The organism is Mesorhizobium sp. B2-7-1 (genome assembly GCF_006440735.1).
Taxonomy (GTDB): Bacteria; Pseudomonadota; Alphaproteobacteria; order Rhizobiales; family Rhizobiaceae; genus Mesorhizobium.
Map to the genome: position 1 here is coordinate 1 of NZ_VFUA01000035.1, position 54,144 is coordinate 54,144.

Genomic DNA, 54,144 nt, shown 5'->3' on the forward strand with positions numbered 1-54,144 from the left:
GATGAAGCCGGCATGGTCGGCACGCGCCAGTTGGAGCGCGTGCTCTCCCATGCGGCGGACGTTGGCGCAAAAGTCGTGTTGGTCGGCGATCCGCGGCAGTTGCAGGCGATCGAGGCGGGTGCTGCGTTCCGTTCGATCCACGAGCGACACGGTGGCGTCGAAATCGGCCAGGTGCGTCGGCAGCGCGAGGACTGGCAGCGAGACGCCACGCGCGATCTGGCAACCGGCAGGATAGGCGCTGCGATCAGCGCTTATGACGAACAAGGCATGGTCCATCAGGCAGCGACGCGCGACGAGGCGCGCAGCGATCTTGTCGAGCGTTGGGATCGCGGCAGGCAGATGGAGCCAGAGGCTAGCCGGATCATTCTCACCCACACGAACGACGAAGTGCGCGCGCTCAATGATGCAGCGCGCGAGCGCATGCGCGCTGCTGGAGATCTCGGCGACGAGGTTCACGTGGATGTCGAACGCGGTGCAAGAAATTTTGCAAGCGGCGACCGGGTCATGTTCCTGCGCAACGAGCGCGGGCTTGGCGTCAAGAACGGAACGCTCGGTACGATCGAGGAGGTCAGCGTGCAGAGCATGACGGTCCAAACCGACGACGGCAGGTCTGCGCGCTTTGACCTGAAGGACTATGCCCACATCGACCACGGCTATGCCGCGACCATCCACAAGGCCCAGGGCATGACCGTCGACCGCACGCATGTGCTGGCGACGCCAGGCATGGATGCGCATGGCAGCTACGTTGCCCTGTCGCGGCACCGCGATGGGATGGACCTGCATTACGGCCGCGATGACTTCGCGACCCGCGAACGGCTCGTCCGGACGCTGTCACGCGACCGCGCCAAGGACATGGCGTCGGACTACAACCAAATCGACCCGGCGCAACACTATGCCGAGCGGCGCGGCATTACGTTCCGCGAACGCGTGGTCGAGATCGTGCGCCGGATTGTTCCGGAAAAGCTGCGCGACGGGATCGGCCGGCTGCTCGACGGATTGCGCTTGCCCGCCGACGCCGAGCCCGGTCAGGATCGTGGGCATCAGCCGGGAAGGGAAGACGATCGAGCGCAAAACGGCGATGCCGCGCCTGGAAGAGAAGCTCCCGCCAGGGGAGCGCAGCGCAAAACGGACGTGGGGGTGGACCCGGAAGCGGCGTTGCGCAGGGATCGCACCCAGGCGCTTGTGCGTCACGCGCGAGCGCTCGACACGATCCTGCGCAGCGGAAATGTCGACGGGCAGGGTAGTCCCGAGCAGATGCGCGAATTGGGAGAGGCTCGCAGCGTTTTCGAGAAGGTTCGGCCCCATGGCTGGCGCGACGCCGAAGCGGCTTACGCGAAAAATCCCGAGCTGGTTCGTGAAGCGGCGGCCGGCCGCGTCAACCGCATAGTGCTAGCTCTCCAGCTTGAAACCGAAATCCGCACCGGACTGGAAGCCGACCCGATCCGCCGCGCTGACCGTTTTGTACAACGCTGGCAAAAGCTCCACCGGACAAGCCAGGACCAATACCAGGCTGGCGACATATCCGGCTACAAGTCAACGCGCTTGGCCATGTCCGACATGGCCAAAAGCCTCGAACGCGATCCTCAACTGGAATCCCTGCTTGCCAATCATAAGAAGGCACTTGGCATTCAGGTCGAATCCGGCCGCCGCCTTGGTGTGGAGCTCGCGTTCAACCACGGCATTGGCAGCGGGCGTGGCATAGGAATCTGAACCCTCCGATTTGCCGCCGTTTCCACGTTCCAGATCGATGCGATGACAAATCTGCTTGCGCGCGAGCCTTGGGTTGCCCTGTCTGGTTCCAGCAGGTGCCAAATGCTTCCAGCGAAAGGCGAGGCAGCCATGCCCGAACCGGATCGTATCATTCGCCTTAGGACCGTCCTCACGCGGACCGGCTTGTCCCGTTCAACGATGTACCGCAAAATCGCCGAAGGCACGTTCCCGGCTCAAATCAAGATCAGCGTGAACGGTGCGGGATGGCGGGAATCCGATATCAATCGGTGGGTCGCTGATCCCGTCTCCTGGCACACTAGAGCGGGACGAAACAACGGCGACTGATGGCAGTCGAATGGCACGTTGCTGCCCGATGAGCACGCCGCTCTCAGCAAGTTCAATGACTGGAAAGGGGCATCGCCGAAAGTCACTGACGGGCTTCGCTCCAGCGCAGAGGCTAGACGGCTTCGAGCTTCTGCATCCCCATGAGACCGCGCTCAACCAGTTGGTCGATCAGGCCGAGCGCGCGAGTGCGCCGCATTGGATGTTCACTATTCGAAGCATAAAGCTTAAGCGCCAGTTCGCCGACTTCGTGCAATTCATATGCTCGAGGGTCCCGACCAGAATCATTCCTCTTCCTGACCGTTTCTTCAAGGAGCTTGAGCACAAGATCGTCGAGACCAGGTGGTGTATGTTCAAGCCGATGCAGGAAATAGGTTCGCTCGGTCTCGAAATACTTTGATGCCACATAAGCCTTAAACACTCCAGCATGAGCTGAGATGTCTTCAGTCTTCATACGACGAAAACAGTCGAACGCCTCATGTCGTACGGCGGTCTCGTCATCGTCGAAAAACCGGATCAACCAATCAGTGCACGTCGTTCCGAAGCGCGCGGATTCGAAATTGGCAGCGGCGATAGCTGCTGCTGCGGAGCGATACTCGGCATCAACTTCAATCAAATTTTCGGCGAATGACAACCAGTCCCGATCATCGAGACATCGCCGGAAGATGGCTAGCGCGCCGAATCCTCTGGCGAGCGGGTCCTCGTTTATCAGGTAAAGGTTGATTAGTTGGGTAAAGGCTTCGATTTCAAGGTCGGCAACCCAACTCAGGATCTGCTGACCATCGTTGGAATACAGAGCCTCTGGACAGGTGCGCGCAGTGCGGAGTACCCACCCGACGGCTTGCTTGCCTTCATGTTTGAGTGCACACATCAACCACCCCGTAAGCGCAGACTGAACATGTGGGGCTGCGGGGGCGCCGACGATCCCATCCATCGTTGAGCGGTACTTCTCGAACGTTTTTTTCGAGTGCCAGCAGATGCTTCCAAGAATTTCGAGGGCGGACCCACGTGCCGAGTTAATCGCCTTGGCGCGAAGTTCGCCACCAAAGGTAAAGGCGTTCTTCCAGTCGGGTTCCTTTGCGCGCTCGCCGCGGTTTATGTCGACAATTCCAGTGCTGTCATCAGCTTTCGTTGCAACGATCAGCACCAAAGCTTCCGCAAGCGGACCGATCGGCCCTTTGCACCCCCGAATCATCCAGATCAACGAGCGGTCGTCCGATTTCGCGGCAGGATTTGTATCTAGAGCAATGAGCACCCTTTCGATCATATCTGCGTCGGGCTTAGCTTCCACAATGCCGGCAGTGATGCCCCAGGTAAAGTCCTCGTGCGAACCCTCGGGAAACTGACCAAGCAACATCAGGAAACGCTCTGGCGCCTCTTTTGTGCGCTCCTTTAGTTCGCACGACAACTCTCTGGCGCCACCACGCAGTCCGTCGTCTCCCAAGAAGCGTCGCTTGCGGGGCAAGCTAAACTTGACAATCGCGTTCAGCCAGGCTCGGTCACTCATGAGCTTGGTGCGCTCACCGTCGATGGGCGAGCGGACCATGCCTCCGCGCATGCCGTCGGGTTGCTCCGGCTTCTGCCCAACGAACTTTCGGTCGAGTTCAGCCAGTCGCCGGCGGGCAAGTGGTGACAACCACTCCGTACCAATCTGGCGCAGCACTGACCATTCACGCTTCCCGGAATCGTTGAGACACCAGGTCGGATAGTCGTTGAGCTTCGGTGTGAGCCGAGGCTTGTCGCCCGCCTGCTCCCGTCTCGCGAGCGCACGCTTCGCACTGTCGATTTCGGGCCGCAACGCTAGAACTGCCGTTTCGCAGCGCTTGCGCTCATCGGGTGTGAGCCAAGGCATGGCTGCAGCGATCGCGCGCCCTGCCGAATGTGCATCAGCACTGTGCCAGCCGGCTTTGAAAAGCCCGGAATTACCGACCTGTTCGACGAACAGGTCTCGCAGAGCCTTCGGGTTTGCCGCAACGGTCTCGAGCAGAAAATGCAAACTTGTGATATATAATTCTGGCTCTATCGAGCGGAGCAATCGAGCTGCGGCTAGCGGGCTCTGTTGCGCGACCTCCGCCAACGAACCGCGCACCAAGTCCAATAAGTCGATTGCTTGTATTTCGGTCTGATCCCGGTGTCGCCAATACCAGATCGAATCGTTGGCGGGCCTCGAATCTCCCTCGACCGAACGCTCCATTGCAATCCGCATGAAAGGCAAGATCTGCTCAAGGAACCCGAGGGGCGATGCTTTGGCGAGCTCGCTTAGCCAATGCAGCGACGTCCCGCCATTCTCGTAGCGATGCCTGAATGGATGTCCCTCCGGATGGAGGCGGAACCAGCGCCCAAGTTGTGCGCCAAAAATGCGTGCCGCCTCGTCCGGCGCGGTCTTAATCCAGGAGCCGTAATAGTCGTCCCAATCGTCAGCGCCGGTTTCCCAATCTTCAGGTATTGCCCTGTCGAGCGTGGCGATCAGGCAATCGGCGAGGGACTTGGCATCCGACTTTGGATCGATGAAACGCAACGTTGCAAACACATCGCGAATGCGCTCTGGTCGACGCTCTAGAAAGTCGTTGAGCAGCTGGGACACCTCAATGGGCGCGATCGGCGCGATCGATCTGAGGAAGCCTAGCGCCCAGTTCAGATCCTCCCCGTCGTACGCAAGCCAGTCGTTTATCAATCCGTGCTTGTTGAGCAGGTCGAACCAAGGCTTGCGCTCGTAAATGACGTTGCCCGACTTGACCGGCAATCCATTGCGCTGAGCGTAACGTGCGATCAGCTCCCATTCCGCCATCGTAGGGTCGGGGATCGTCGCAAGCCAGCGTACGATGGTCTCGCGGATATGCGGACGCACCCGCGTGTCTTCAAGGACCGTGCCCAAATCGACAAGGTAGCGGTTGCGTTCGCTCTCTCGCTCGAACGCGAGGATTTGCCGGGTCTGAGTGCGTCGGAACAAGGTTTGTTCGCTAGCCAGCAGGAAATCGATGATCGGTTTGCGCTGTTGCACAAAGGCTCGGGCGTGCGAGTAGTCGAACAGCGATTCATGCAAGAAGCCGATCCGGATGCCGCGCACGACGATCAGTCCGGCGCGCTGCAGGATATCAATCGCTCCAGCGAAAGGGTCGAGCGTCGCTACCGGAGCGAAGAGTTCCTGCCGCTCGCTCATTGTCGCGGCGAGTGCGGTCAGGGGAGAAAACACGCTCCAGCCGGGCCGAAACTCGCGCTGGATCTCCTGATCGCGCGCAGCAAGCAACCGGCCATAAAGTTCGGAAAGATGTTCCACCCGGCGCAGATCACTGACTCCACTCTGCGCCAGTGCAGCGGCGAGCGTCAGGCCGATCGGAAGCGCCAAGAGCGCCATCAGGCGTGCGTTATTGGGATCGTGCAGAATGCCGACCCGGGTGAGGACCGCGTCAACTTCGGCACGTTGGAAGGGTGCCACGTCGATCCGTATATTGCCCTTGGCCTCGGCAATCTGCCTGAACGCATGGTCATTTTCGAGGTCGAAGCTGCGGCAGGCGAAGATCAGTTGGACATGCCGATATTGTGCAGCCTTGCGAACCAGCTCAAGCACAACACGACGCAGTTCGGCGACCCTTCCTGAAACTTCACTGACTGCATCGGCCTGATCAACGATCAGTACCGCGCGGTTGCCAGAGGCTAGCTGTTCAAGAACTACCACCGGGTTATCCGCTGTGCCGACTGTCTGCGCGCCCAGTTCGTCGAGTGTTGCGACGGCGCCAGCCTGATCGACGCGGAAGGCGAGATGGAGCGTGCCTTGGGCACGGAGCTGCTCAATTATATCGGTGAGGATAGCCGACTTGCCGATCCCTGCGGCGCCGGCCAGCAGCACGACTCCTGCGCCTGCACGCAGCCCAGCGAGCACTTCCTGCACTGCTGCACGCTCAATGCGGTAGAGGCCGGCACCGAGCGGCGGGTAGGAACCGACATAGCTAGAGGTTGCATCACGGATGCGCCCAGGTAGCGCGCGGTCGAGTTCGTATTGCTTCGTTTCGATACGTTCACTGCTCAGGAAGCTAATGACATCGTCATATACGAGCGGGCGATTGAAGTTGCGCTCTTCCTCGAGCCATGTCCGGAACTGCGCCGCGATCGTATCGGGATCGCCCTTGAACCAATAGGTAATCCGCGCACGCAGATTTTCAGCGAGATCGGCCTCGGATAACGTGCGGAACTCTGTCTGCCCGAGGAATTGAAATGCCTCCGCTGCATCGCAACCCAGTCGTTCCTTGAGCAGACACCAGTGCTGCGTTTCCTTGTCCGACAGGCTTGCCTCGAACGTCTCGGGGCTGTGTGTCGCAGGCAGCTTATCCTGAAGGAGCTTTAATGGCGGTGAGGGATCACTCGACACGAAAACGCAACGTGCCCCCACGTTCGCAGTTTTGTTTCGAAATGCTGTGAGCACGCCGGCGGAGTCGAGAGCGGCGATGGACCAAGTGCCTGTTGCGGTCTGACGCTTGCACTGATGCCATTCAACCCCGGCGATGCGGGTCAGCGAAAATTCGAATCCCTGTTCCTCGTCTCCGAGGGCCTCGACCGTAACCCCTCGAACGGTGCCGTCCAATAGCCCGAGCAGTTGATGCGTCAGCCAGCGTGCTTCGAAGCGGTTGCCCGCTTTATCCGCAATTCCACCCCTGTGCATTACACTCGTCCGTTGTCTTTCGGCAGTCCCAGGTGCATGGAACAGACCTAGAACATTCATATTGCCATCGCAACTGCTGCCGATCTCTTGCGGTCAAGTTCGATCGCTTACGCCCGCGGCATCGTGATAGTGCTAAATATGCTTTGTAGAAAGCGATTCTAGCAAACTTCATCACTGTCTCGCGATGGACGTGCACCGCTTAGCGAATGACGAAGACACGCAACAATCACTACGTCCCGCAATGGTACCAGCAAGGTTTCTTTGAGCCGGGTCAGAATACCTATTCGTATCTCGATCTGAGCCCACCTCAGCACACGCTACCAGATGGGCGCGTAGTCACTGAGAAATCGAGATTCGCTTCACCAACTTCCCGCGCGTTTTGCCAGAGGGATCTTTATTCGACGTTCTTCGGCACATCTGTGGTTGACGAGATTGAGCGCAAGCTCTTCGGTGATATCGACACGCGCGGAGCTCACGCGGTACGCGCCTTTGCCGGCGAGGATGCCGGAGAGTGGCGTCGTCACTTCACAACATTCTTCGAGTACCTCGACATCCAGAAAATCCGTACTCCCAAAGGATTGGACTGGCTTAGCGCGCAATACCCGCGACTAACACAGAACGATCTAATGTTTGAGATGCAAGGCATCCGGATGATGCACTGCACGATCTGGGTGGAGGGGGTGCGAGAGATCGTTTCGGCCCAGGATGCCGACGCCAAATTCATTGTGAGCGACCACCCGGTCACCATCTACAACTACGCTGTCCCTCCGGGCGCCAACGCCTATCCGAACGAACCCTCGATCGCATCGAAAGGCTCGCAGACTATCTTTCCGCTGAACCGAGATTTTTGCCTCATCCTTACCAACCTCGAATACGCGGAAGACCATTCGGCCAATCCGCTCGAGAAGCGGACGTTTGCGGGTAACTATCGCAATTCGATCGTGCGCACCGACGCCTTAATCCGTACTCGAAAGCTGACGAGCAACGAGGTTATTCGAATCAACCGCGTGCTCAAGGCGCGGGCGAAGCGGTACATCGCTGCCGGCAAAGAGGAATGGCTCCACCCGGACATGTCGTCGGCGGAGCCTTGGGCTGATCTGCGCAATGTCTTCCTCCCACCAAAGAACGGACTTTGGCACTTCGGCGGCGAGATGTACGCGAGCTTCGAAAGCGGCGAAGTTTACTATCAGGACGCGTTCGGCCGAACGGAAAAGGAGCGCGAGTTTCTAAAAAAGGTGCCTCCATCGAAGCCGCCTCACATTCGCGCCCTGTGTGGTTGCGGATCCGGCCGCGCATTCGGTGTTTGCTGCGAGCACAAACCTGTTGCCCTTCGCCCAACATGGGTGGAGCGCAGCATTCGCGAGCGCAACTTGATGCTGTTCAACGGCATCTCCGAAATCCTCGGGATCACGCAAGACCGGGATTGGGTCACCGTGCGCCGGGAGATCACTGACGAAAAGATTAGAGACGCCTATGGCGTCTACAGCGCCTTGTGGCCCCGCGATACGAACTTGCTGGCGATGTTGCCCAAGCCGGATGGCGCAGCGCGCGCAATTTATACAGGGGTTCTGCACCCTTCAGCAATTTCGCGGTGCGCCCTCGGCTTGTCGCTCTATTTCGACGAACTGCTGATTGAGCATCCCTTCCTACATCCCAAGACAGTCAACAAGAAGTTTAGTCCGCTCGAGCACCCCAAGATGTATCGGCAGGAATTCCTTAAGTCGGTCATCTTGTTCACGACGATGATGCCGCTTGTCGAACGGGGGCTCGTGACCCTGTTTCCGGATCCCTGCAATTTCGATTTCCACCTGCGCAATCAGATGTTCGAAATGGCACAGATCCGCACAAAGGGGTTGAAAGTTGACCCAGAAGAAGAAGCTGGGTTCATGGAGATGATGAAGGAGGAGCATAAACGGGCAATGTTACTCTTGCCACGCGAAGCCCTTCGGCGCCAAGTTCTCCGGGATTCTCCCGAGCTAAATAAAACGGCAGTCGAGGCTGTTCTCGATGGCTTCGAAAGGCTTCGTCAACAAGACCCACTTGCCGTGCTGCAAGAGGGTTCGTTTGATGGTGGAGAGGACGGCGGACAACTCACGCCATTTAAAATGGCACCAAACTTCGAGATAGCGATGTACCTCGCTCAGGCCACTGGCTCATGCATTGTCACTGACAGCGTGTTTCGCTGGCGCGAACTTATGGTGGCCGCTCAACGCGGCAGGTTGGGCGCACCACCGTTGGCCCAGTTACGCGCCAGCATGGAGCAGGCCGATTTTGCCATCCCTTGGGATGTCCAGGAGATCAGCGCTCTAGCCGAGCGAGGGGTATTTGAAGTTTATCCAAACATCATGCGGAAGATCTTGAGGTATCTTTCGGCACTTCCAGCGAGAGGCTCAAAGCCGAATTTCGAGGCCAGCCTCAATGCTGAATTTGGGCGCATCCAAGCCTCAAAGGCGTCGATCGGGAAGAAGTCCACAACTCACCTGCCGGAGGCTCGGATATCCTGCCTTTGGCCCGCTGGCGGCATCCAAGACAACACAGTGAATCGGCTTCTGTTGATGTCCAGTTCCGAGCACCATCTAGCCAGCGTACCGATGGCTTTGTTTGTCGAGCGCTAACCTCCAGACTTTGTCGAGTTGAACGCCCAGCGCCAAACGCCGATGATGGCCGCTTGCAAGCATTAACAAAATTGACTTCAGCGTCCGATTTGAGGCGCAAAGCCGCCGATCGTTGTTCATTGGGTCGGTTACCGCGAAGGAGCGTCCTACGGCGGCGTGGAACTGCCTCCGTTACATTCTCTACTATGCAGTTGCTCAGGCTGTTAGCTCTTAGAATGGGGCGATAAGCGCACGCCAGGCCCGCCACCGTTTTCTGCGATGAACTCAATTCCTGCAGCTTCGAACGTTGCTCTAAGCTCAGCTATTGTGGACTGTTTCAACGCCTCGCCTCGTTCAAATCGCACAACCGTTTGAGTTGAGACGCCGGCTTCTTTTGCAAGCTCCAAAACGCCCCAGCCCAATGCAGCCCGTGCCATGCGGCACTGCACCGGATTCATAAAATCACCATAATATAGTGATTTTGATTGATCATATGCTGCACTTTGTGTAGTCTCGATTTCAACTAGGCGGCCGGATAGGTGATGCAACACCGATCCGGCCTGGCCACGTGCAAGCTGTTGTGGAGCTCGGATCATGGCTGATTCCGACAATAGCACGACTTTGTCTTCCGTCACGCTCGGGGGAAGCGGCGAGGGGGCCGTAAAGGGATTTGCTCGTTCCGACGAAGCAGACCCTCCGCTCGCGCTGCTACGAGACTGGTTGCGGGCACAGCACGTCTCGCAGGTTCTCTGCCGACTTCAACAACGGCTGGAAACGCGTGCACTCGGCGCCGCCTATCCGGCGGCCATGGATGCGAAGATTGGTTACTCGATCGCCTACCAAGCGGAAGTCGAGGCTGCGACAGCGGCTTTGAAGATTCAGGATAGGCTTCCACATACGCCTGCACACTCTCTTCTCGGCATTGTCGCCAAGCTCGAGATAATCGTCGGCGCAGATCGCGACATCGACGACCCGACAGACTTTCCCTGGCCACATATCGAATCGATCCTGCGTGACTTGAAGGAAATCGCTGGCAGTGTGCCGCTGGAGCGGCCTGACCGAACCATCGTTCAAGCGGATTGTAAGCGATATCAAGCAATCGCCGCCGATCTGGTTGATCTCAAAAAGCACGCCGCCGACAGCCCTTTCGATGAGGAACCCGCCGCTGGCGTTGATACAGAGTAGCAAAGGATACTTAGGCGCACATAACGGCCATTCGGCGCTGAGGCGATTTGGGCGATCCTTGTCCCGATGCAGATATGCACGGGACATAGGCTGTGAAGGCGGCACGGCGCGTCACAAAACGCGGCGTTAGACGCGATGCGGGTGCGGATCTGTTTTCGCGCCGCCGCGCCGTTGACGACGCCTTCCTGGAACGAACGGCGCGCTTGTTTGAGGCTCGCTTGGGGCGGTCGCTATCAGCTGAGGATGCACGGCAAATCGTCGACAATATCGACGGCTTCTTCCGCATCCTTGCCGAATGGGAACGGACTGACCGGGGCAAGTAGCTGGCGCTTCGTCTAGCTGCTGGCTTTCGGTTGTGCGACCGTGCGACGAACGAGGAGGCACCCCAGATGAACCAGCGACTTGTCCGGACCGCCAAGCCCGCAGGCCTTGTAAAGGCGCTGCTTTACGCGCGCGTCTCCACCAAGGAGCAGGAGAAGGAAGGCTTCTCCATCCCGGCGCAGTGCAAGCTGCTGCGTGACTACGCTCTGCAACAGCGGTTCGACATCTTGCAGGAGTTTATCGATGTCGAGACGGCCAAGACCACTGGCCGGACCAACTTCACCGAGATGGTCAAATATCTGCGAAAGCATCCCGGAATTCGAAGCATCCTGGTCGAGAAGACCGACCGGCTCTATCGCAACCTCAAGGACTGGGTGACGCTCGATGAGCTGGATGTGGAAATCCACCTTGCGAAAGAGGGTGTGACGCTGTCGCGAGACTCGCGCTCATCTGAAAAATTCATGCACGGCATCAAGGTCTTGATGGCCAAGAATTATATCGACAACCTGTCGGAGGAAGCCCGCAAGGGGCAGATGGAGAAGGCAGAGCAGGGCATCTGGCCGACAAAGGCTCCACTGGGCTATGTCAACACCACGGGCAAGGACGGCAGAAAGGTTATCGAGCCGCATCCTGAATTGGCGCCAGTAGTCACACAGCTGTTCGAGCGCTACGCGACCGGCCAGTATTCGCTCAAGGCCTTGGCTAAGGCGGCTCATGGCGATGGGCTGATCTATCCTAAGAGCGGCAATCCGGTTCCGGTCAGCACCGTGCACATGATCTTGCGCAATCGCCTATATACGGGGCTGTTCCAGTGGAACGGCAAATTGCATCAGGGTAAGCACGAGCCTCTCGTATCGATCGAATTGTGGGAGCGAGTTCAGGGCATCCTGAGGGGCCGTAATGCGGTGCCGACCCATCCAGCAGGTAACGAATTCGCCTTCACCGGCCTAATGACCTGCGCCGAATGCGGCTGCGCCATCGTCGCGGAGATCAAGAAGCGCAAATACATCTACTATCACTGCACGGGGCATACCAACAAAGGTCGCGGCGGATACGGCGATTGCCGCCGCAAATACGTCCGCGAGGAAGTGCTCGATCAGGCATTCGCCAACCTGCTCGAGCGCTTGCACTTCGACGAAGAGATACTGGAGTGGGTAAAGGCAGCCCTCATGGCCAGCCATGCTGACGAGCGGCGGGATCACGAACAGGCGATCCATCGATGCCAAGTCGAGTACAAGCGGCTCGAGGACCGGTTGCACGCCATGTATCTCGACAAGCTCGATGGTCGCATCGACAACGCCTTCTACGACAGGATGTCAGCACAGTGGCGAACCGAACAGACGCGGCTGCTTCGCGAGATAGAGCGCCATGGTAGCGCCGAAGAATCATACATGGAGGACGGCATCCGGCTTTTGGAACTGGCGCGCAACGCCAGCCGACTGTTTGCGAAACAGCCGGTACATGAGAAAAAGCGACTCTTGAATCTCGTACTGTCGAACTGCCAATGGGACCAAGGCGAGGTTCACGCTGTCTTCAGGCAACCGTTTGATCTACTTGCGGAAACGGTCGCATCCGGAGGGGCTACAGGTGCACAGCAGACAGCTTTGTCGAGAGGGAGTCCAGTTTGGCTGGGGAACCTGGATTCGAACCAGGACTAACGGAGTCAGAGTCCGTGGGTCTACCGTTAACCTATTCCCCAGCAGGCGCGGCTGGTGCCGTGCGAAGCGGGCGGCTATGTGCCGCGAGCGCTGCCTTGTAGCCGCCATCCGAAAATAGTCAAGCCCGCAGCTGAGTTCAACCGCAGCCTTTTTGAGCCTTTGTCCTATGCATGTCGTTCTCCCAAAACCGCTCCGCGCTTTTGGGAGACGCGCATTGGCTCTGCCGCCCCGCTCACGGAAGGCTTCAGCTCTCGCGGCTGTATTGCGAATGCTCGAAATAGAGCACCACGCCAAGGCCGACCAAAAGCGGAATGATGAGATAGAACAGTCGGAACACCAGAAGCGCCGCGAGCACGCCGACCGGGTCCATGTCCGAGAGGCCGGTTAGGAAGACGACCTCGAACACGCCGAGCGCGCCGGGCGCATGCGACAGGAGCCCGATCGAGAACGACACCATGAACACGCCGAGCACGACGAAATAGCCGGGATTGCCGGCCTCGGGCAGGGCAAAATAGATGATCGCGGCGGCCCCCAGCAGTTCGACCGGCCCGATCAGCAATTGCCGCGCGACGATCGGCAGCGCCGGGTAGTGCAGTTGGAAGGAGCCGACCTTCAGCGGCCTCAGCCCCAGCCAACTGCCGAAGGCATAGGCGCCGACGAGGATGAGCATGGCGAGCCCGGCGGCAAAGGCGGCGCCGTGATGCGGCGCACCCGTGAAGCGATCGATGATCTGGGGTTCCAGCAGGAGCACGAGCCCGCCGAGAAAAACGCTGGACAGGATGAAGGTGAACCAGCAGATCGCCACCAGCACGCCGACCTCCTGGCCGGTCAGCCCCCGCGTGGCATAGGCGCGGTAGCGGATCACCGCGCCGGAAAACACCGAGCCGCCGATATTGTGCGACACTGCGTAGGTGGTGAAAGAGCATAGCGTGACGAACAGCCACGACACCTTCTTGCCGATATGCAGCAGCGCGATGTGGTCGTAGCCGGCGAGCGAGGCATAGGCGACGACCGAGCTCAGCGCCGCAAGCATCCAGTGGCGTGGCGGGATGGCGGCGATGCCGATCCAGACATCGTTGAGCGAAATGCCGCGCAGTTCGTGGATGAGCAGCCACAGCGAGAACGCCACGGCCGCGATGCCTATGACCGGCCAGAAATAGCGCCTCCAATTCATGGCGTCGTCATCATGCGTTGCAGCTCATTGATTGATGTGCTCAAAACCCTTCGAACCTTCATTTGAGACATGCCTGATTGAAGCCGGCTATTCAACCGGCAAGACATTGCCCCAACGTGACGCCGGCAAAATGTGACGTTATCGAAATTCGGCCTCGCGCTCTTGGTGATTATGGGCGGCACTGCTAGTCTGTCGCCAACTTGAAACAAATCGAGGTGCCTGCTGCGTCCGTTTCCGGTTCGCGCGGCGCCGGAAGGAACTGAAGTGGAAGACCACGATACCGGCGCGGGCGCGCCGGCAGTGGGCATGTCCGGGGCATCGTCGACGCAGTCGGCGGGCCCGCATACGGCGCGATTCAGCCGCCACGCCGGTGCGCACCAAAGACATGCCGACCCCAGACATGCCAGCCAGAGGCCGACTGGCGCAAGTCAGGCCGACCAGCATGGCGATCCGCCGAAAGGCAAGACGCGCAAGCGCCGCAAGCGCAGGCGCGGCCGCAAGGTGTTCGCGCGCGACGAGAACGGCGCGGTGCCGCATGCCGCGCCTGCCAGCGCGGCGGCAAGCCAACCACTTCAGAGCGCGCCCTCGGAGCTTGAGCCAAGGCCGCCGCTCCAGTCTCCGCGACGTCCGCCGCAACAGGAACTGCCCGTTTTCGCCGCGCTCGACCTCGGCACCAACAATTGCCGGCTGTTGGTCGCGGTGCCTGGCCGGCACGGCCAGTTCCGCGTCATCGACGCTTTCTCGCGCATTGTCCGGCTGGGCGAGGGGCTGACGGCCAGCGGCCGGCTCAGCCAGGCCGCGATGGACCGCGCCGTCGAGGCGCTGAAGATCTGCGGCGAGAAGCTGCGCAACCGCAAGATCAGGAAGGCCAGGCTGATCGCCACCGAAGCTTGCCGCTCGGCCGCCAACGGTGTCGAGTTTTTGGAGAGGGTCGAGCGCGAGGCCGAGCTGAAGCTCGAGATCATCGACCGCCAGACCGAGGCCCGCCTTGCCGTTTCCGGCTGCGGCTCGCTGGTCGAGCGCGACACGCAAGGCGTGGTGCTGTTCGACATTGGCGGCGGCTCGTCGGAGATCGCCCTGATCGACCTGACTGGACGGCGTTCGCCGCGTCTGGCCAACCACATCGTCTCCTGGACGTCGCTTCCCGTTGGCGTCGTGTCGCTCGCCGAACGCTTCGGCGGTCGCACGGTGACGCGCGAGACCTTTGCCGCCATGGTCGACGATGTGGCCGCGCGGCTGAAGGCCTTCGATGGCCGCGACCGGCTCGCGCATGTGCTGGCCAGCCCCAACTTCCATTTGCTTGGCACGTCCGGCACGGTGACGACGCTCGCCGGCGTGCATCTCGATCTCGAGCGCTATGACCGCCGCCGCGTCGATGGTCTCTGGATGGACCGCGACAGCGTCGATCGCATGATCGAGCGGCTGATCGGCTGGGATTTCCAGCAGCGTTGCGCCAACCCCTGCATCGGCGCCGACCGCGCCGACCTCGTGCTCGCCGGCTGCGCCATCCTGGAAGCGATCCGCGGCGTTTGGCCGTCCGAGCGGCTGCGCGTCGCCGACCGCGGCCTGCGCGAGGGGATCCTGAGCGAACTGATGGCCGATGACGGCGTCTGGCGTGGCGGCCGATCATGAGCAAGAAGCCTGAGAAGCCAGGTTCGGGAAGCATTCGCGTGCTGAAGACCCGGATCAAGAAGAAGAGCGGTCTGAAGGAATCCTCGCGCCGCTGGCTCGAGCGCCATATGAACGATCCTTATGTGCAGCGCTCCAAGGCGGACGGATATCGCTCCCGCGCGGCCTACAAGCTGATCGAGATCGACGACAAGCATCATCTCCTGAAGCCCGGCATGAAAGTGATCGACCTCGGCGCCGCGCCCGGCGGCTGGTGCCAGGTGGCGGCCGCACGGACGAAGTCGACGGCGGAAAATCTGCATGTCGTCGGCATCGACTATCTCGAAATGGACGCGATTCCGGGCGCCGTCATCCTGCAGATGGATTTCCTCGATCCGGATGCGCCGCAAAAACTTGCCGAGGCGCTCGGCGGCCAGCCCGATGTGGTGCTGTCCGATATGGCCGCGCCGACCACCGGCCACCGCCGCACCGATCATCTGCGCACCATGCATCTGTGCGAAGTCGCGGCCGATTTCGCGCTGCATGTGCTCAAGCCCGGCGGGCATTTCCTCGCCAAGACGTTTCAGGGCGGTGCCGAGAACGAGCTTTTGTCGCGGCTGAAGCAGAATTTCCGCTCTGTCCATCATGTGAAGCCGCCGGCTTCGCGGGACGAGTCGGTGGAGCTTTATCTGCTGGCGAAGGAGTTCAAGGGGTAGCGCCTTCCCCTTGTGGGAGAAGGTGGAGCGTTCACTTCCCCGCGGTCCCCACCGTCTCCAGCCTCTTCGGCGTGGTCAGCCGGCCGTGGCCGGAGACGGCGTTGCCGGCGTCCGGCGCCAGCCGCATGAAAGTGATCGATGCTACCGCCGAGACTGCTGCCACGATGAAGAAGGCGATGTGGAAGTCCCTCAAGGTCAGCGGTCCGCCATGGATCGAGGTCGACACTTCGAGGATGCCGCCGGCCAGCGCCACGCCGAGCGCGATCGACAATTGCTGGAACACCGCCGTGATCGGCGTCGCCTTGCTGGTGTCGGCCGGCGTGATCTCGGCGTAGGAGAGGGCATTGACGCCGGTGAAGAACATCGAGCGGATGAAGCCGCCGACCAAGAGTATCGCCAGCATCAGCGCATAGGGCGTCTGCGGCGTGAACAGGCCGTAGATGGCGATCGACGCGGCCGCGATAAGCGAACCCCAGATCAGCACGCGGCGGAAGCCGGCAAGCCGGAAGATCAGTGCGGTCACGAACTTCATGCCGATGGCGCCGATCGCCGAAACGAAGGTGATCATGCCGGACTGGAACGGCGTCAGCCCGAAGCCGATCTGGAACATCAGCGGCAACAGGAACGGCACCGCGCCGATGCCGATGCGAAACAGCGAGCCGCCGAGCACGGAGGATCGGAAAACCTGGTTGCGGAACAGCTCCAGCGCCAGCAGCGGGTTTCTGGCGCGGCGGGCATGGAGGAGATAGAGCGCGCCTGAGACCACGCCGACGGCGACGGTGATGAAGCCGGCCATCGGCGGCAGCGCCGGCAGGCTGACCACGGAAAGGCCAAAGACGACGCCGGAGGCGGCAAGCCCCGAGAGCACGAAGCCGGGGAAATCGAGCGGCGGCGTCTGGGCGGGCTCCGTCCTGGGCAGATAGCGGGTGGCGAGCCACATGCCGATCAGGCCGATCGGCACGTTGATCAGAAAAATCCAGTGCCAGGTGAAATAGGTGGTGATGAAGCCGCCGATCGGCGGGCCGACCAGCGGCCCGACCAGCGCCGGCACGGTCAGCCAGGACATTGCCGCGACCAGCTCGCTCTTTGGCGTGGCACGCACCAGCACGAGGCGGCCGACCGGCGTCATCATCGCGCCGCCCATGCCTTGCAGGAAGCGCGACACCACGAAAGCCGGCAGCGAATTGGAAAGCGCGCAGGCGATAGAGCCGGCGATGAAGACGCCGATCGCAGCGCGAAACACGTTCTTGGCCCCGAACCGGTCCGCCATCCAGCCGCTGATCGGAATAAAGATCGCCAGCGACACCAGATAGGACGTCAGCGCCAGCTTCAGCGCGATCGGGCTGGTATGGATGTCGATCGCGATCGCCGGCAGCGACGTCGCTATCACGGTCGAATCCATGTTTTCCATGAAAAGTGCGACCGCCAGGATGAGCGGAATGATGCGGTTCAAGGGAAACGCCCTGATTTGTCTTCGCGATTCTAGGCCCGGCTTGGGGGCGAACCGGTGCGACCGGGCGGTTATCACGCCTCGGCCCGGATGTCGCATTAAATTGCTGTCACTTTTCAGCGACCGCAACCGCTGGTAGGTGGAAAATAGCCGGGCGCAAGACTTTGTCATTGGCGCAACGATCGGCTTTTCAACCGCGACAGGACGTGTTACCAGCCAGCGCCAATCCTGAAAGGGAAGATGAGAGTCGGCGCTGGCCAATCGGCCCAGCGCCTTTTCCGCATTCAAAAGGACTGGCCATGGCAAAAATCATCGAAACGTCCACCGGCGCGCTGGCGCTGACCTTCGACGACGTGCTTTTGCAGCCCGGCCATTCCGAAATCATGCCGGGCGAAACCGACATCCGCACCCGCATTGCCGGCGATATCGATCTCAACGTGCCGATCCTGTCGGCCGCCATGGACACCGTCACCGAGGCGCGGCTGGCAATCGCGATGGCCCAGGCCGGCGGCATCGGGGTCATCCATCGCAATCTGACGCCGGCCGAGCAGGCCGAGCAGGTCCGGCAGGTGAAGAAATTCGAATCCGGCATGGTGGTGAACCCGGTCACCATCGGTCCGGACGCAACGCTCGCCGACGCGCTGGCGTTGATGCGCGGCAATGGCATTTCCGGCATTCCGGTGGTCGAGAATGGCGGCACCGGCGGCCACACCGCCGGCCGGCTCGTCGGCATCCTCACCAACCGCGACGTGCGCTTCGCTTCCGATCCGTCGCAGAAGGTCTATGAGCTGATGACGCGTGAGAACCTGATCACGGTCAAGGAGAATGTCGATCAGGACGAGGCCAAGCGCCTGCTCCACAAGCACCGCATCGAGAAGCTGGTGGTGGTCGACAGGAAGGGCAATTGCGTCGGCCTGATCACGGTCAAGGACATCGAGAAGTCGCAGCTCAACCCCCATGCCACCAAGGACGCGCAGGGTCGGCTGCGCGCCGCCGCGGCCACCAGTGTCGGCGATGACGGCTTCGAGCGCGCCGAGCGCCTGATCGACGCCGGCGTCGACCTTCTGGTCATCGACACCGCGCACGGCCATTCGCAGCGCGTGCTCGACGCGGTGGCGCGGGCAAAGAAGCTGTCGAACTCCGTGCGTATCCTGGCCGGCAATGTCGCCACCGCCGACGGCACAAAGGCGCTGATCGACGCCGGCGCCGACGCCGTCAAGGTCGGCATCGGCCCAGGCTCGATCTGCACGACCAGAATCGTCGCCGGTGTCGGCGTGCCACAGCTGTCGGCGATCATGTCGGCGGTCGAGACGGCCAGCAAGGCCGGCGTGAGCGTCATTGCCGACGGCGGCATCAAATATTCGGGCGATCTGGCCAAGGCGCTCGCCGCCGGCGCAAGTGCGGCCATGATCGGCTCGCTGCTCGCTGGCACCGACGAGAGCCCGGGTGAGGTCTATCTGCACCAGGGCCGCTCCTTCAAGGCGTATCGCGGCATGGGTTCGGTCGGCGCCATGGCGCGCGGCTCGGCCGATCGCTACTTCCAGGCCGAGGTCCGCGACACGCTGAAACTGGTTCCGGAGGGCATCGAAGGGCAGGTTCCCTATAAAGGACCTGTGGCTGGCGTGCTGCACCAGCTTGCAGGCGGCCTGAAAGCCGCTATGGGTTATGTGGGTGGACGTGACCTTGCAGATTTCCGCGAGCGCGCCACCTTTGTGCGCATATCCAACGCCGGACTTCGTGAAAGCCACGCCCATGACGTCACGATCACCCGCGAAAGCCCCAATTACCCGGGCGGAATTTGATCGGGAGGCCGATCAGTCCGACCGCAAGGGGGGACTGCGGCGTGATTTGAGCGTGGCGGTGCTGCGGCTGTCGCGGCATGCGCCGGCGCTCTCCATCGCCTCGATCGCGCTTTTCCTCGTCATGACGGCGCTGGAGTTTCTCTATTTTCAGCGCTTGAGCGGCGGTCTGGCTTCGCTCGACATACGCGTCGCCGGCTTCACGCCCGATGAAGGCATGGCGTGGCTCACAGCGCTCGGCCGTCGCGGCGGCGAGATCATCATCGTCTGGCACTACCTGACCTTCGACCTTTTGTTCCCGGCGCTGCTGTCGCTGACGCTGGTCAGCCTCATCCTTGCTTTCGGGCGGCGGCTCAGCACCTTCCGCGCCATGCCGGCGCAACTGCAGGCATTGTTCTCGCTGGTGCTGGTGCTCCCTTATGCGGTCGCCGACTACGCCCAGAATTTTGCCCTGGCGCGGCTGCTCTCCGATTTCCAGTTGGCCAACCCCGATTCGCTGGCCTTCGCCTCTTCGCTGACCGTCACCAAATTCGCGCTGTTGGCGATCCCGGTCTTCGTCGTCGCGTTCTTCGCGCTGGCCGGGCAACGCCGGCGCTGACGGAGGGAGGGGCGCACATATGCACCAGACTGCCATCTTCTGGCCGATGCTGGCGCATGTGCTTCTGGTCTATATCGTCTATCTGGTGATGCTGAAGCGGCGCTATCTCGCCGTGAAGTCGGGCGAAGCCAAGATCAGCCAGTACAAGGTCCGCTCGACCGAGCCGCCCTCGAGCGTTACCGTCGCCAACAATCTGATCAACCAGTTCGAGCTGCCGGTACTCTTTCACGTGCTGTGCCTGGCGCTGTTCGTCACCAATGGCGTGAACTATCTGACGCTGGCGTTGATGTGGCTGTTCATAGTCACGCGCTATGTGCACGCCTGGGTGCACCTCGACAGAAACTATGTGCTGCACCGCAGCCGCGCCTTCTTTCTTGGCGCGGGCATACTTCTCATCGCCTGGATCTGGTTCGCGCTGCACCTGCTGGGCGCGGTCTGAGGCGCTCTTTCCCTTCTCCCTTGTGAGAGAAGGGAAAGGCGCTACAGGTCGAACACCGCGATCCTGCGCTTGTCGAACTTGATGCCGATCTCGCCGCGCACCAGCCTTAGCGCCTGCTCGCCGAAGACGGCGCGCCGCCAGCCTTGCAGCGCCGCCACGTCGGCCTCGTCGCCCTCGGCCGCTATGCGGTCGATGTCGTCGCTGGAGGCCAGCACCTTGGTGGCGACGCCTTCCTTCTCGGCGACGATCCTGAGCAGCACCTTGAGCAGTTCCGCCGCAGCGCTCGATCCTTCCGGAGGCTGCACGCTTTTCGGCAGTTTCGGCATCGCGTCCTTGGGCAGCGCAAGGGCGGCGTTGACCGCGCCGAGCAGCGCGGTTGCCGTCGCCGAGCGTTCCCAGCCTTTCGGCGTGGTGCGCAGCTTGCCGAGCGCCGCCGCGTCGCGCGGCGCCTGCTGCGCGATCTCGTAGATGGCATCATCCTTGAGCACGCGGCCGCGCGGTACGTCGCGCTCGCGCGCCTCGCGCTCGCGCCAGGCGGCCACCGCCTGCACGATCGCCAGCTCCTGCGGCTTGCGCAGCCGCATCTTCAGCCGCTTCCAGGCATCCTCGGGATGCGGATCGTAGGTTTCGCGCGAGGTCAGCACATCCATCTCTTCGTTCAGCCAATGGCCGCGGTCCTCGCGTTTCAGCTCGGCGCTGAGATGCTGGTAGACCTTGATGAGATGAGTGACGTCGGCAAGCGCGTATTCGAGCTGCTTGTCGGAGAGCGGCCGGTGCCGCCAGTCGGTGAAGCGCGAGGACTTGTCCAGCCGGGCTCCGGTGACCTTCTGGACGAGCTGGTCGTAGGAAACGCTGTCGCCGAAGCCGCAGACCATCGCCGCCACCTGCGTGTCGAACACCGGATGCGGCACCAGATCGCCGAGATGGACGATGATTTCGATGTCCTGGCGCGCCGCGTGGAAGACCTTCAGCACCGCTTCGTTGGCCATAAGCCGGAAGAACGGCTTCAGGTCGATGCCGGGCGATAACGGATCGACAAGCGCCTCAATCCCAGGCGCGGCGATCTGGATCAGGCAGAGGATCGGCCAGAAGGTCGTCTCGCGTATGAATTCGGTATCGACGGTGACGAATTCCGACTTTTCGAACGCCGCGACAACGCTCTCGAGTTCTTCTTGTGTGGTGATGACGTGCATCAAATCGCTTTTGGCACAGTATGAGGCCTCTTTCAATTTCAGCCGCGCGCGCTTTCGTCAAGCCGCCGCGGCGTAAGCGGCGGCTCGATCGTCGGATTCTCCCGTGAGAAATCGCGCCGCATGCCTGCGCGCCAACCCGCGATGCCCCTCAAACCGTCGCGGTCCGCGCCGCTAGGCGGGCGAGTCGTTCATGCCTCATAGGCTCTCGCCGGTACCCTCTCTCCCGTCGAGCCGGATCCTGCGCCGTCCGGCATGGCGTTCGGCGACGGCCGCCGGCCGAGCGCGCCCGCTGCGGCCAAGCTGAGCACGATGAACGGTAAGCCGATGCCAAAGGCCGAGCGGATGCCCCAGTGGTCGGAGACGAAGCCGAGCAGCGGCGGACCGAGCAGGAAGGCGACGAAGGAGATCTGCGACAATGCGGCAACGTTGATCGCGGCGGAGCGGTCCGTCCTCTGGGCCGCCGCCGAAATCGCCAGCGGAAAGATGGCGCTGCAGCCAATGCCCATGAGCGCGAAGCCCAGCATGGAGACCAAGGGCAGGGGCGAGAAGAAGACGATGAAGACGCCGGCAGCCATCGTTGCCAGAAGCACGCGCGCCACGCCGCTCGGCGAGTAGCGCTCGACGAAGCTGTCGGCGAAGAAGCGCGTCGTCGCCTGCGAGAAGGCGAACAGCGCCACGGTGATCCCGGCAACGAATGGCCCCGATTCGAACACGGTGCGCATATAGATCGCCGACCAGTCCATGCTGGCGCCTTCCATCAGCATCGCCGACAGCGTAACCGCGACGAGGATCAGGATCGGCAGCGTCGGCCGGGCGAACATCGGCGCTTTGCTGCCGGACGCGGCGAAACGGGCGGGCGCCGGTTCGAAGCCGCCGAGGAACAGCGCCACCGCGACGGCCACCATCGGCACCACCAGCGCCAGATGCAGTTGCGGCGACAGGCCGAGATGCGCTAGCGCGCCGCCGAACAGCCCAGCGCCGAAGAAGCCGATGCTCCAGAACGAATGCGCCCGGTTCATGATGCGGCGCTGGAGCAGGTGCTCGGTCCTGTCGGCCTCGACATTCAAGATTATTTCGATGCTGCCGATCATCAGTCCGACCGGGAGCAGCATCATGAACAGAGCGGTCGGGCCTTGCGCGTGCACAGCGATGGCATAGGCGACCCCGAGCAGCGGCACCAGCCAGAGCAGCGCGCGGCGAAAGCCGACCCGCTCCAGGATAGGCGTCGCCAGCGTCAGCGCGATCAGCGTGCCGATCGGCGTCCCGATCAGGGCGAGACCGAGCGTGCCGTCCTCGATCTGCATCGCATGCTTGATGTCGGGCAGGCGCGGGAAGATGTTGCCCATGGCGAAGGAATAGACCGCGAAACCGGCATAGACACGGTGCTGCGGAGCGAGTTTCAGGCCAAAGGTCATCGCGCGGACAATCCAATAAGGAGATTTTCGGTGGGCGCCTCTCGGGGCCGCCAGTCGACTCTTTCTTGCATGAACAGGCAAAACATGCAACAACGTGCACAAATAAATAGGATCGTGCATGCTCACCGAGGAACGCCATCAACTCATTCGCGACCAGCTTGCGGCGGACGGAAAGGTGCTGGCCGGCGAGCTCGCCGGCCGTTTCGGCGTGTCGGAAGACACGGTGCGCCGCGATCTGAGGGAACTTGCCAAGGCCGGGCAGCTGCGCCGCGTCTATGGCGGAGCGGTCACCTCGGCGCCCTTTGCCGCCGCGACGCTCAGCCAGCGCAGCCGTCACGCGGTCGAGGAAAAAACGCGGCTCGCCAGCGCAGCCGTTGCGCTGCTGAGCGCGGGGCAGTCGCTCTTCATCGACGGCGGCACGACCAACGAGGCGATCGCCAGGGCGATCCCGCGCGACATGGAACTGACCGTTGCCACCAATGCGCTGGGCGTGGCCTCGGCGCTGGCGGACCTTCCCCTGGTCGAACTGATCGTGCTCGGTGGCCGCTATGTGCCCGATCTCGGCACGTGCGTCGGCGCCGACACGCTCGCCGCGGTGGCGCAGCTCGGCGCCGATCTGTTCTTTCTGGGATCCTGCGGGCTGGATGTCGCGCGCGGCGTCACCGCCTTCGATCCGGCCGAAGCCGAGGTGAAACGCGCCATGGCGAAAAACAGCGCCGGCATCGTCATTGCCGTCACCAACGACAAGCTCATCACCGCCGCGCCGTACCGCGTGACGGGGGCGGATGCGATCCGCCACCTTGTGGTGGAAAAGACCGCGCCTGTCGCCACGCTCGCCGATTTCCAAAGCCGGGGCGCGCAAATCCATTTTGCTTGAACGGCAGAAGCGGCGCCTGTGTGACCGGTTGCCTTGACAAAGCCGGCCTCTCATGCGCTTTTCGCGCCAATTTTCGAGCCGGGCTGATGCCCGCAATTTTCCGGACTTTACCCATGACCACGCATCGTTACCGCAGCCACACCTGTGCCCAGTTGAGAAAGAGCGACGTCGGCAATTCCGTCCGCCTGTCGGGCTGGGTGCATCGCGTGCGCGACCATGGCGGCCTGCTCTTCATCGACTTGCGCGACCATTATGGTCTGACCCAGATCGTCGCCGATCCGGACTCGCCAGCCTTCAAGGTCGCCGAGACGGTGCGCGGCGAATGGGTGATCCGCGTCGACGGCGAGGTCAAGGCGCGCCTGCCGGAGACGACGAACGCCAACCTGCCGACCGGCGAGATCGAGATTTTCGCGCGCGAGATCGAAGTGCTGTCGGCCGCCAAGGAGCTGCCGCTGCCGGTCTTCGGCGAGCCTGATTATCCCGAAGACATCCGCCTGAAATACCGCTTCCTCGACCTGCGCCGCGAGACGCTGCACAAGAACATCGTCGCGCGCACCAAGATCATCGCCGAGATGCGCAAGCGCATGGGCGAGGTCGGCTTCATCGAATTTTCGACGCCGATCCTCACCGCTTCGTCGCCGGAAGGCGCGCGCGACTTCTTGGTGCCGTCGCGCATCCATCCAGGCACATTCTACGCGCTGCCGCAGGCGCCGCAGCAGTACAAGCAGCTGATCATGGTTTCCGGCTTCGACCGCTATTTCCAGATCGCGCCCTGCTTCCGCGACGAGGATCCGCGCGCCGACCGCCTGCCGGGCGAATTCTACCAGCTCGACCTCGAGATGAGCTTCGTGGAACAGGACGATGTGCTCTCCACCATGGAGCCGGTGCTTCGCGGCGTCTTCGAAACCTTCGCTGCCGGCAAGCCGGTGACGCAGAAGTTCCAGCGCATCCCTTATGACGTGGCCATGCGCAAATACGGCTCCGACAAACCGGACCTGCGCAACCCGATCGAGATGCAGGCGGTCTCGGATCATTTCCGCGATTCCGGCTTCAAGGTGTTCGCCAACATCCTGGCCAACGACGCCAAGGCCGAAGTGTGGGGCATTCCCGCCAAGACCGGCGGCAGCCGCGCCTTCTGCGACCGCATGAATTCCTGGGCGCAAGGCGAGGGCCAGCCGGGGCTGGGCTATATCTTCTGGCGCAAGGAAGGTGAAAAACTCGAAGGCGCCGGCCCACTGGCCAAGAACATCGGCGAGGAGCGCACCGAGGCGATCCGCCAGCAGCTCGGCCTTGCCGATGGCGACGCCGCGTTCTTCGTCGCCGGCGACCCGAAGAAGTTCGTCACCTTCGCTGGCGCGGCGCGCACGCGCGCCGGCGAGGAACTGAACTTGGTCGACCGCGAGCGGTTCGAGCTTTGCTGGATCGTCGACTTCCCGTTCTTCGAATGGAACGAAGACGAGAAGAAGATCGACTTCGCCCATAACCCGTTCTCCATGCCGCAGGGCGGCATCGATGCGCTGAACGGCCAGGAGCCGCTCGGCATCAAGGCGTTCCAGTACGACATGGTCTGCAACGGCTTCGAGATCGCGTCGGGCGGTATCCGCAACCATCTGCCGGAAACCATGGTCAAGGCGTTCGAGATGGTCGGGTTGGACCGCGCGACGGTGGAGGAGCGCTTCGGCGGTCTCTACCGCGCCTTCCAGTATGGCGCGCCGCCGCATGGCGGCATGGCGGCCGGCGTCGACCGCATCGTCATGCTGCTCGTCGGGGCAAAGAACCTGCGCGAGATCACCATGTTCCCGATGAACCAGCAGGCCTACGACCTGTTGATGAACGCGCCGTCGGAAGCGACCCCTCAGCAGCTGCGCGAGCTGTCGCTGCGCGTCGCAGTGGCCAAGAAGGAAGGCTAGGACTCAGAGCCAAGCCTTTCTCTTCGCTTGAAGAATCGGCCTCAACAAAAAAGCCCGGCATCTCTGCCGGGCTTTGTTTGAGCGGTTCGCTCGATCAGTCCTGGTTCGCCTTGACCTTGACGCCGAGCGTCTTGGGCAGGTCGAGAGGGTTGGACATGGCGCCGGCCATGATCAGCGCGAACGGCACCGACGACGGCGGTTCGGCCGAGATTTCCAGGCTCTTCGGATCGTCGAGGAAGGTGTTGACCGCCGCCGAGACCTCGGCCGTCAGCTCGGGATTGTTGAGCTGCGCCATGCCGAACGGCACGATCGCCTTGGCCTGATTGGCGATGTCCTTACCTGACATGCCCTGCTGTTTGCCCACATAGTCGAGCACCTTGCCGGTCAATGAATCGTCCTCGAAGCGCACTGAGGCGCCATTGAAGGAAAGCTGCTGCATCAGGCCGAGCATAGCCATGCCCTGCGCCGATTTGTCGGCGCCTTCCGGCTGCGAGGCGAGCTGCTTCTGCATAGCCTGCATCGACTTGATGAAGTCGACCGTGTAGCCGCCGAGGTCGAAGGTCATGCCGAGCGTGCCGGCATTCTCGACCGAGACGTCATATTTCGTCAGCTCCATCTTGCCGTCGCTCGGCTGCCAGGTGCCGGCCATGTCGATGTTGCCCGAGATGTTCTGGTAGCCGAGCGCCTCGATCGCTTCCTTCGACTTGGGGTCGTCGACCAGCGACAGGTCGGCGGTGAATTTTTCGGTGTTGGCGGTGAAGTCCATTGCCTTGCCGTCGGCCGGCGGGGTGATCTGGACGGCAAGCCCGTCCATCGCGAACGCCGTCTTGTCGCCGACCTTGACCGTCATGTTGGAGAGTTCGGCCGACTTGTACATCATCAGCGAGCCGAGCGGGTCGGTGCCGCCTTCGGCCGGGACCTTCATGTCGTGGATGACCACCGGGCTGAGGTTGAGCGTCACGCCGTCCTTGCTGTGCTCGAAAGGCGAGGTCGAGACGGTGGCGATCTCAAAGCCGCCATTGGCTTCGCTGATCCCTTCCAGCTTCACGTCGCCGATCGTCAGCGCTTCCTTCTCGGCCGCCGGCTTGATGGAGACGCCCTGCAGCACGGCGTTCGAATCGTCGCCGGAGACGCCGGTCCAGGAAATGTCGACGCCCTGGGCGGCAAGGGCTGCCTTGATGCGCTCGGCCACCGCCGGATCGGCGGCGAAGGCCGCGTTGAGCGGCAGCGTCAGCAGAAAGGTCGAAAAGGCCAGTTTCTTAAGCGTTGAGCGTTGGATCGTCATGGGCGAGTTCCCTGTCTTGATTTGGCTATGATGAAATTGTTTTGAAGCCTGTTCCATCACCATTCCGTGACGAACGGGACGGGAAGAAGGCATTTCCCGGCACATTTGTCGAAAATGGCGATGAAAAGCAAATGCCGGTCGGCAGCCATTGCTTGATGCGGTGAATTTGTCATGAAGGCCGCGGCCCCTTCCGCCAGCGTGTTGCATGCCAGATAGTGGCCGCATGTAACGGATTGATGTTGGCCGGCATGATAGAGCCGCCACGGCCTGTTGCAGATCGGCGGCAAATTGCAGCTGCCGCGGCGCCGTTTCCGTGAAATCCTTCACATCGCCGGGGCGCGCCTATGGCCGCGGCGAAATGCGCCGATGTTCACGCGACGCTTGCCGCGAATCACCCGCTCGGCTAGTCCAAAACCATGGGAAAGAGGCTTTTGCCGCCTGATGACAATGGCGGCGGCGACAAAATCGAACCGGTCGATCTGAAGGAAGCGCTTGAGAAGCGCTACCTTGCCTATGCGCTGTCGACCATCATGCACCGAGCACTGCCGGATGTGCGCGACGGACTGAAGCCGGTCCACCGCCGCATCATGCATGCCATGCGGCTGCTCAGGCTCAACCCCGATCAGGGCTTCGCCAAATGCGCCCGCATCGTTGGCGACGTGATGGGCAAGTTCCATCCGCATGGCGACCAGTCGATCTACGACGCTCTGGTGCGTCTCGCGCAGGAATTCTCGATGCGCTACCCGCTGGTCGACGGGCAGGGCAATTTCGGCAACATCGACGGCGATAACGCCGCCGCCATGCGCTACACCGAAGCGCGCATGACCGAGGTGGCGACCGATCTGCTTGACGGCATCAACGAGGACGCGGTCGATTTCCGGCCGACCTACAATGAGGAGGACGAGGAGCCGTCCGTTCTCCCCGGCGCATTCCCGAACCTGCTCGCCAACGGCTCCTCCGGCATTGCCGTCGGCATGGCGACCTCCATCCCGCCGCATAACGCCGCCGAGCTTTGTGACGCCGCGCTCCATCTGATCGAAGATCCGGACGCGCCGGTGGCGAAGCTGATGGATTTCGTCCAGGGACCGGATTTCCCCACCGGCGGCATCATCGTCGACAGCCGCGCCTCGATCCTCGAAGCCTATGAGACGGGCCGCGGCGGTTTCCGCGTGCGTTCGAAATGGGGCCAGGAGGACCAGGGCAGGGGCACCTGGAGCATCGTCGTCACTGAGATCCCTTACAGCGTGCAGAAGGCCAGGCTGATCGAGAAGATCGCCGAGCTCCTGATGGCGCGCAAGCTGCCGTTGCTCGAGGACATCCGCGACGAGAGCGCGGAAGACATCCGCATCGTCCTGGTGCCGAAGAGCCGCACCGTCGATCCCGGCCTGCTGATGGAATCGCTGTTCAAGCTCACCGAGCTCGAAAGCCGTTTCCCGCTCAACATGAACGTGCTGTCGCGCGGCAAGGTGCCGAACGTCCTCTCGCTGAAAGGCGTGCTGAAGGAGTGGCTCGACCACCGCCGCGAGGTTCTGATCCGCCGCTCGAAATACCGGCTTGGCGAGATCGAGAAGCGGCTGGAAATCCTCGCCGGCTACCTGATCGCCTATCTCAACATCGACGAGGTCATCAGGATCATCCGCGAGGAGGATGAGCCCAAGCAGGTGATGATGGCCCGCTGGTCGCTCACCGACAACCAGGCCGAAGCCATCCTCAATATGCGCCTGCGCGCCTTGCGCAAGCTCGAAGAGATCGAGATCCGCAAGGAATTCGACGGCCTCACCGCGGAAAAGAAGCAGATCGAGGCGCTGCTGGCGTCGGACGCCAAGCAATGGTCGACGATCAAGTGGGAAGTCACTCAGGTCCGCGACAAGTTCGGCCCCGAGACCAAGCTTGGCAAGCGCCGCACCCAGTTCGCCGACGCGCCCGAGCATGATCTGACCGATATCGCGCATGCCATGATCGAGCGCGAGCCGGTCACCGTCGTGGTGTCGGAAAAGGGCTGGCTTCGCGCCATGAAGGGCCACCTGACCGACCATTCGCAGCTTGCCTTCAAGGAAGGCGACAGCCTGAAGCTCGCCTTCCATGCCCAGACCACGGACAAGATCCTGGTCTTCACCACCGGCGGCAAGTTCTACACCATCGGCGCCGACCGGCTGCCGGGGGGGCGCGGCCATGGCGAGCCGATCCGCATCATAGTCGATATGGAGAACGACCAGGACATCGTCACCGCCTTTGTCCATGATCCGAAGCGCAAGCTGCTGCTCGTTTCCTATGACGCCAACGGCTTCGTCGTCTCGGAGGAAGAGGTCGTCGCCAACACGCGCAAGGGCAAGCAGGTGATGAACGTAAAGGCGCCGGACGAGGCCAAGCGCTGTATCCCGGTGTCGGGCGACCATCTCGCCATCGTCGGCGAGAACCGCAAGATGCTGGTTTTCCCGCTCGCCGAAATCCCCGAAATGGCGCGCGGCAAGGGTGTACGGCTGCAGAAATACAAGGATGGCGGCGTGCTGGATCTGAAGACCTTCACGCTTGCAGCCGGCCTCTCCTGGCAGGATTCGGCCGATCGCACCTTCGTCAAGTCGCGCGAGGAACTTGCCGAGTGGATCGGGGCGCGCGCGGCCGCCGGCCGCATGGTGCCCAAGGGTTTCCCACGGACGGGTAAGTTCGGGTAGTGAGGCTCCCCCTCTCCCCTTGTGGGGTGAGAAGCGGTCCGCCTTAGCGGACGAAAAGCCAATTGCTTGGCTTTTCGAGCTTCGAACGCCCTGAGCCTGCGAAGGGCCGGGTGGTGGCCGATCCACCCCGGCCGGGTCCCCGCTGCTCCGCAGCGTCCCGGCGTTCGCCGGCCTTTCATCGTGCCACTGGCACGATGAATTCGCTACGCGAACCGGCTGCTCACCCCGCAAGGGGAGAAGGAAAAGGCACTATTTGGACTATCGTCACGATTGCTGCACTATGATGATGCATAAGCATCCATTGAACCATCGGGCAGGGGAGAAACGCCGGGTTGAAGCGGGCCGAGATCCAGAAGCCGGGGCAGCGACTGTTCGGTCTGTCGACGCCGCTGAGGGCAGCGGTCATCCCGCCGCTGTCGGCGGCACGCTGGCTCCTGGTCCTGATCGTGGCCGCCGGCGTCTATTTCTTCCACGGTTTCCTGTTCCCGGTGCTGGCGGCGCTGGTCATCGCCTTCGCCAGCTGGCCGCTCTACCGCCGGCTGCTCGTCGCGGTCGGTGGCAACCGCACCGTCGGCGCGACTTTGGCGATCCTGTTCATCCTCACTTTCCTGGTGGTGCCGATCGCGCTTGCCGGCACCTATGCCATCAATGAGCTGCGCGAGTGGGTCACCTGGGCGATCGAGACCAATCGGCACGGCGCGGTGACCCCGCAATGGATCGCCACCATGCCGGTGGTCGGCGAGTGGCTGAACGAGCAGTGGACGGGCTATCTCGGCCATCCAGGCGGCATCGGCGAGTTGATCCAGCTGATCAGCGGCTCCAACATCGGCACCATCTATCGCGGCGCCTTGGCCGCCGGCGGCAGCGCCTTCGGCCTGTTGCTGACGCTTCTGTTCATGATGATCGCGCTGTTCTTCGCCTATCGCGACGGCGAGTCTTTCGCGGCCCAGGTCGATCGCCTCGGCGAACGCATTCTGCCGACACGCTGGGAGCGGATCTCGCGTGTCGTGCCGGCAACCATCTCCTCGACCGTGACCGGCATGACCATCATTGCCATCGGCGAGGGCCTTGTGCTGGGTATCGCCTATTGGCTGGCCGGCGTGCCGTCGCCGGTGACGCTCGGCGCTCTCACCGGCATCATGGCGCTGATCCCCGGCGGCGCGCCGCTCTCCTTCACCCTGGTGTCGATCTACCTTGCCGCCAGCGGCAAGCTGATCGCCGGCGTGGCACTGTTCATCTGGGGCACGGTCGAGCTCTTCATCGTCGACAAGACGCTGCGGCCCAAGCTCGTCGGCGGCCCGATCAAGCTGCCGTTCCTGCCGACTTTTTTCGGCCTGATCGGCGGCGTCAAGACGATGGGCTTCCTCGGCCTGTTCATCGGCCCGGTATTGATGGCGCTGCTGGTTGCCATCTGGCGCGAGTGGCTGCGCGAAGTCGAATTGATGGACGAGATTCCGCCTGCGGCCGACGAGGCCGGCGCGCCGCCCCAGATCGAGGCGGCGGCCGATCCAAGGAAGATTCAGGCCGGGTGAGCCACGGCGAGTGCCGCCCGGCGCTTGCGACCCTCATGCAATTGCCACAGCGAATGCGCCACCAGCGTCATGATCAGGACCGTGCCGCCGATTAGGCTGTTGCGCGAAGGCGCCTCGGCGAAGATCAGCCAGACCCACACCGGGGCGAGCACGGTTTCCAACAGATAGAACATCGCCACCTCCGGGCCCGAAATGTATTTCGGGCCGTTGGCAAGGCAGAAGAACGAGATCGGCATGATCACGGCGCCGTTGAAGATGATCCACCACGGCGCGTTGACATGCAGCCCTTCGCCCGAAACCATGAAGACGGCGAGCCCCAGCGGTATGATGACGCCCACGAGCGCGGTGAAGCCCATATCCTTGCCGCTGGCGCGCGAAATGGTGATGGCCAGGGCGATGAAGAAGGCCGAGCACAGGGCCATGAAATCGCCGAACAGATGCCCGGTGCCGACGGAGCCGCCGACGATGACCAGCACGCCGAAGATCATCGCCAGCATGGCGATCACGGTTGCCAGCTGTGGTCTTTCCTTGAGGAAAAGCCATGACAGCAGCGCCGCGAACACGGTGTTGAAGGCCAGGATGAAGACAAGGTCGGCCGTCGAGGTGTGATAGACCGCCGTGACGAAGGTTATGCCGGTCAGGCCGTAGCAAAAAGCCACGGCAAGTCCCGACCAGCCCGGAATGAGCCGGGGCGCGTTCCTGTCGAACGATCGCCAGATGGCCCATATCACCAGCCCCGCCAGCAAGGTGGTGCCGGTGCGCAGCATCATGATCGTCCAGGGTGTGCCGTCGGCGAGCCGGATCAGCGGTATATCGATGGTCAGCGTCAGGCCGCCAATGGCGGTGATCAGCAGACCTTTTTGGTGATCGGTATGGGTGGACACTTGGCAGTCTCGCAAGCAATCTTGAGGAGGCGCAAAGCGGCCATGCCGCGGTCCTTCCAGCCTGAGGGCCGAAAGACCAGCGTCCTCCTCCTTGAAACAGTTTAAGGGTGGAGCGTAGGGCGGTTCAGCGACTGACCGCTTCGTGGTCGTAGCGTTCCCAGCCTTTCGGGCCGAGATGCTCCTGCGGCATGAAGCGCATCTTATAATTCATCTTGCGCGAGCCGTTGACCCAGTAGCCGAGATAGACGTGGGGCAGGCCCATCGCCTTGGCGCGGGCGATGTGGTCGAGGATCATGAAAGTGCCGAGCGAGCGATCCTCGAAGTCGGGATTGAAGTAGGAATAGACCATCGACAGGCCATCGGCCATCTTGTCGGTGAGTGCGACGGCTATCAGTTCGCCATGGCCCTTGCCGGTTATGAACGTGTCGGGGCCGCGACGCCGGTATTCGATGATCTTGGTGTCGACATGCGTGTCTTCCACCATCATGGCATAGTCGAGCACGGTCATGTCCGACATGCCGCCGCGACGATGCCGGGCGTCGAGATAGGCGCGGAAGAGCGAGTATTGCTCGGTCGAAGGCTGCGCGTCATGCATGGCGCCGACGAGATCGGCATTGTGCTGGACGACGCGGCGCATGTTGCGGCTGGGCTCGAATTCCTGCGCCAGGATGCGCACCGAAACGCAGGCGCGGCACGATTCGCAGGCCGGGCGGTAAGCGATGTTCTGCGAGCGCCGGAAGCCGCCTTGCGTCAGGAGGTCGTTCATCTCCGGCGCCTTGTCGCCGACGAGGTGCGTGAACACCTTGCGCTCGAACTGTCCCTCCAGATAGGGGCACGGCGACGGCGCGGTCAGGAAAAACTGCGGCGACTGGGTCGGATGCTGCGTCATCTAATCTTGGAAACGCTCCTGCGAATCGCCCTACCTTTGGCCCGGCCGGCGAAAAATTCAACAGGATTGTGCTGCCGCGACGGCGTCGGCCTGTTCATATTTGAGCACAAGCGAGGCGGCGGTACGATGAACGCGGCCGTGGACACGCGTCAGATATCGGTGCGGGTGACCACGGTGCCGAGCAAAAGGTCGTGCAGCGTGCGCTTGCGGTCGGAGAACAGCGTGACCAGCAGCACCAGCGGCGTCAGGATGACGTTGCCGGCCCAGAACAGCACCGAGTGAACCACGGCCGTCATGCCGTCGATGCGGCTGCCGTCGAGCTTCTCCAGGCGGATGCCCATGATCTTCATGCCGGTCGTCGCCTGGTCGCGGCTGCCCAGCGTGTTCCAGATGTAGAGAATGGCGACCATGGGCACCACAACCGAAAACAGCGCCCAGCCGAGGCCGAAGGTCAAAAGCCCGAGAATGGCGACTAGGATGGCGAAGGGAATGGTCAGCAGCGCGACGAAGAAATAGTCGAGCAGGAAGGCAAAGATGCGCCTTGTCCGCACCCCGCGATAGGCGCGGGTGTCCTCGAACCTGGTCATGATGATCTCGCCGTCCAACACGTGTGCGCTCATATCCGTTCCTCGATCGCGGCATCCGCTTGAGGATGCCTGTCGCCCTTGTCAGATGGTGAGGGCGGTCCGGAATTCAAGGAAGGTGCCCGCCGGCGGACGGGCGCGATATCAGAAGATGCCGGGCGCGATATCAGAAGATGCCGGGACAGAGCCTGTAGCGAACTCGCGTGAGATAATCGCGATATTCCTCCGTCAGCGCCAGGATGCGTTCCTCGCGCAGGATGCGATGAATCTGGAACACGGTGATGATCGCGTAGACGGTGAAATTGTAGATCGAGAAACTCGACAGCAGGAAAAGGATATGTCCCGCCAGATAGCCGGCATAGATCGGGTGCCGCACGAAGCGGTAGGCGCCGCCGGTGACGACGCCGCGATTGGCAGGCAGGATGGCGAAGGAGCGGCCGAGGGACATCTTGCCCCAGATCACCAGCCACAGCGCCAGGAATTGCAGCGGCGCCGCGATATAGAGCGGGATGATGGCGGCTCCGTCCTGGAGCGACACGAAACCCGAGCCGAAACCGGCCGTCAACGAGATGAATACCGTGAAAGGGCTCCAGTCGCGGACAATCGGTCGGCGTGCCAGCAGCAGCCAGGTGAAAGTCAGGACGTCGGATATCATCAGCAGCAGGATGTTCAGCCGGCCCGGATCGATGACCAGATGGCGCGCACCGCGATAGATGAAGACCGCGGCGACCAGCAGCGCGATGAAACGGAACAAGCCCTCGCGCAGGTCGGCGAGGGCCTCGCTGCTTCGCAGTCCGGACCAAAAACCAGTCTCTGCGCCAGGCAGCGCACCACTTTTGGAAATCGCCAACTCTGTTACCCCGGTCCCCTCAGCATGACCATTGCACGCAAGCCTTGCCGTCCGGTTAAGGTTTCGCATGCTTTTGGTTGCATTGCGGATTCGTCTGCCGAGGGAATGGTGTGTTGCCTGTTGAACATGACATTCTTCCCGGTCTAGCTTGCTGCGGCGCACAAAGGGGACGGGGACATGGACTACGACATGCTGGTCATCGGCAGCGGCCCTTCGGGGCGCCGCGCCGCGGTGCAATCGGCCAAGCTCGGCAAGTCGGTGCTGGTGGCCGACAGGGGCCGGCGTTTGGGCGGTGTCTCGGTGCATACAGGCACCATCCCGTCGAAGACGCTGCGCGAAACGGTGCTCAACCTCTCGGGCTGGCGCGAACGCGGCTTCTACGGACGCGGCTACCGGGTCAAGCAGGACATCTCGATCAGCGACCTGGTCGACCGGCTGCACAAGACGCTGGACCATGAGGTGGAGGTGCTGCAGCACCAGTTCATGCGCAACACGGTGAGGAGCGCGCGCGCCGCGGTGAAGTTCCTCACGCCCAACAAGGTCAGCCTGACCGCCGACAATGGCGACTACAGCGAGATCGGCTTTGCCAACGCGCTGATCGCCGTCGGCACCCGGCCGCACCGGCCGGCCGACGTGCCCTTCGACAAGAAGCGCGTCTTCGACAGCGACGAGATGCTGGAGCTCCACCATCTGCCGCGCACGCTGACGGTGATCGGCGCCGGCGTCATCGGCGTCGAATACGCCACCATCTTTTCCGCGCTCGACGTGCCGGTGACACTTGTCGAGCCGCGCAACACCATTCTCGATTTCATCGATCGCGAGATCGTCGACGACTTCATCCACCAGATGCGCGACCGCGGCATGACCATCCGCCTCGGCAGCACGGTGAAGGAGATCGCCTCGAAGCCCGATCATGCCGAGGTGACGCTGGCCGATGGCCGCACCATCCGCTCCGAGATGGTGCTCTACGCCGCCGGTCGCACCGGCAACGTCGCCAGCCTCGGCCTCGACCTGGTCGGCATTGAGGCCGACGCCCGCGGCCGCATCAAGGTCGATCCGCACACCTTCCAGACCAGCGTGCCGAACATCTACGCTTCCGGCGACGTCATCGGCTTCCCGAGCCTGGCCTCGACCTCGATGGAGCAGGGAAGGGTGGCGGCCTGCCACGCCTTCGGCGTCAACCTGCCGCCGCCGCCCGAGAGCTTTCCCTATGGCATCTACGCCGTGCCGGAGATCTCGACCGTCGGCCTGTCGGAGGAGCAGGTGCGCGACAGCGGCGCCCCCTATGAGGTCGGCCTGGCGCGCTTCCGCGAGACCTCGCGCGGCCATATCATGGGTGTCTCGAGCGGCTTCCTGAAACTGTTGTTTTCGGTCGAGACGCGCCGCCTGCTTGGCGCCCATATCGTCGGCGAGGGCGCCACCGAGCTCATCCATATCGGCCAGGCGGTGATCAACCTCGGCGGCACGGTCGACTTCTTCGTCAACAACACCTTCAACTATCCGACATTGGCGGAAGCCTACAAGATCGCCGGCCTCGACGCCTGGAACCGGATGGGGCAGGGGTGAGGGGATCCGGCCGGGCCGGCCGGTCACACTTCCAGCCGCGACAGCAGCGAAAGCATCACGTCTGCCGATGGCATCGGCAGCACCGCCTCGATTTCCGCCGGCCGCACGCCGGCCACGGCGTCGGCATCGCCCGCCACGGTGCCGAGCGGCCCGCGGAACCCGTGCTTCGACCAGGCGAGCTGCTGCAGCTTCGGGCTGGTCAGCGCTTCGAGCAGCGGGTCGACCGCCGGATCGATGACGATCAGCGGATGCGCCGAATAGACGGTGGGGCGCGGATAGAGGATTTCCGGCTTGGCTCCGGCGCCGGCCTGCACGCGCTGCCAGCGGACCGGATCGGCGAGCGCCCATTCCACGAGCTGGTTTTCGTAACCCACCACAATCGGCTCGGCACCCAGGCCTCCGGCGATATACTGGTCGAACAGCTTGCCCGATGAAGACGATTTCAGGCCCATGCTGCGGAAGATCGACTTGGCCTCCTCGCCATGCTGGGCGAGCAGTTCCTGCGTGGCGACGTCGCCGCTCATCAGGCTGAGCACCAGACCGGAAAACATGAAGCCGGAATTGGACCGGTTGGGATCGGTGGAGACGATGCGGGCGCGGCCATAGAGCTCGGAAATGCCGAGATCCGACCAGTTCTTGCCGGCCAGGATCGCGTCGAGCAGCGCCTTGAGATCGAGCTGGTTGTAGCCGCCCTTGGCGGCGACGGTGACCAGCCCGCTCTTCTTCAGGCCTTCGACCACCGGCCCCCATGTGTAGACGACGATCGGCGAGTTGAGCACAACCTGGTCGTTGCGGATGGAAACGCCGCTCTTGCGCGCGAGGTCGACCATGATCGACGAGGACGGCCACAGGAATTGCGGCTTCTGCGTCAGGAGCGCAGGCTCGCGCACCATTTCGACCGAGCCGGCGACGCGGGCATCGAGCTCCAGCCCGTAGCCGCCCAGTGCGCTGACCACGTCGGGATCGGCGAGGAAGGCCTGCTTCTCGCCGCCGATGAAGCCGAACAGATGCGCGCGGTTACCGAGATAGCCGCGGAACTCCGGCCGGTCCTTGAGCGTCAGGTAGCCGCCCGTACCGGCCGCGGCGGCGGCAAGCAGTCCCAGTCCGAATGCGCGGCGAGAAAGGGCCATCAGCGACCGATATCCTCTTTCAGCGACTCCTGGATGAGTCGAAGGTCAACATCGAGCGTGCCAAGCTCGGAGTCCGCCTGGCTGTCGGCATAGTGGACGAAGGCGTCCTGCAACTTGGTGATCACCGCGCCGATCGTGGCGAGCCGCTGCTGGCTCGGCGCCCGGCGGTCGGCCAGCGTCGCATAGCCTTCCGCAACCTCCGCCGCCTGCGGCACGTAATAGGTCAGGAAGCGCCGGACGGAAGCCGCGCTTGCCGGCTTCGCTTCGACCTTGGAGATGACGTCGGCGGCGATGTCGGACAGGTTTTTCACCTTGGCCTTCATATCCTTGTCGGCGATCGAGCTGGCCGCCGCCGCCAGCCGGTCCGCGGCGGGCTGCGCCTGCGCCAGCAATTCGCGCGCGAACGCCACCTGGCCGCCGCCGATCGAGCGCAGGTCGAGCCCTTCGAAAAGCTGGCGCGGCGCCAGCACGAAGATCAGCCCGGCGAACACCAGCGCCGAGATCACCGCTGAGACCAGGAAGGGGAAATGGGTGAGGGTGCTGAGACCAATCAGCAGCGCGGCCGAAACCAGCCCCGCCACGATCCAGTTCCAGTCATTGCCGAACAAGCCGCGCATGATTGGCCTTAGTTGTAGCCGCGCGCGGCGCGGAAGGCGCCAGCAAGGTCGGCGCCGCCGTCGAAGACACGCGCCGAGGTCGCCTTGGCGAGACTGTCGAGCTGGCTCTTGTCGGCATCGCCGAAGGTGATGCCGAACACCGGCACCCGCACCAGCGCCTGGCGCCATTCAGCCAAGAACGGTTCGGCGCTGCCGTCGGTGCGGCCGTCCGTCATGATCACGATGGCCGGCAGGTATTTCGAAAGGTCGGGCGTGGCCAGGATCTTCTGCAGCGCCTGTGACGCGCAGGCATACATGTCGGTGCCGCCGCCGGCGCGTTGCTGCGCCACGTCGCCCAGCAGCTGGTTCTGGCCGGCCGGATCGCCGGTCGCGTCGAAGATGTCGCGCACCGTGCTGTCGAAAGGCAGCACGAAGATATGGTCGGAGGGCGTCCACTGCACCAGCACCTCGCTCGACTTTTCCGGCGTGAACAGGAATTGGGCGGCCTGCTGCAACTGTGTTTCGCCCTCATTCTCCATCGAGCCGGAGAAATCGAAGCAGAGCGCCGTCAGCGAAGGCTTGCGCAGCGCCTGCTGGTAGAGGTCGAGCGCCTTGCGGATCACCGCCGGCTCCGGCATGCGGATCGATGTCACCAGCCTGCCGGGGTCGAAATTCCAATCGGGCTCCGCCGTCGCCTGGACCGCAGCCCCGCCGAGCGGCAGCCGCCGGCCGGTGTCGGCGATGCGCTTGCGCACGGCGTCCGATTGCAGATAGGCAAGCAGGTCGGTGAAGAATTTCTCGACGTCGGTGCCGCGGCCGTGATCGATGAAGCCGAGCGGGGAATCGCCGACCGCCACGCCATCGGCCGGATAGACCGCATAGAGCGGCTCGTCGCCCATCTGCTTCAGCTTGTCGTTGGTCTCCTTCAGCGTCGCCTCGTAATTCCACATCGCGTCATAGAGCGTGCCCTTGCGCGCGGAATCGACATAGAGATCGGCCAGCCAGCCTGACGAACCGGAGGAGCGGTCGACGCCCTGCAACAGGGCGCCGACCGTGTCGTGCACGGAGGCGTTGTCGAGGTCGCCGGGCTCGATCACCTGCTTGCCGCCGAGCGCGCTGGACAGCATCGCCAGATAGGCGCTGGCGCCGGAATTCGACTGCGTTGCCGACGTCATCAGGAATTTGAGCTTGCCGTCTTTCACCGCGGCAAGGATGTCCTTCATGTACACGTCCTTGCCGACCCAGCCCAGTTCGGCGGCCTTGGATTTGCGCACGCCGAGGATGACCGGCATCTGCGCGATAGAGGTGAGGTTGCGTACCTTGCGGCCGGTATCGAACAGGTCGACCCAGACGCTCGATGCCGGCCACACCGCATCCTGGTCGAGGCCGGCGGGCTTCTGCAGGCCGAGGCCAATATCGAGCGAGCCCTGGTAAGAGATGGAGCAGGTCGCGCCCTGCTTGGCGCAGAACTCCTGCACGATCGGTTCCAGCACCGTGTTTTCGGAACCGGAGACGATCGAGAATTTGACGTGGCTCGAATTGCAGGCGGCGAGCAGCAGCGCGGCCGCCAGCACCAGTACGGACGAAAGCTTCATTCGCATCGAGGCCCCGTCAGCCCTGGAGCCGGATGGTTTCAGGTCCACTCGACATGAAACCATCCGGCTCCAAATCAAAGAGATTGAGCATGATGTCGTCCGAAAACCGCTTCACACTTTTCGGCATCATGCTCCGGTGAGCGCCTTCTTGAGGTCGGCGGTCATCTGGTCCATCTGCTTTTCGACATCGGCCCGTTTCTGCCGGCCTTGCTCCTGGACCTTGAGCACGCCTTGTACCGTGTCGATCAGATCGCGGTTGGCCTGCGCCAGCGTCTCGACATCGACGATGCCGCGCTGCGCCTGCTCTTCGATCGAGATGGCCTGGTCCTTCATCATCTTCGATGTCTGGCGGATCATCTCGTTGGTGGCGTCGGTGACCGTCTTTTGCAGCTCCAGCGCCGACTTCTGGTTGGTCAGCCCAAGCAGGATGACCATCTTCTGCTTCCAGGCCGGCACCGTCAGCGCCGAGGTCGCCTGCAAGTTCTCGATCAGCGTCTCGTCGCCCGACTGCACGATGCGGATCTGCGGCAATTGCTGGATGCCGAGCTGGCGCGCCTGCACCAGATAGAAGATGCGCTTTTCCAGCCGGTCGAGCGCCTGCACCGCGTCCTGATAGGCCTGAGCCTCCAGCGCTCCGGCTGAATCGCTTGCCTTGGCGTCGGCCGCGGCCTTGAGCTTCGGCAATTCGTTGGCGCGGTAATCGTCCACGAATTTCTTGCCGGCCTGCGCATAGGCGTCGAGGTTGAGGATGGACTCCTTCGTTTGCTCGTGGAGGTCATCGAGCACGGCGATGTCTCGGCGCAGCGTGTCCTTGTGACGATCGAGCTCCAGGCCGATGCGGTCGATCTGCCCGGCCACATCCTCGTATTTCTCCTTGAAGCGCTCGAGCCGCGCCTTGAACGAGGAGAACAGGTTGCTCAGGAACCCTTCCTCCTTCAGCGAGGCGGGGTCGAGATTCCGGGCTTTCATGATGATATCGGTCAGCAGCGTGCCGGTGTCGCCGAGATCGCGGTTGCGGATCTGCGACAGAATCTTGTCGGCATAGTCGCTGACCGCTTGCTGGGCGCGGTCGCCGAAGACCGAAATCGCCGCGCGGTCGCGGATATCGATGCCGCCTTCGATCCTGGCGACTTCACCGGGATTGGCCGCGATTACCGGCAATTTCGAAGTGTCGTCGAGCAGAGTGATGCTGTTCTCGTCGGCCATTCAGACCTCCCCGTGAGTGAACAGTATCTCGATAGACAGTGTGTGACAGACATATGACAGCAGGGCGGTACGCCGCGCTGGGTTGTGAAATGCCTGGCCCTTCAACTCGTGCCTGGGCGAGGCACCTCTACCCGCGTTGCGGCAGGCGACCGGGCGAGCAGCGGCAGGCAGATGAGATAGAGCGCGGCACCCGCGATCCACACCAGCCCGGGAAAGAAGCTGCGTGTGCGGAAATAGAGCGTTGCGATGGCAAGCGGCCCGACCACCGAGACCAGGCTGGTCATGCTGGTAAGCACGCCCTGCAGCCGGCCCTGGTGATCGGCGCCGACCCGTGACGTGAGCAGGGATTGCAGTGCGGGGGTGCCGATGCCGCCAAGGCAGAAGAGCGGCAGCAGCGCGAACGCCATCCAGCCCCGCCAGGCAAGCGCGACCGAGACGTAGGCCGCGCTGTCGGCGAGGATGGCGACGAGCAGCGCGCGCCTTTCGCCCCAGCGCTCGGCGATCGGGCCGGCGACGAAGCCTTGCGCTCCGGCATGGAACAGGCCGAACAGCGCCAGCGAGATGCCGACGGTGAACAGGTCCCAGCTGAATTTGTCCTGGACATACAGCACCCAGATCGTACCGCCGACCTCGCCGACGAGGCTGAGCACGGCGAAGGCGCCGAGCAGCGGCAGCAGGGCAGGGAAAGAAAAGGCCCAGCGCAGCGGCGCCAGCGGGTTGAGCGACGGCATTTCCACCGGATTGCCAGCGCGTTTCGGTTCCGGCAGCAGGAAGAAGGCGAGCGCCAGGTTCAGGCCGTTGAGGGTGGCGGCGGCCAGGAACGGCGCGCGCAGCCAGACGTCGCCCAGCACGCCGCCCAAAGCCGGGCCGGCAATGAAGCCGACACCGAAGGCAGCGCTCAAATGGCCGAAGCCGCGGGCGCGGCGGTCCTCTTCGGTGATATCGGCCATCAAGGCCGAGGCAACCGCCATGCTGGCGCCGGTGATGCCGGCGATGATGCGCCCGGCGAACAGCAGCGGCAGCGCGAAAGCCATGAAGAGGTAATCGGCCATCGCGCCCGCCAGCGACAGAAGCAGCACCGGCCGGCGGCCATACCGGTCCGAGAGCGCACCAAGCAGGGGCGAGAACACCACCTGCATGGCGGCATAGACGGAGAGGAAGGCGCCAAAGATCCAGCCGATGTCATCGACATGGCCGACCGAACGCAGCAGGCCAGGCAGCACCGGCATGACCAGACCGATGCCGACGGCGTCCATCGCCATGGCCATCAGCAAAACGAGATAGGCTCTTTTCATCGCCCGCTACTTTCCATTAATTTATCGTCGATAAGGGTAGGCTCCTTATCATCGATAAAGAAACGGACGCAAGAGATGAAGCTGGACAAGCGACAGATTGTCGATGCGGCGCTCGACCTGTTGAACGAGGTCGGCATCGACCGGTTGTCGACGCGCCTGCTGGCGCAGCGGCTGAAGGTTCAGCAGCCGGCGCTCTACTGGCATTTCAAGAACAAGCGCGCCTTGCTTGATGCGATGAATGAGGAAATACTCAGGCGCGGTCACAACCACCCGATGCCCGCGCCCGGCGAGAGCTGGCAGGATTTCGTGCGCAGTAATGCGCGCAGTTTCCGCGCCGCGCTGGTTGCTTTCCGCGATGGCGCGCGCGTTCACGCCGGCACCGAGGCCGAGCCCGGCGAAGTCGAGCGGTTCGAAAAATTGCTGCATTTCCTGGGCGATGCCGGTCTCAGCCCGGTCATGGCGCTCGAGCTTTTGATCTCGATCGGCCGCTACACGGTGGGCTGCGTCCTCGAGGAGCAGGCGGAATACCCGGCAGGCCCCGGCCGGCGCGCCGCGCTGGACGAGGCGGCAAGCGGCCTGCCTTTGTTCAGTGAGGCGCTCGCCCGTTACCGGGCCGGTGGCCACGCGGCGCTTTTCGAGAACGGCCTCGACCTGTTGATTGCCGGCGCCGAGGCCCGTTTGGCCGGCGCGGTCAGGCCGCCGGCATAGGACCCGCCAGCCACTGCCGTATGATCGCGGCGTCCGCATCGCCGAATTCATGACCCGAGGCAACGATGCGCGCGTCGACCTCGGCGTGGCGTTCGCTCAACAATGTCACCAGGGCTGGCGCGAAAGGGCCATAAGTCTGGTCGGCGGCGCCGGCGACGATCAGCACGCACGTCGCCCTGAGATCTACCATTGGCGAATTGTCGAGCACCGGCATCGCCCGCATTAGCGCCGCCCGCCTGACAATGCCGGTATGGAGCAGCATCAGACTGGAGACGACGTTGGCGCCGTTCGAATAGCCAAGGAAAGTCGCACGCTTCAGGTCGAGCCCATGCCGGTGCGCGACTTCCGTTGCGAACTGAGCATAGGCTGATGTCTCGGTACGGATGGAGACCTGCTCGAAGCTGATCGGCGTGATTCGCTCGAACCAACGAAATCCATCCTCCTGTGGGATACGGCCGCGCGCCGCGACGACCACCGAATGGGGTGCGATCTGTCTCGCCAGCGGCAGCATCGTCGTCTCGTCGACACCGGACCCATGCAGCACGAACAGGCACTCACCGCTTGCATTTGCCGGCGTCACCACCCGGTAGCGAAAGCCGAGATCGCTGTGCAGGATGGTGTTTTCGTCGCTATATTCAGGAGCGCTCATATCCATTTGATTCCATGAGAGATTCGTTGATTTGCCGGCTTCAAAACGGAATATTTTCGCGCTCCGCGAAAGTTGATTGAACCATGCGCATTTCAGTCCGTTTCTGCGCCGATACACTCCCCTTGGGAGGAATCGAAGCGGTGCGCCCCGGGGGTCGCATTTGCTGGCTATGAACAACCAGCTTTGAGGCCTTTTGTCGATGACCACCCCTGTCCCTAACGATCGCGACAAGCGTATCGGAGAGCGCGATACGCGTATCGACGTGCTGCGCGCGCTCGCGCTGCTCACCATTTTCGTCGACCATGTGCCGGGCACGGTCTTCGAGAACTGGACCTACAAGAATTTCGGCTTCTCCGACGCGGCCGAAGCCTTCGTGCTGCTTTCCGGCATCTCGGTGGCGCTGGCCTACGGCACGAAGTTCAAGCCGGGCGGCCGATTGCTCGCGACCCTGAAGATGTGGCGGCGCGCAGGCGTGCTCTACATCTCCCACATCGTCATCACGATGGTGGTGATCGCGCTGTTTTGCGCTGCCGCACTGTTCGTGCACCGGCCGGAAATGCTGACGATGATCAACATCGAGCCGTTGATGAAGAACACGCCGCAGGTGCTGCTCGGCATCGTCACGCTCGGCCATCAGCTCGGCTACAACAACATCCTGCCGGTCTATGCGGCGCTGCTTCTGGCGGCGCCTGCCTTCGTGCTGTTCGTCAGCTACCGGCCGGTGCCGGCGCTGATCGTGTCCGGCCTGCTCTGGCTCGTGGCCGGCATCTGGCAGATCGCGCCGCCGAACTATCCCGAGCCCGGCTTCTGGTTCCTCAACCCGCTGTCCTGGCAGTTCCTGTTCAATATCGGCCTTGCCGCCATGCTGCATGTGAAGCGGGGCGGGCGGATCCCGGTCAATCCCTGGCTGTTGGGCGCTGCCGGCATCTATGTCGTCGGCGCGGCGATCTGGGTGCACAGCCCGCTCTGGGGGCAGATCACGTGGTTCAACCTGCCGGTGGTGATCGGCGGCTTCGACAAGACCTTCCTGTCGCTGCCTAGGCTCCTGCACATCCTGTCGGTCAGCTATCTGATCGTGGTGCTGCCGGCGGTCTCCAACTTCTTCCGCGTCCGGCCCGACAATCCGCTGGCGATCCTGGGCAAGCGCTCCCTGCCGGTGTTCATCGCCGGCACGCTGCTTGCCATGGCGGCGCAGGTTCTGAAGCTGATCAATCCGGGCGGCCTCGCCTACGACACGCTGCTGATCGCGGCCGGCATCGCCATGCAGCTCGCGCTTGCGCTCTACCTCGAATGGCTCGCTGGCCTCGGCCCCTCGTCCCGCGCCAAGGCGGTGCGCGAGGAGCCTGCGCGTGCGCCCTTCGGTGCACAGCCGCTGCCAGCGAGGGCGGGTGGTTATTGACCGCACTGCAAGGAAAAGTGCCCGGCCTATCCGCGCGGAACCATCCGAGCTTGCTCAGGCTTTCGGTGCCGGACCGGTCGAGCCTCTGACGACGAACTCGACCCCCATCGTCTCGCGCCGCACCGCGCCGTCATGGTCGAGGATCATGCGCGCGGCGCGGCGGCCGATCTCGGTGATCGGCTGCGCGATCGTGGTCAGCGGCGGCGTCGACAGCGCGCCGTCCGGCACGCCGTCGAAGCCGACAATGGAGACATCGCCGGGAACGTTGAGGCCTCGTCCTATCAGCCAGTCGATGGCGATCAGGGCCATGCGATCCGACATCGCCAGGATGGCGGTCGGCCGTTCGCCTGTGGCGAAGATCGCCTCAAGGCCAGCCCTGGTGCTCTTTTCCTCGTTCTCGGTCTCATAGACCGGGATTTTCGCCGTATCGATGCCGAAGCGGGAAAGCTCCTCGAAATAGCCGGCAAGGCGATCGCGCGTTCCGGTGTAGACGGCGCTGCGGACCGCTTCCGGCGTCGCGAAGCCGGTGCGGTTGTCGGCGAAGCCGAGCGACAGGACGGCAAAGCGGCGATGGCCAAGCTCGGCGAGGTGGCGGGCGGCAAGCCTTGCGCCGGCGACATTGTCGACCCCGATCGCCGATACGGTCTCGTCCTGGAAGCCGAGCTCCAGCGCAACGAAGGGCAGCCTGCGCTCGCGCGTCAGGTCGACGAGGCGCGAGCCGCCTTCGATGCAGAACAGCACGAAACCGTCGACAAGCGCGCTCTGGATGTTCCAGGCGAGCTTTTCCTGGTTGGCGGCCGAGACCAGCGCGATGCCGGCGCCGGTGGCGTCGCAGGCTTCGGAAATGCCGGCCATCATCACGCGGGCGAAGGGATCGTCGAAGAAATAGGAGAGGGGCTCCGTGGTGGCGACGCCGATGGCGTTGACCTTGCCGGCGCGCAGCAGCCGGCCTTTAGGGTCCGGTCCGGCATAACCCATCTGCTCCGCGACAGCCTTGACCCGCTCCCGCACTTCGGCGCGCACGATCTCGGGCCGGCTGAAGACATTCGAGGCCGTGCCATGCGAGACCCCGGCGGCCTTGGCGATGTCGGCCAGCCTGATCGGTCTTGCCTGGCCTTCGAGGAGTGATGCCATCTCGTTCCTCCGAATCCGGTCACGCCACGAACATGACCGCTGAATTGCTGCCGGTCATCTAACATTTTTGTTGGATCGATTCAAATTTCGGTTGACGCCGGGCAAATGAGGTTTATGATTTGAATCGATCCAAGTTCTGCTTCGTGGCGGAGCGGATTTCGACAGGAGGATGCCATGCATCCGGTGAGTTATTTGTTCGAGGACATATACCGCAACGACTGGGGCATCGCCTCGGTCATCGTCAGCGAGAAGCGGCGCGGCAGGTCGAGTCCATGGAGGCGCGCGCCGCGCTTTCTCGTGGAGCGCAAGCGCGGCTGATCTGCAGCCTTATTGCACGCCAGCGCATTGGATCGGTTCAATTCAAAGGAGGAGCAGCCATACATCCGATTGGCCATCTGTTTCAGGACATCTATCGCAACTATTGGGGCATCACGCGCGGAACCGAGCAACCTGAGCGGCGCTGCGTGGACGGATTGCCTGTGCGCCAGCGCGAGCGGCGTTTCGGCCGAAGATAATTCAGGCCAAAGATAGATCAGGGTCGCGGGCGCCACAGCGCCGAGACAGCGATCGCCAGCCAACCGGCGATCAGAAGGGTGCCGCCGATGGGCGCCGACATCGGGAACAGCCGCGCACCGAAAAAATTGCGGGCAAGCAGATCGCCGCAGAACAGAAGCAGCCCCGCGAGCAGGACGATGCTGGCGATCCTGAGGCAGCGGTTGCCGCCGGCAAGGCCGATGGCGAGGAACACCGGCGCATGCATCAGCAGGAAGTTGGCGGCGGTGCCGGTGAAGGCGCCGCCGCGATGCGCGGCGGCAGCCGACAGCGCCACGCCGGCGGCGCCGACAAGCCCGGCTGCCAGCACGAGGAGGCGGCTCCCGCCGTCTGATGCTTGCCCGGTAAGGCTCATCCTGGATCCTCCATGCTGCGGTTGGGCGGATGCGCCGGTCAGGACTCGCCGGCCTCCAGCAGCATATGCCGTGCGCGGCGCGACTGGACAATCCAGTTGTAGACCGCGCCGAGCGCCATCAGCACCGATGTGCCCAAAAACACCGCGCGCATGCCGAAATGCCCGCCGACGAAACCACCCGACAGCGGCCCGGCGACCTGGCCGACATATTGCGCCGAGATCGCCAGTCCAAGCACATTGCCGCCGATCCCATCGGGGATGTTGTGGCGGATGACGCTGGTGATGCAGGGCAGCAGCCCGCCCAGCGCCAGGCCCATCAGGAAGCGCAGGCCGATCAACTGCCAGCCATTGGTGACGAAGGCTTGCGGAATGAGCAGCAATGCCGAGACGGCAAGGGCGCCGACCACGACGTTCCAGTGGCCGACACGGTCGGCCAGCTTCCCCAGCCAGGATGAGGACAGGATGGTGCCGAGCGCCGCCGCCGACATGACGACGCCCGCGACCATGGTCACCTTGCTCTGGTCCTCGACGAGCTGTTGCACATAGATGGTGATGATCGGCTCGATCGACATGGTGGCGAAAGCGAGCAGCATGCCGGTGGTCAGCATGGCGACGATCGGCCGCTTGTCGGGAATCTGCGACCAGCCGCTTTTCGGCTTCGTCGCCGAGACAGGCTTGGGCGCCGGCGGATTCTCCTTGATCAGGAAAGTCGTCGCCAGGAAGGCCAGGAAGATCACGGCGCCGGAAAGCATGAAGGTCGCGCGGATGCCGATCAGCGGCGGCAGCAAGCCGCCGAGCAGCGGGCCGACCAGCGAACCGGCGGTGATGCCCGCCGCCAGCATGCCCAGCGCCCAGCCCGAGCGCTCCTTCGGCGCCTGCATGGCGACCAGGATCGTGGAGCCCGACGAATACCCCCCGGCGAAGCCGATCAGCAGCCGAAGCAGCACCAGTTGCCACACACTTTGAACCATGCCGGTCAGCGACATGCAGATCGCCATGCCGAACGAAGCGCGCACCAGCATCAGCTTGCGGCCATAGCGGTCGCCCAGCCGTCCCCATATGGGCGCGACCAGTGCCGCCGCGAAGAAAGTCGCGCCATAGGCAATGCCCGACCACTGCACGATCGCCGCATGGCCTTCGGCGCCGAGCTGCTCGACGTAAAGCGGCAGGAACGGCAGCAGCAGCGTCATGGCGACGAGCGTGCTGAACGAGCCGGCGAAGCAGACGGCGAGGTTGCGCCGCCAATGGATGTTGAAGCCGCTCTGTCCGGATTCGTTGGGCGTCATGTCACGCATGCCAAATGCTGGGGTTGTTATAGATACCAACTTGGGATACCAAGCCGGTATTCGTCATGGACCTGACACTTGCCGCTGTCAATGCGGCTTCGGAAAGCGGGACGACAATGTCGCAGATGCAAAACGTCGAAAGGCAGCTTCGCGAAATGATCCTCGGCCTGGAGATCGGGCCTGGCGAGCGGCTGACCGAGCGCTGGATCGAGAGCCGGTTCGGCGCCTCGCGCACGCCGGTGCGGGCGGCGCTGCTGCGCCTGGAAACCGAAGGGCTGATCGGCCGCGACGGCCGTGGCTGGACTGTGGCGCCGATCAACCTCGCCGAACTCGGACAGATCGCCGTCTACCGCGAGGCGGTCGAGGTCGCCGCGGTTCGCCTGACGGCGGCGCTCGAAGACCGTGGCGGCATCGAGGTGATCGCGGCGATGCTCGATTCCTGCGACGCCGAGACGCCGCGCGAGGAATGGCATCGCGTCGGCATGGATTTCCACATCGAGCTGGCGAGGCTTTCCGGCAACGAGTTTCTGCTCAGGGCCGTTCGCGACGCGATGACCAGGCTGTCGCGGGCGCGCTGGCTGGAGGTGCGCGATGAAAAGGCGCTCGGCCGCGCCTGGGCCGAACATCATGCCATCCTTGTCGCCGTCAAGGCCGGCCACGCGGACGAAGCGGCGCGCCTGCTTTCCGCTCACATCGCCGGCAGCCGCGGTCGGCTTGTCACCTCCTTGCATGACGACCGGCGCGGCTTGCGCGCACGGGGATTTGCCGTGGTCGCGGCGTAAGATGTCGTGTGGCCATTCGCATTAGCAGGCTTGCAACATGGCCGGGAGAATGCTGTAGGAGACGAGGGGGATGAAGGCAGACTACCATTGACCATCTTGCTGAATTCGCGGACGCATGGCCACACTCTCACGAACCGCCGCAAAGCTGTTCTATTACGCGCGCAATTTCGCGCGTGACCGCGCACCGCAATCCCTGTTCCGAGACCGCCTGGCCAGCCGGCTCGATCAGGCCAGGCTTTCGGGCAAGACGGTTCGCGAGCGACTGAATTACTACAACAAGCTGGAACACCCGTTCGTGCCCAGCACGGACGCTGTAGCCGTCGGCAAGCTGCCGCCCGCTTCCAGCATGTATTATTACGATCTCAAGGAATTCGCCCGCTATTTCGATCCCGGCCTGCTGATCGATTTCGAATATGGCGATGTCGTCGGCATTCCGGAGGTGCCGAGGATCGTCAAGGACCGCCCCATCGGCGACGACAACGCCAACGGCGTGCTGATGAAGCTGAACAAGTTCCGCCACTTCTACATGCCGCCCGACAAGCTGTCTTTCGCCGACAAGCGGCCGATGGTGGTCTGGCGGGGGCATCTCAACAATCCGCTTCGCACCCGTTTCGTGGAAAAGGCCGCTGACCTGCCGTTTTGCGACGCGGGTTCCCACAAGCCCGACGCGCCGGACGGATACCGCAAGCCGTTCCTGAACATCGAGCAGCAGCGACAGTATCGCTACATCGTCTCGCTCGAAGGCAATGACGTCGCGACGAACCTGAAATGGATCATGAGCTCCAATTCGCTCTGCCTGATGCCGAAGCCGACCTACGAAACCTGGTTTGCCGAAGCCCAGGTCGAGCCCAATGTCCACTATGTGCCGCTGCAGCCGGATTTCTCCGACCTGGTCGACAAGGTGGCCTATTTCGAAAAGCATCCCGCCGAGGCGGGGCGGATAACGGCCGCCGCCAATGCCTATTGCCGCAAATTCGGCAATGAACGGGACGAGCAGGCGATCTCGCTGCTCGTCCTCTATAAATATTTCGTGCTGAGCGAGCAGATAAAGCCCGATCCGGAAGTCTGGCGCTTTATCGCCGGCTGAAAAGCCGTCTGCCGTTTCTTTGAAACGGTGAAACGCCTTAAGCGTGGGAGCGGTCGAGCACCTTGTCGGCCGGCCCGAAGCGATCCCTGGCGGTGAACTGCTGGTGCCAGTAGGGATAGAGCACCGGCGGCCGGCTGACCACGTCGAGGCGCTGCCGTTCTTCCTCGGAGAGCGACAGGCTGGCCGCGGCGAGATTGTCCTTGAGCTGCGCCTCGTTGCGGGCGCCGATCACCAGCGAGCTTACGGCCGGACGGCCGAGCAGCCAGGCAAGCGCCACCTGCGCCCCTGAGACGCCGCGTGCCTTGCCGATATCGACCAGCACGTCGACGATGCGCCACAGGCGATCCTCGTCGCGGATAGGCGGTTCCTTCCAGCCGCCGAGCTGGCGCGCGGTCGGGCTATCGCTTGTGTATTTGCCCGAGAGCAGCCCGCCCGCCAGTGGGCTCCAGACCAGCACGCCGAGGCCCTGGTCGACCGAGATCGGCAGCAATTCGTATTCGGCCTCGCGCGCTTCCAGCGTGTAGTGGATCTGCTGGGTGACGAAGCGGGCCTGATGGCGGCTGTCGCTGACGGCAAGCGCCTTCATCACCTGCCAGCCCGACCAGTTGGAGCAGCCGATGTAGCGGATCTTGCCCTGGTTGACCAAGGTGTCGAGCGCCGCGATCGTCTCCTCGACCGGGGTGAGCCCGTCCCACTGGTGGACGAAATAGACGTCGATGACGTCGGTCTTGAGCCGCTTCAGGCTCTTTTCGCACTCGCGGATCAGATGGTGGCGCGACAGGCCTTCGTCATTGGGGCCGGTGCCGATGCGCATGCGCGCCTTCGAGGCGATCAGCACGTCGTTCTTGCGCTTGCCGCCAAGCGCCTCGCCGATGATCTCTTCCGACAGGCCGTTGGAATAGACATTGGCGGTGTCGATGAGGTTGATGCCGGCGTCGATGCAGGTGTCGATGATGCGCCTGGCCTCCGCGAGGTCGGAATTGCCGACGGCGGCGAACGGACCGGCGCCGCCGAAGGTCATCGTGCCAAGCGTCAATGTCGAGACTTTCAAGCCGGATCGGCCCAGCGTGCGGTATTCCATGTCGGTCCTCGCGATTTGATTGAAGAAGCGCCGTGGCGGGCGCCGGAAGAGGCGAGGGGATTTGTAGGACAATTCGCGCCGCTTGTCGCCCCGCCATCGATACGGGTCGATCACATATCTTCCATATCGATGCCGGCTGCCGGTCGATTGCAATAAAACCGTCATTGCGGCTCTGTATCTCAGTCGGCTTAAGGAATGTCCGTCCGGAGCAGGCACGGGTTCCGAAGCGACGATGGCTGACAGGAGACGGAGCTGCGCGATGAATGAGCTGAAACCGAATTCCGGGGCGAAGGACTGGCTCGAAGCCGAGCTCGAGGACACGCTCGACGAGGACTATGAGCTTGAGATTTCCGAACCGGCGCTCTCGCTCGAGATCGCCAAGATCTACAAGAAGTCGCATCCGCCTTCCATGGAGCGCATGACCTATTTCCGCGAGCTGCTCAGGCTGCAGTCCGAGCTGATCAAGCTGCAGTCATGGGTCGCCTACCACAAGAAGAAGCTGGTGGTGGTCTTCGAGGGCCGCGATTCCGCCGGCAAGGGCGGCGTCATCAAGCGCATCACGCAGCGGCTGAACCCGCGCATCGCCCGCGTCGTGGCCTTGCCGGCGCCGACGGAGCGCGAGAAGTCGCAATGGTATTTCCAGCGCTACGTGCCGCATCTCCCGGCCGGCGGCGAGATCGTGCTGTTCGACCGCTCCTGGTACAACCGCTCAGGCGTCGAGCGGGTGATGGGTTTCGCCGGACAGGATCAGGTCGAGGAATTCTTCCATGACGTGCCGGAATTCGAGCGCATGCTGGTGCGTTCCGGCATCACGCTGGTGAAATATTGGTTCTCGATCACCGACGAGGAACAGCAGATGCGCTTCCTGATGCGCGTCCACGATCCGATGAAGCAGTGGAAGCTGTCGCCCATGGACCTGCAGTCGCGCGTGCGCTGGGAGCAGTACACCAAGGCCAAGGAAGAGACCTTCGCCCGCACCAACATTAAGGAAGCGCCCTGGTTCATCGTCGAGGGCAACGACAAGAAGCGCGCGCGGCTGAACTGCATCGACCATCTGTTGCAGCAGATGCCATATGAGGAGGTTCCGCACGAGGACATCTCGCTGCCCGACCGCGTCTTCAACCCCTCCTACGAGCGCCAGGTCCTGCCGCGCGAGCTCTACGTGCCGGAGAAGTATTGAGGCGTCTCCCTTCTCCCTTGTGGGAGAAGGTGGATCGGCGCGCAGCGCCGAGACGGACGAGGGGTGTTGGACGGAATGAGGCGGTGGCGATTTTCAGCTTGTTGCCAAGCTGGAGCACCCCTCATCCGACCGAGCTTCGCTCGGCCACCTTCTCCTACAAGGGGAGAAGGAAAGGGCGCTACGCCCGCCCGATCGTCACATGCAAAGCGTTCGCCGTCGCCACTTGCTCGGTGCAGCGATAGCCGAGCTTCACCATGTCGAGGCCGGCGAAAAGATTCTCGCCCGAGCCGAGCAGCACCGGCGAGATTGCCAGATGCATCTCGTCGATCAGACGTTCCTGGAGATATTGCCGGAGAGTCGAAACGCCGCCGCCGATCCGCACATCCTTGCCGCCGGCCACGGCCTTAGCCTGTTCGAGCGCCGAGTGGATGCCGTCGGTGACGAAGTAGAAGGTGGTGCCGCCTTCCATCATGATCGGCGCGCGTTTGTAACGGGTGAGCACGAAAGTCGGAACATGATAGGGCGGGTTGTCGCCCCACCAGCCTTTCCACTTGTCGTCCGGCCATTCGCCGCGGATCGGCCCGAACATGTTGCGGCCGAGAATGTAGGCGCCGACATTCTCGAAGCTGCGGATGGCGAAGTCGTCGTCGACACCGGTCGCGCCGCCGTCCTTGCCGATCACCATCTGGTGGAATGTCCGGGTGGTGACCAACCATTTGTGCAGGCTCTCGCCGCCGACGCCAAGTGGATGTTGGAGGGTCTGATCGGGACCTGCGCCGTAACCGTCGAGCGACAAGGTGAAAGCGTTGACACGCAGCTTGGACATGATCGTCTCCACAACCAATTGTTTTTTGCAAGCGGTTATGGACTATCCTAACCGATTGCAGATTGCAAACAGTTGTTCTCGGATCGAGTGGGTTCAGCTGCAGGCTGGTGACGTCAACTGACTATGATCGCAAAGGGCTTATCGCCAGGCGCTTAGCCCTTCAGCATCTGCGCCACCACCGGCGCAAAATAGGTCAGCACGCCGTCGCAGCCCGCCCGCTTCAGCGAGAGCAGCGATTCCAGCATCGCCTTCTCGCCGTCGATCCAGCCATTGGCGGCGGCCGCCTTGATCATCGAATATTCGCCCGACACCTGATAGGCGAAAGTCGGCATCTGCAGCTCGTCCTTCAGTCGGCGGATGATGTCGAGATAGGGCAGGCCGGGTTTGACCATCAGCATGTCGGCGCCTTCGGCGAGGTCCTGCTCGGCCTCGCGCACCGCTTCATCGGAATTGGCGTGGTCGATGTAATAGGTCTTCTTGTCGCCCTTGAGCAGGCCGGCGGTGCCGACCGCCTCGCGATAGGGGCCGTAGAAGGCCGAAGCGAACTTCGTCGCGTAGGACATGATCGCCACGTCCTGAAAACCGTTGGCGTCGAGCGCGTCGCGGATGGCGCCGATGCGGCCGTCCATCATGTCGGACGGCGCGATGATGTCGGCGCCGGCCGCCGCCTGGATGACGGCGGCCGCGGTGACCTGCTCCACCGTCTCGTCATTGACGATGATGCCGTCGCGCAGGATGCCGTCATGGCCGTGGCTGGTGAACGGGTCGAGCGCGGCATCGGTGATGATGCCGATCTCCGGCACCGCGTCCTTGATGGCGCGCGTGGCGCGGTTGATGACGTTGTCGGGGTCGAGGATGTGCGAGCCGGTCTGGTCGCGCAGCGCAAGCTCGACATTGGGGAAGGTGGCGATCGCCGGGATGCCGAGCTTGGCCGCGCGCTCGGCCTCCTTCACCGCGAGGTCGACGCTCAGGCGATAGACGTCCGGCATGGCGGCGATCGGCTCGCGCGTGTTCTTGCCGTCGATGACGAAGATCGGCCAGATCAGGTCGTTCACCGAAAGCTGGTTTTCCTGCACCAGCCGGCGCGACCAGTCGGCCTTGCGCATGCGCCTGAGCCGCCGGCTGCCGGTGATCTCGTCGACGCTGCGCGCGCCGGCAGGTTTTGCGGGGGTGAATTTGTTCATGGCCGAAACTCTCTTTTGGGTCGGCTTTTACCACGCGTCTCCGCCGCTGACCAATGCGACACGATTGTGCCAGCTCTGGGTGCAAGTTCCTTGCCCCGCCACGCGGGGAGAGGTGTCCGCGAAGCGGACGGAGAGGGGCTTTCGTAAGCTGCTCCCCTCTCCGTCTCGGCTTCGCCGAGCCACCTCTCCCC

Annotated in this window: 45 protein-coding genes and 1 tRNA gene; 22 read left to right on the forward strand and 24 right to left on the reverse strand. The window is 62.9% G+C overall.

Going from position 1 to position 54,144, the window contains the following annotated elements:
* Positions 1 to 1,710, forward strand: a 1,710-nt coding sequence (locus FJ471_RS15375; protein ID WP_140804385.1) for an AAA family ATPase, incomplete at its 5' end; no start/stop codon positions are given.
* 129 nt (positions 1,711 to 1,839) lie between these two features.
* Positions 1,840 to 2,055: an AlpA family phage regulatory protein gene (locus tag FJ471_RS15380; RefSeq protein WP_140804387.1), complete on the forward strand. Its 216-nt coding sequence runs from the start codon at positions 1,840 to 1,842 to the stop codon at positions 2,053 to 2,055.
* A gap of 112 nt (positions 2,056 to 2,167) precedes the next feature.
* Here FJ471_RS15380 and FJ471_RS15385 read toward each other — a convergent pair whose 3' ends face one another.
* Entirely contained in the window at positions 2,168 to 6,709 is a 4,542-nt protein-coding gene (locus FJ471_RS15385; protein ID WP_140804389.1) for an ATP-binding protein, read from the reverse strand.
* A 206-nt stretch (positions 6,710 to 6,915) separates the two neighbouring features.
* Between FJ471_RS15385 and FJ471_RS15390 the strand changes: the two genes are divergently transcribed.
* Positions 6,916 to 9,324 carry a DUF4238 domain-containing protein gene (locus FJ471_RS15390; RefSeq protein WP_140804391.1) on the forward strand — a complete coding sequence of 803 codons (2,409 nt, stop codon included), beginning with the start codon at positions 6,916 to 6,918 and terminating at the stop codon, positions 9,322 to 9,324.
* Positions 9,325 to 9,527: 203 nt separating this feature from the next.
* On the opposite strand, the gene FJ471_RS15395 is transcribed toward FJ471_RS15390, so the two are convergent.
* Complete coding sequence (locus FJ471_RS15395; RefSeq protein ID WP_210242028.1) at positions 9,528 to 9,761, reverse strand: helix-turn-helix domain-containing protein; 234 nt, start codon at positions 9,759 to 9,761, stop codon at positions 9,528 to 9,530.
* Between the two features lie 136 nt (positions 9,762 to 9,897).
* Between FJ471_RS15395 and FJ471_RS15400 the strand changes: the two genes are divergently transcribed.
* The 3 genes from FJ471_RS15400 to FJ471_RS15410 all read left to right on the forward strand — a co-directional run bounded on the left by FJ471_RS15400 (position 9,898) and on the right by FJ471_RS15410 (position 12,467).
* The gene (locus FJ471_RS15400; RefSeq protein ID WP_140804392.1) at positions 9,898 to 10,488 is read left to right on the forward strand and encodes a hypothetical protein; all 591 of its coding nucleotides are present in this window, start codon (positions 9,898 to 9,900) and stop codon (positions 10,486 to 10,488) included.
* 92 nt (positions 10,489 to 10,580) lie between these two features.
* Positions 10,581 to 10,811, forward strand: coding sequence for a hypothetical protein (locus tag FJ471_RS15405; RefSeq protein WP_140804394.1), 231 nt, complete (start codon positions 10,581 to 10,583; stop codon positions 10,809 to 10,811).
* Positions 10,812 to 10,877: 66 nt separating this feature from the next.
* The gene (locus FJ471_RS15410; protein ID WP_140804396.1) at positions 10,878 to 12,467 is read left to right on the forward strand and encodes a recombinase family protein; all 1,590 of its coding nucleotides are present in this window, start codon (positions 10,878 to 10,880) and stop codon (positions 12,465 to 12,467) included.
* Here FJ471_RS15410 and FJ471_RS15415 read toward each other — a convergent pair.
* Both FJ471_RS15415 and FJ471_RS15420 read right to left on the reverse strand, forming a co-directional pair.
* A tRNA-Gln gene (locus tag FJ471_RS15415) sits at positions 12,435 to 12,508 on the reverse strand. The genes FJ471_RS15410 and FJ471_RS15415 overlap by 33 nt on opposite strands.
* A 203-nt stretch (positions 12,509 to 12,711) precedes the next feature.
* A complete protein-coding gene (locus tag FJ471_RS15420) occupies positions 12,712 to 13,641 on the reverse strand; it encodes a YbhN family protein (RefSeq protein WP_140804398.1) in 930 nt (309 codons plus the stop codon).
* Between the two features lie 264 nt (positions 13,642 to 13,905).
* Between FJ471_RS15420 and FJ471_RS15425 the strand changes: the two genes are divergently transcribed.
* Together FJ471_RS15425 and FJ471_RS15430 are read left to right on the forward strand one after the other, a co-directional pair.
* The gene (locus FJ471_RS15425) at positions 13,906 to 15,273 is read left to right on the forward strand and encodes a Ppx/GppA phosphatase family protein (RefSeq protein WP_140804400.1); all 1,368 of its coding nucleotides are present in this window, start codon (positions 13,906 to 13,908) and stop codon (positions 15,271 to 15,273) included.
* Positions 15,270 to 15,965, forward strand: coding sequence for an RlmE family RNA methyltransferase (locus FJ471_RS15430; RefSeq protein ID WP_140804402.1), 696 nt, complete (start codon positions 15,270 to 15,272; stop codon positions 15,963 to 15,965). The genes FJ471_RS15425 and FJ471_RS15430 overlap by 4 nt, the downstream gene beginning before the upstream one ends.
* A 31-nt stretch (positions 15,966 to 15,996) precedes the next feature.
* Here FJ471_RS15430 and FJ471_RS15435 read toward each other — a convergent pair whose 3' ends face one another.
* Positions 15,997 to 17,418, reverse strand: a complete 1,422-nt coding sequence (locus tag FJ471_RS15435) for an MFS transporter (RefSeq protein ID WP_140804404.1) — start codon at positions 17,416 to 17,418, stop codon at positions 15,997 to 15,999.
* A gap of 296 nt (positions 17,419 to 17,714) precedes the next feature.
* On the opposite strand from FJ471_RS15435, the gene guaB reads away from it, so the two are divergent.
* From guaB to FJ471_RS15450, 3 genes are read left to right on the forward strand one after another with little or no spacing between them, the layout of a single operon-like run.
* Positions 17,715 to 19,217 (forward strand): IMP dehydrogenase, encoded by a 1,503-nt coding sequence (gene guaB, locus FJ471_RS15440; RefSeq protein WP_140804406.1) that lies wholly within the window; start codon positions 17,715 to 17,717, stop codon positions 19,215 to 19,217.
* 46 nt (positions 19,218 to 19,263) lie between these two features.
* Positions 19,264 to 19,812: a hypothetical protein gene (locus FJ471_RS15445; protein WP_246684738.1), complete on the forward strand. Its 549-nt coding sequence runs from the start codon at positions 19,264 to 19,266 to the stop codon at positions 19,810 to 19,812.
* Positions 19,813 to 19,831: 19 nt separating this feature from the next.
* Positions 19,832 to 20,251 carry an MAPEG family protein gene (locus tag FJ471_RS15450; protein WP_140804408.1) on the forward strand — a complete coding sequence of 140 codons (420 nt, stop codon included), beginning with the start codon at positions 19,832 to 19,834 and terminating at the stop codon, positions 20,249 to 20,251.
* Positions 20,252 to 20,292: 41 nt separating this feature from the next.
* On the opposite strand, the gene rnd is transcribed toward FJ471_RS15450, so the two are convergent.
* Both rnd and FJ471_RS15460 read right to left on the reverse strand, forming a co-directional pair.
* On the reverse strand, positions 20,293 to 21,444 hold the full coding sequence (gene rnd / locus FJ471_RS15455; protein WP_140804410.1) for a ribonuclease D: 1,152 nt from the start codon (positions 21,442 to 21,444) through the stop codon (positions 20,293 to 20,295).
* 188 nt (positions 21,445 to 21,632) lie between these two features.
* Positions 21,633 to 22,859: an MFS transporter gene (locus tag FJ471_RS15460; protein ID WP_140804412.1), complete on the reverse strand. Its 1,227-nt coding sequence runs from the start codon at positions 22,857 to 22,859 to the stop codon at positions 21,633 to 21,635.
* Positions 22,860 to 22,977: 118 nt separating this feature from the next.
* On the opposite strand from FJ471_RS15460, the gene FJ471_RS15465 reads away from it, so the two are divergent.
* The gene (locus tag FJ471_RS15465; protein WP_140804414.1) at positions 22,978 to 23,736 is read left to right on the forward strand and encodes a DeoR/GlpR family DNA-binding transcription regulator; all 759 of its coding nucleotides are present in this window, start codon (positions 22,978 to 22,980) and stop codon (positions 23,734 to 23,736) included.
* 113 nt (positions 23,737 to 23,849) lie between these two features.
* Complete coding sequence (aspS, locus tag FJ471_RS15470; RefSeq protein WP_140804416.1) at positions 23,850 to 25,646, forward strand: aspartate--tRNA ligase; 1,797 nt, start codon at positions 23,850 to 23,852, stop codon at positions 25,644 to 25,646.
* A gap of 94 nt (positions 25,647 to 25,740) precedes the next feature.
* On the opposite strand, the gene FJ471_RS15475 is transcribed toward aspS, so the two are convergent.
* Positions 25,741 to 26,931 (reverse strand): hypothetical protein, encoded by a 1,191-nt coding sequence (locus tag FJ471_RS15475; protein WP_140804418.1) that lies wholly within the window; start codon positions 26,929 to 26,931, stop codon positions 25,741 to 25,743.
* A gap of 416 nt (positions 26,932 to 27,347) precedes the next feature.
* On the opposite strand from FJ471_RS15475, the gene parC reads away from it, so the two are divergent.
* On the forward strand, positions 27,348 to 29,603 hold the full coding sequence (gene parC, locus FJ471_RS15480; RefSeq protein ID WP_140804420.1) for a DNA topoisomerase IV subunit A: 2,256 nt from the start codon (positions 27,348 to 27,350) through the stop codon (positions 29,601 to 29,603).
* Positions 29,604 to 29,935: 332 nt separating this feature from the next.
* Positions 29,936 to 31,135: an AI-2E family transporter gene (locus tag FJ471_RS15485; protein ID WP_140804422.1), complete on the forward strand. Its 1,200-nt coding sequence runs from the start codon at positions 29,936 to 29,938 to the stop codon at positions 31,133 to 31,135.
* Here FJ471_RS15485 and FJ471_RS15490 read toward each other — a convergent pair.
* The 4 genes from FJ471_RS15490 to FJ471_RS15505 all read right to left on the reverse strand — a co-directional run bounded on the left by FJ471_RS15490 (position 31,123) and on the right by FJ471_RS15505 (position 34,246).
* Positions 31,123 to 32,019: a DMT family transporter gene (locus tag FJ471_RS15490; protein ID WP_140804424.1), complete on the reverse strand. Its 897-nt coding sequence runs from the start codon at positions 32,017 to 32,019 to the stop codon at positions 31,123 to 31,125. The genes FJ471_RS15485 and FJ471_RS15490 overlap by 13 nt on opposite strands.
* Positions 32,020 to 32,143: 124 nt before the next feature.
* A complete protein-coding gene (locus tag FJ471_RS15495; protein ID WP_140804426.1) occupies positions 32,144 to 32,908 on the reverse strand; it encodes an arginyltransferase in 765 nt (254 codons plus the stop codon).
* Positions 32,909 to 33,057: 149 nt separating this feature from the next.
* Positions 33,058 to 33,528: an RDD family protein gene (locus FJ471_RS15500; RefSeq protein ID WP_140804428.1), complete on the reverse strand. Its 471-nt coding sequence runs from the start codon at positions 33,526 to 33,528 to the stop codon at positions 33,058 to 33,060.
* A gap of 130 nt (positions 33,529 to 33,658) precedes the next feature.
* Complete coding sequence (locus tag FJ471_RS15505; RefSeq protein WP_224669451.1) at positions 33,659 to 34,246, reverse strand: isoprenylcysteine carboxylmethyltransferase family protein; 588 nt, start codon at positions 34,244 to 34,246, stop codon at positions 33,659 to 33,661.
* Positions 34,247 to 34,519: 273 nt separating this feature from the next.
* On the opposite strand from FJ471_RS15505, the gene sthA reads away from it, so the two are divergent.
* Positions 34,520 to 35,908 (forward strand): Si-specific NAD(P)(+) transhydrogenase, encoded by a 1,389-nt coding sequence (gene sthA, locus FJ471_RS15510; RefSeq protein ID WP_140804430.1) that lies wholly within the window; start codon positions 34,520 to 34,522, stop codon positions 35,906 to 35,908.
* Between the two features lie 23 nt (positions 35,909 to 35,931).
* On the opposite strand, the gene FJ471_RS15515 is transcribed toward sthA, so the two are convergent.
* The 5 genes from FJ471_RS15515 to FJ471_RS15535 form a co-directional block, all read right to left on the reverse strand.
* The gene (locus FJ471_RS15515; protein ID WP_140804432.1) at positions 35,932 to 37,038 is read right to left on the reverse strand and encodes a hypothetical protein; all 1,107 of its coding nucleotides are present in this window, start codon (positions 37,036 to 37,038) and stop codon (positions 35,932 to 35,934) included.
* Complete coding sequence (locus FJ471_RS15520) at positions 37,038 to 37,655, reverse strand: 5-bromo-4-chloroindolyl phosphate hydrolysis family protein (RefSeq protein WP_140804434.1); 618 nt, start codon at positions 37,653 to 37,655, stop codon at positions 37,038 to 37,040. The genes FJ471_RS15515 and FJ471_RS15520 overlap by 1 nt, the downstream gene beginning before the upstream one ends.
* An 8-nt stretch (positions 37,656 to 37,663) precedes the next feature.
* Complete coding sequence (locus tag FJ471_RS15525; RefSeq protein WP_140804436.1) at positions 37,664 to 39,235, reverse strand: VWA domain-containing protein; 1,572 nt, start codon at positions 39,233 to 39,235, stop codon at positions 37,664 to 37,666.
* Positions 39,236 to 39,355: 120 nt separating this feature from the next.
* Positions 39,356 to 40,435, reverse strand: a complete 1,080-nt coding sequence (locus tag FJ471_RS15530; RefSeq protein ID WP_140804438.1) for a toxic anion resistance protein — start codon at positions 40,433 to 40,435, stop codon at positions 39,356 to 39,358.
* A gap of 101 nt (positions 40,436 to 40,536) precedes the next feature.
* On the reverse strand, positions 40,537 to 41,730 hold the full coding sequence (locus tag FJ471_RS15535; RefSeq protein ID WP_140804440.1) for a TCR/Tet family MFS transporter: 1,194 nt from the start codon (positions 41,728 to 41,730) through the stop codon (positions 40,537 to 40,539).
* 75 nt (positions 41,731 to 41,805) lie between these two features.
* Here FJ471_RS15535 and FJ471_RS15540 point away from each other — a divergent pair, with 75 nt between their 5' ends.
* Positions 41,806 to 42,438 (forward strand): TetR/AcrR family transcriptional regulator C-terminal domain-containing protein, encoded by a 633-nt coding sequence (locus tag FJ471_RS15540; protein WP_140804442.1) that lies wholly within the window; start codon positions 41,806 to 41,808, stop codon positions 42,436 to 42,438.
* On the opposite strand, the gene FJ471_RS15545 is transcribed toward FJ471_RS15540, so the two are convergent.
* Complete coding sequence (locus FJ471_RS15545) at positions 42,422 to 43,087, reverse strand: alpha/beta hydrolase (protein WP_140804444.1); 666 nt, start codon at positions 43,085 to 43,087, stop codon at positions 42,422 to 42,424. The genes FJ471_RS15540 and FJ471_RS15545 overlap by 17 nt on opposite strands.
* A 199-nt stretch (positions 43,088 to 43,286) precedes the next feature.
* Here FJ471_RS15545 and opgC point away from each other — a divergent pair, with 199 nt between their 5' ends.
* Positions 43,287 to 44,486, forward strand: a complete 1,200-nt coding sequence (gene opgC / locus FJ471_RS15550; RefSeq protein WP_140804446.1) for an OpgC domain-containing protein — start codon at positions 43,287 to 43,289, stop codon at positions 44,484 to 44,486.
* A 54-nt stretch (positions 44,487 to 44,540) separates the two neighbouring features.
* Here the strand turns inward: opgC and FJ471_RS15555 are convergent, their stop codons facing one another.
* On the reverse strand, positions 44,541 to 45,620 hold the full coding sequence (locus FJ471_RS15555) for a LacI family DNA-binding transcriptional regulator (RefSeq protein WP_140804448.1): 1,080 nt from the start codon (positions 45,618 to 45,620) through the stop codon (positions 44,541 to 44,543).
* A 174-nt stretch (positions 45,621 to 45,794) separates the two neighbouring features.
* On the opposite strand from FJ471_RS15555, the gene FJ471_RS34800 reads away from it, so the two are divergent.
* On the forward strand, positions 45,795 to 45,938 hold the full coding sequence (locus tag FJ471_RS34800; protein WP_181167102.1) for a hypothetical protein: 144 nt from the start codon (positions 45,795 to 45,797) through the stop codon (positions 45,936 to 45,938).
* 214 nt (positions 45,939 to 46,152) lie between these two features.
* Here the strand turns inward: FJ471_RS34800 and FJ471_RS15565 are convergent, their stop codons facing one another.
* On the reverse strand, positions 46,153 to 46,527 hold the full coding sequence (locus FJ471_RS15565) for a DUF423 domain-containing protein (RefSeq protein ID WP_140804452.1): 375 nt from the start codon (positions 46,525 to 46,527) through the stop codon (positions 46,153 to 46,155).
* Between the two features lie 38 nt (positions 46,528 to 46,565).
* On the reverse strand, positions 46,566 to 47,813 hold the full coding sequence (locus FJ471_RS15570) for an MFS transporter (RefSeq protein WP_140804454.1): 1,248 nt from the start codon (positions 47,811 to 47,813) through the stop codon (positions 46,566 to 46,568).
* A gap of 116 nt (positions 47,814 to 47,929) precedes the next feature.
* On the opposite strand from FJ471_RS15570, the gene FJ471_RS15575 reads away from it, so the two are divergent.
* Both FJ471_RS15575 and FJ471_RS15580 read left to right on the forward strand, forming a co-directional pair.
* Positions 47,930 to 48,595, forward strand: coding sequence for a GntR family transcriptional regulator (locus FJ471_RS15575; protein ID WP_140804456.1), 666 nt, complete (start codon positions 47,930 to 47,932; stop codon positions 48,593 to 48,595).
* A gap of 115 nt (positions 48,596 to 48,710) precedes the next feature.
* Positions 48,711 to 49,682: a glycosyl transferase family 90 gene (locus tag FJ471_RS15580; protein ID WP_140804458.1), complete on the forward strand. Its 972-nt coding sequence runs from the start codon at positions 48,711 to 48,713 to the stop codon at positions 49,680 to 49,682.
* Positions 49,683 to 49,719: 37 nt separating this feature from the next.
* Here FJ471_RS15580 and FJ471_RS15585 read toward each other — a convergent pair whose 3' ends face one another.
* Positions 49,720 to 50,763, reverse strand: coding sequence for an aldo/keto reductase (locus FJ471_RS15585; RefSeq protein WP_140804460.1), 1,044 nt, complete (start codon positions 50,761 to 50,763; stop codon positions 49,720 to 49,722).
* A gap of 259 nt (positions 50,764 to 51,022) precedes the next feature.
* On the opposite strand from FJ471_RS15585, the gene ppk2 reads away from it, so the two are divergent.
* Complete coding sequence (ppk2, locus tag FJ471_RS15590; RefSeq protein WP_140804462.1) at positions 51,023 to 51,943, forward strand: polyphosphate kinase 2; 921 nt, start codon at positions 51,023 to 51,025, stop codon at positions 51,941 to 51,943.
* Between the two features lie 178 nt (positions 51,944 to 52,121).
* On the opposite strand, the gene FJ471_RS15595 is transcribed toward ppk2, so the two are convergent.
* Both FJ471_RS15595 and hemB read right to left on the reverse strand, forming a co-directional pair.
* Entirely contained in the window at positions 52,122 to 52,769 is a 648-nt protein-coding gene (locus FJ471_RS15595) for a dihydrofolate reductase family protein (protein ID WP_140804464.1), read from the reverse strand.
* Positions 52,770 to 52,921: 152 nt separating this feature from the next.
* Positions 52,922 to 53,953, reverse strand: a complete 1,032-nt coding sequence (gene hemB, locus FJ471_RS15600) for a porphobilinogen synthase (RefSeq protein ID WP_140804466.1) — start codon at positions 53,951 to 53,953, stop codon at positions 52,922 to 52,924.
* Positions 53,954 to 54,144: the final 191 nt, after the last annotated feature.

Excerpts from the sequence above, each read along its gene's own strand:
- ppk2 (WP_140804462.1), top strand. The coding sequence starts at position 51,023 with ATGAATGAGCTGAAACCGAATTCCGGGGCGAAGGACTGGCTCGAAGCC.
- FJ471_RS15540 (WP_140804442.1), top strand. The coding sequence starts at position 41,806 with ATGAAGCTGGACAAGCGACAGATTGTCGATGCGGCGCTCGACCTGTTG.
- FJ471_RS15390 (WP_140804391.1), top strand. The coding sequence starts at position 6,916 with ATGACGAAGACACGCAACAATCACTACGTCCCGCAATGGTACCAGCAA.
- FJ471_RS15530 (WP_140804438.1), bottom strand. The coding sequence starts at position 40,435 with ATGGCCGACGAGAACAGCATCACTCTGCTCGACGACACTTCGAAATTG.
- FJ471_RS15465 (WP_140804414.1), top strand. The coding sequence starts at position 22,978 with ATGCTCACCGAGGAACGCCATCAACTCATTCGCGACCAGCTTGCGGCG.
- FJ471_RS15385 (WP_140804389.1), bottom strand. The coding sequence starts at position 6,709 with ATGCACAGGGGTGGAATTGCGGATAAAGCGGGCAACCGCTTCGAAGCA.
- FJ471_RS15595 (WP_140804464.1), bottom strand. The coding sequence starts at position 52,769 with ATGTCCAAGCTGCGTGTCAACGCTTTCACCTTGTCGCTCGACGGTTAC.
- FJ471_RS15400 (WP_140804392.1), top strand. The coding sequence starts at position 9,898 with ATGGCTGATTCCGACAATAGCACGACTTTGTCTTCCGTCACGCTCGGG.
- FJ471_RS15475 (WP_140804418.1), bottom strand. The coding sequence starts at position 26,931 with ATGACGATCCAACGCTCAACGCTTAAGAAACTGGCCTTTTCGACCTTT.
- FJ471_RS15515 (WP_140804432.1), bottom strand. The coding sequence starts at position 37,038 with ATGGCCCTTTCTCGCCGCGCATTCGGACTGGGACTGCTTGCCGCCGCC.
- FJ471_RS15545 (WP_140804444.1), bottom strand. The coding sequence starts at position 43,087 with ATGAGCGCTCCTGAATATAGCGACGAAAACACCATCCTGCACAGCGAT.
- FJ471_RS15500 (WP_140804428.1), bottom strand. The coding sequence starts at position 33,528 with ATGAGCGCACACGTGTTGGACGGCGAGATCATCATGACCAGGTTCGAG.
- FJ471_RS15585 (WP_140804460.1), bottom strand. The coding sequence starts at position 50,763 with ATGGAATACCGCACGCTGGGCCGATCCGGCTTGAAAGTCTCGACATTG.
- FJ471_RS15520 (WP_140804434.1), bottom strand. The coding sequence starts at position 37,655 with ATGCGCGGCTTGTTCGGCAATGACTGGAACTGGATCGTGGCGGGGCTG.
- guaB (WP_140804406.1), top strand. The coding sequence starts at position 17,715 with ATGGCAAAAATCATCGAAACGTCCACCGGCGCGCTGGCGCTGACCTTC.
- FJ471_RS15535 (WP_140804440.1), bottom strand. The coding sequence starts at position 41,730 with ATGAAAAGAGCCTATCTCGTTTTGCTGATGGCCATGGCGATGGACGCC.
- parC (WP_140804420.1), top strand. The coding sequence starts at position 27,348 with ATGGGAAAGAGGCTTTTGCCGCCTGATGACAATGGCGGCGGCGACAAA.
- FJ471_RS15395 (WP_210242028.1), bottom strand. The coding sequence starts at position 9,761 with ATGAATCCGGTGCAGTGCCGCATGGCACGGGCTGCATTGGGCTGGGGC.
- FJ471_RS15420 (WP_140804398.1), bottom strand. The coding sequence starts at position 13,641 with ATGAATTGGAGGCGCTATTTCTGGCCGGTCATAGGCATCGCGGCCGTG.
- aspS (WP_140804416.1), top strand. The coding sequence starts at position 23,850 with ATGACCACGCATCGTTACCGCAGCCACACCTGTGCCCAGTTGAGAAAG.
- FJ471_RS15495 (WP_140804426.1), bottom strand. The coding sequence starts at position 32,908 with ATGACGCAGCATCCGACCCAGTCGCCGCAGTTTTTCCTGACCGCGCCG.
- FJ471_RS15580 (WP_140804458.1), top strand. The coding sequence starts at position 48,711 with ATGGCCACACTCTCACGAACCGCCGCAAAGCTGTTCTATTACGCGCGC.
- FJ471_RS15430 (WP_140804402.1), top strand. The coding sequence starts at position 15,270 with ATGAGCAAGAAGCCTGAGAAGCCAGGTTCGGGAAGCATTCGCGTGCTG.
- FJ471_RS15575 (WP_140804456.1), top strand. The coding sequence starts at position 47,930 with ATGTCGCAGATGCAAAACGTCGAAAGGCAGCTTCGCGAAATGATCCTC.
- FJ471_RS15555 (WP_140804448.1), bottom strand. The coding sequence starts at position 45,620 with ATGGCATCACTCCTCGAAGGCCAGGCAAGACCGATCAGGCTGGCCGAC.
- FJ471_RS15450 (WP_140804408.1), top strand. The coding sequence starts at position 19,832 with ATGCACCAGACTGCCATCTTCTGGCCGATGCTGGCGCATGTGCTTCTG.
- FJ471_RS15410 (WP_140804396.1), top strand. The coding sequence starts at position 10,878 with ATGAACCAGCGACTTGTCCGGACCGCCAAGCCCGCAGGCCTTGTAAAG.
- FJ471_RS15380 (WP_140804387.1), top strand. The coding sequence starts at position 1,840 with ATGCCCGAACCGGATCGTATCATTCGCCTTAGGACCGTCCTCACGCGG.
- FJ471_RS15570 (WP_140804454.1), bottom strand. The coding sequence starts at position 47,813 with ATGACGCCCAACGAATCCGGACAGAGCGGCTTCAACATCCATTGGCGG.
- hemB (WP_140804466.1), bottom strand. The coding sequence starts at position 53,953 with ATGAACAAATTCACCCCCGCAAAACCTGCCGGCGCGCGCAGCGTCGAC.
- opgC (WP_140804446.1), top strand. The coding sequence starts at position 43,287 with ATGACCACCCCTGTCCCTAACGATCGCGACAAGCGTATCGGAGAGCGC.
- FJ471_RS34800 (WP_181167102.1), top strand. The coding sequence starts at position 45,795 with ATGCATCCGGTGAGTTATTTGTTCGAGGACATATACCGCAACGACTGG.
- sthA (WP_140804430.1), top strand. The coding sequence starts at position 34,520 with ATGGACTACGACATGCTGGTCATCGGCAGCGGCCCTTCGGGGCGCCGC.
- FJ471_RS15525 (WP_140804436.1), bottom strand. The coding sequence starts at position 39,235 with ATGCGAATGAAGCTTTCGTCCGTACTGGTGCTGGCGGCCGCGCTGCTG.
- rnd (WP_140804410.1), bottom strand. The coding sequence starts at position 21,444 with ATGCACGTCATCACCACACAAGAAGAACTCGAGAGCGTTGTCGCGGCG.
- FJ471_RS15565 (WP_140804452.1), bottom strand. The coding sequence starts at position 46,527 with ATGAGCCTTACCGGGCAAGCATCAGACGGCGGGAGCCGCCTCCTCGTG.
- FJ471_RS15460 (WP_140804412.1), bottom strand. The coding sequence starts at position 22,859 with ATGACCTTTGGCCTGAAACTCGCTCCGCAGCACCGTGTCTATGCCGGT.